Below are 57,671 nucleotides of genomic sequence, written 5' to 3'. Positions count from 1 at the left end.
ACGAAAGGTCAACGCTCTTCGCCGAATAAGGCAGCACTTCGACTACATTAAGTCCGGCCTTCTTCGCGCCTTCCTTCTGGTAGCCGCTGACCAACGTTCCGTATGGACCGTCCTCCGCAATAATTGCGACCTTCAAGGTCTTCGGGTCGACGTTCAGCGCCGGTGCAATTACCTTGACCACCGCCTCGACCGAACGGTCAGCGAAATTCCTGGCCGTAGCATTGCTGCGGAACAGATACTTGAAGCCCCGCGCTGTGATGTTGTCGGAAACTGCGCCCAACTCGAAGTACGGCACGCCAGCAAGTTCCGTCACCTGCGTTGCAGCCGATGACACCGCGGATGAGTAGCTGCCGAAAATGGCGGTGACGTTCACGACCGAAGTTAGCCGACGCGCTTCGCCTACCGCCTGGTTTGCGTCTACGGCATCAGCCTTCACCAGCACGATCTTGCTGCCATTGATGCCGCCGGCGGCATTGCGCTCATCGGCAGCCAGTTCGACCCCTCGAAAGCTTTCGTCGCCCAACAGCGCAAGACCGCCGCTGAATGGGTACATCGCTCCGATCTTCAGATCCGCCGCCTGCGTTGCACCTGCCAGCAGGCCGCTGATGGCGCCGAGGGCGCAGATGAGGGTTTTTATTCTTGAGCGCAATTGGTGTCTCCTTTCATGTGAAGCGCTTCATATTTGGAATGCATTGAACTGTGGACTGCAACCAGGTCGAAGCCGTTCGTGACGAAGCATCGCACATCGAGCGCATCACGCTTTTCGGTGATGGTTCGAATGCGCTGCGTCTATGAACCGCTTCAACTTTTGCTCAACGCGCGCGCTACTCCCTTTGCCGAGCTGTAATACTATAGAAATGAAGCGCACTAAAAAAGCGTTTTTGCGCTTCGTAGCGAGCACTACGTGTAAACACCGATCTTCGTTCGAGCAGATCTCCCGGTGCATGGTGAAAAGCTTCTTATGAAGCGTTTCATATAACGCACGCGCATCGCTATGCGTGGCCAGCCGCCGAGGCCTGTCGGCGGCGTCATTCAGGGTTTGCGGAGGCGGCTTTGGAAGAGTCAGTCAGCACACAGTGAACGCAGCAGCCCGCAGGGAAACCGCGCATGGCGGCTTGTGCAGGCGACCGGGATTACCGAGTGCAAACCCACGCCGGCCATGAAAGCCGCCGCGCACCGCGTCGTCAAACGCGCGGGTCGAGATAGAAGTCGATGATTGCAGGAATAACCGTCTCCGGCGCCTCGAGGGTCGGGCTGTGACCGATCTTGCCGAGCCGCATCAATTTCGCGTTCGGCAGCTCACGCTTCATTTCGTCGGACCATGCGGGCGGCCGCGGCATGTCTTCTTCGCCATTGATGACCAGCACGGGAATCTTGATGGACGGCAACAGGTGTACCGAGCTTTCACGATGCATGACGCCCTTCATCGCCGGGCGCAGCGATTTTGGCAACGCCGCGATGCGGTCTCGCCAGTAGGTCACCATGTCCTGCTTGTCGGGGTCGTGGCGAGTAGTCTTGCCGAACATTACTTCCATCGTCATGTCGAGAATCTCGCCTGTGAATCCCTTTTCGCCCGCATCGACGACCCATTGCGCGAATCGTGCGCCCTGCTCCGGGGGCTCGCCGCAAGCCGAGGAGCCCGCGACGACCAGGGACCGGAAGAGCTCCTGCCGGCGAGCAATGAGTCGAAAGGCCACGTCTCCGCCCATGGACTGCGCCATGACGTTGATCGATTTGAGGCCCATCCTGTCGATCAATCCCTCCATGTCATCGGCGCACTTGTCCATGGTGATGATATCGACGGCGTCGAGCGCGCTTTTGCCCTGTCCTCTGAAATCCGGACGGACAACCCGGAATTTGCCCGCGGCCGCCTGAACAAGGCCGTCGAACATTGTTCCGTCGAGGAAGCAGGAGTGCAGGCACAGCACGACCGGAAGGTCTGTTTCGCCGGTGTCCTCAACCCATAGCGTCGTGCCGTTCACTTCCATCTTTTTGCCTTGAGACCTCGTAATCTGCGACATGTCGTGCTCCTCCAGATGAATTGTTAGGTAAAGCTGCGGCACCCCGCGCTGATCCGACGACTTTCGTGACGGAACTCGTCAGTCGTTGTTTGGCCGGCCCAGTGGCCAACGGCGACACGGCGCCGACTTGATTGAATCGCTTCATATTCAGCATCGCACACTCAGATGCTCGAGCGTTTTCGAAGATGCCGATCATCAACGTGACGAACATTTGAAGCGCTTTCAGATTGTCACTACGAACTGACCGAGTCAATCCCGGCGTATACACCTACCGATAAAAGCCCTGCGAGCGGGCGTCTCCAGGGAAAACCCCCTTTGCAGATTCAGGGTTTGACGACCACACTTGAAGCGCTTCAACAAGCAACGTATGACACCTCTGCTCCGGCGCGGACCTACATCGCTTTTTTGAAGCGCTTCATCAATAGCAAGGCAATTGCTTTGTAACCGGGCGACACGCGGCGCCAACGTCAAGGAATGGAGGATGCAATGGAGACAGTAGATAAAGGCGTCGGGTCGGGGCGACTCGCCGCGCCACTGAAAAGACGGATGGTAGCCCCCGAGTCATGGATGGCGCTGTTGCTGTTGTGGCTGGTGTATGCGATGGATGCCAACTCGCGTCAGATGCTGTTTGTTGTCCTGCCATCCATCACCAAGGAATTTGGCACGAGCGCAGCAACCATCGGTCTGTACGCGACGATCATCACAATGTCGACAGCGTTGATCGCCATCCCGACCATGATCTGGGCCGATAAGGGCGGCCATGGCTGGCGGAGGAAGTATCGCCATCTGCCGATCGTTATCGGCTACACACTGTTCACCTGCCTGACCGGCTTGAATCTCCTGACTGCGTCGATTGGCGTGCTGGTCGCGCTGCAGGTGCTTTCTCACGCCTTTGGTGGAGCGGGCGAATCTATCGAAGTGACCTCACTCGCCGAATGGTGGTCCAAGGAGCGCCGCGGTCTTGCACTCGGGATTCATCACACGGGCTATCCGTGGGGCACGCTGATCGGCGGCTTTGCAATTAGCGCGCTGTTGAGCATCTACGGCCCGGAAAACTGGCGCATCGCGTTCCTGCTTTTTCCGATCCCGATGGTCATCGTGTTCGCCTTGTACTGGTGGTATTGCAGCGAAAAGCGCTACGACAGATTCCACGCCCACGTCACTGCGGCTGGTGAAACACCACCCTTGTCCCCCGACCTCGAACACGGCGCCGGTGCTCCCAAGGGATCGTTTGGTGTCGCGATGAAGAATCCGAACATCTCGATCATTGCACTGGTCTCGCTGCTTGCCATCGTGGGCTATTTCGGCATCAGTTTCTGGCTGCCCCAGTACCTTGCGTTCGTCGCGCACTACAACTTCGCCGAAGCCGCTGCGTACAGCGTGTTGTTCACGATCACCGGGGGCGTCGGCCAGATTGTCTGGGGCTGGATTTCGGATCGTCTTGGCAGAAAGCTGTGCCTGATGATCGTGTTTATCTGGCTGGCGGTCGGCATGCTGCTGTTCAAGTACTCTTACATGAGCCTGGGTACGCTGGTCGCGATCCAGCTCTTTGCAGGGTTCGCACTCAACGCTCCGTACACGCTCGTTTATGCGATTGCGTTCGATTCGACCAAGCCGGGCACCACTGGCATCGCGGGTTCGATCATTAACGTGGGCATCTACCTGGGTGGCTTCGGTCCGTTCGTGATCGGCGCACTGATCGGCGCGGGCGGTGGCTTCGGGCACGCGGGCGGCTACAACAATGCGCTCTATTTCATCGCAGGGCTCATGGTGATCGCGTTCTTCCTGACCGCGCTCTTTACGCGAGAAACGACCGGCTGGTTTCGCAAACACGATCGCGCTCTGGTGTCGAAGACTGTGTGCAATGTCGAGTAGCACGACGGTCAATTCGATCAATAGCCGTCGAAACACACGAACGACGGCCCACCGGAAAAGTCCCCGGCGCTCGCGTTGTCAGGAATCGGCATAAGCGTTACGACTTCAACGTTTGAAAGTAAAGGAGTACAGCATGTCCAGCGTATCGGAAAAGCGCGGCGATGAAGCTGCGGTTCCCTATCAACTTCCGCAACCCGCATTCATGTCCCCGGACATTGTGCATCTCGGCGTTCTCGATAAATGGCTCGAGGACGACAAACTGTGGGTGCCAATGACAAGCACGGTGTCGTTCAAGCCGCTGCTTCTTTGCGCGAGCCAGGGCTACTACGTGAATCTCCTCCGCGTCCGGCAGTCGGGCGTGCTGTCACGTCACCGGCACACCGGTCCGGTCCATGCAATGGTGCTGAAGGGACGTTGGTATTACCTGGAGCATGACTGGGTCGCAGAACTGAACTCCTATGCGCACGAACCGGCGGGCGAAACGCACACGCTTTTCGTGCCAGAAGACGTCGAAGAGATGATCACCTGGTTTCACGTGACGGGCGGCTATACGTACGTTGATCCGCAGGGCGTAGCTGTCGGCTATGAAGACGTTTTCACGAAGATCGAAGCGGCGCGCAGCTACTATGAAGAGATCGGCCTGGGCGCGGACTACGTCAAGCAGTTCATTAGATAAGCCTTCGATTCTCTAATCAGCACAGGTTGTTGGGGGCGGTTCGCAAGCCCTTCCCTGTCCTAAAGAAAACAGTCCCTCACGGGACACCCAATATCAGGAGATGCATCATGTCAAAGCTTTCTGACACGAAGTGGTGGAACGATTTTGCTACCGAACTTAACGGCGACGAGGACTGGACGCGCGCAGCGCGATATTTCGACGGTCGCATCCAGTTCAAACATGACAGCGGCTACTCTACGCTCGCCGTACTGGCCGGAAAAGTCGTTGCTGTTTTCCCGGAGGGCAGCCCGCTGGGCGCAGACATCGTCGTCGCGGGACCGGATGAAGAATGGCAGCGCGTCGTCGACGGCAAGATCGACTGGTTCGAGGCGCTGTCGCCCGGAATGGGCAAGCTGACGCTCGAAGGCAATACCGTCGCGGCGTGGCAATACGTCGACGTAATGGCGCGTGCGTTCGATGCGATGAAGCGTGTCGGAAAGTCGGGCGAAATCGAAAAGATCCCTTTTTCGCCGGGTCCGCGACCGTCAGGCAAGGAAACGACCGGCCACTATGTCATGGTCGACGGCATCCGGGTCTACTATGAGGAAGCAGGCGAAGGGCATCCGATTGTGTGCTTCCACGCCGCCTCGCAAGACACGCTTATGTACCGGCATGTACTCGACGGACTGTCCGACGAATTCCGGGTGATTGCAGTCGATGCCCCCGGCCACTCGAAGACGGAGTTGCCTGCAGACGGACCGTTTCATAGCCTGACGCGTCATGCGGAATTCAACGAACACCTGATGGATGTTCTCGGTCTGCAAAAGCCAGCAATCATGGGCTGTTCGATGGGCGGCAATCTTGTGCTGGAACTCGGGTCGCGTCGTCCCGAGGCGTATTCCGCGATCATCTCGGCCGAGGGCGCCGATTACACGCCGACTGTCTCTGAGTTCTTCCTCGATATGCTCCTCATGAACGGCACCGAAATCATCGGCGCGTGGTCGCGCTCGATGACCGGCTATCGCACTCCGCCCGACCGTGCGAGAGAAGTCGTGTGGCAGATCTCACGCACGACCCCGGAAGTGATGCGCGGCGATCTGACTGGTTACGCGAATTTCGATAAGCGCTCGGAGGTAGGCAAGATCAAGGCGCCCGTGATGCTGCTTCGTGGCGACGCCGACTGGCTTGTCTATCAGGAAAAGGTCGAGGAAGCGGCTTCGCGCATTCCCGGCAGCAAGATCGCAGTGCTGGCCGGCACGGGTCACTATCCGATGACAGAGAATCCGCTGGAATTCTGCGACACCGTTCGCAGCTTCCTGCATGAAGCTGGGTTGGGAAAAGCCAGCCGATAGGAGCGTTTGGCGGAGCGCCGGTGACGGGCTATGTGCGCACGGAACGCTCCGTCGCCCCTTTCTTGTCGGTTCGCAATCGGAGACACGGACGTGCTCATCGGCGACGTCGCTGCGCAGGCGATTTCCTCAACTCAACACGTCTGAATCTGCCTGCGTTTGGGAAGTGATCGCGGCTTGATGTACTCGCGGATAGCGGATGGCGGCTGGACAGCAGTCTGGCGCATCGGTTTCGGCCTTATAAATTAAGGAGACAGCAGTGACGGATGCCGCATCGGTGGTTCCTACGCTGAGCGTGACGGGTCTGCAGAAGTCATACGGGCCGACCGTCGCACTCGGAGGCGTCGATCTTACTATTTTGCCAGGCGAGGTACACGCCATTCTTGGCGAGAATGGCGCAGGCAAGTCGACGCTCGTCAAAATACTAAGCGGCGTGGTAGCGCCTGACTCAGGGACCGCCGCGCTCGTTGGCTCGCCATACAAGCCGCAGTCGATTCTGCACGCTCGGGCCCAGGGCGATGCTACGGTTGTGGTGCAAGTCCGGCGCGTCGGTCTGTTACCCTTGAACTTTTGACGACCATGAGCCAATGAGCAAGCTGAAAGATCTCGAATGGTTGTTCAACGGGCGTCATTTCGACCGCGAAGTCATCGTCCTTTGCGTGCGTTGGTATCTGCGCTACAAGCTCAGCCTGCGTGATCTTGTCGAGATGATGGCTGAGCGCGGCCTGTCCCTCGCCCACACTACGACCCCGCGTTGGGTGAAGCGCTACACGCCGGAGTTCGTCAAACGCTGGAATCGGTTGGCTACGACAGCCGGTCAGTCGTGGAGGGTCGACGAGACCTACGTGAAGATTCGGGGCAAATGGGCCTGTCTCTACCGTGCCGTTGACCGAGCGGGAAAGACGATCGATTTTCGCCTCAGCGCCAGGCGCGACGCGGCGGCAGCAAAGGCGTTCTTCGCGAAGGCAATCAGGACTCAGGGACGCGCTCCTGAGACGATCACGCTAGACGGCTACGCGGCATCTGATCGGGCGGTCCGCGAGATGAAGACCGACGAGCCGCTACCCAGGCGAACGAAATTGCGTTCCTCGAAGTACCTGAATAACCTGATTGAGCAGGATCACCGCCACATCAAATCGCGCGTGAACGTGATGCTCGGATTCAAGCGGTTCCGCAGTGCCGCCGTCACGCAAAACAATCACCCCACTTCCTTCGCGGCCGCGCGCACTCGAATCGCCGCGAACGCCAGCGCGATCGAGGTGAGGCAATCGAACACGAACAGGCCCGCGGGCGTCAGGACCGTCATTGCAAACGAGGCGATCGGCGGTCCGCTTACGCCGCCGATCGAAAACAGTATCAGCAGCATCGCACTGGTCGCGACTCTCCGCTCCGACGAAGTCCTGTCGTTCACGTGCGACACGATCAGTCCATACAACGTGAACGACACTGCCACGTAGAGGAACAGAATGAGTCCGATTAACACGTGGTTGCGAACGACGATAAGCAAACCGCTCAGCACCGCCGAGAGCATGGCGACCTTGCTGACCAGCAGGGCACGGTCGAAACGGTCGGAGAATTTCCCCATCGGCCACTGAAGCGCGAGCGCGCCGATCAGCGCAACGCCCATGAATTCGGACAGGTTCTCGACAGAAAATCCAATGCGGGTGAGGTACACCGGAACCATCGCGTAAAACGAACTGTAGAGAAAGCCGGCGAGAATGCAGCCCGGCACCGCAAGCGGCGCCGCCCGTTGCATCTCGTTGACCGTGGCGCGCCACGCGTCTCTCTGCTGCGGCTTGAGCCGTTCGTCGGACAGTCTCACCGGCCAACCGTTCATCAGCGTGACGGGAATGACCGACGCAGAGAAGAATGCGGCGACCCTGAGAAACGGATGATCTCCCGTGGAATCGCCTGAAGACAGCAAGAACTGCCCCGCTCCCTGCGCGAGATAGTTGATGCTGAGATAGATACCGAATATGCGGCCACGAAGCGCATTGGGCACGCCGCCGTTCAGCCAGCTCTCCACCGCCGTGAAGATGCCCATGAAAGCGAAACCCGCCAGCAGCCGCAACAAGGCGAAGACCCACGTCGACTCGAACGCCGCGAACGCAAGCGCCAACACCGCGACGCCCGCCGAGTATGCAACAAAGGTTCGATGCTGCCCAACCCGCTCGATCAGCGAGCGGTTGGACACAGCGCCAAGAACGAAGCCGATGTAGTAGCACGACTGCACCAGGCCGACACCGATCATGGACACGCCCGAGTCGACCATTCGCACCGGCACCAACGTACTGAGCAAACCGTTACCGACGATCAATACCGCATAGCTCGCAAGCAAGCCGACGAGCGCCGTATAGTCGTACGTCGACGGCACGGAACTGGCCTCGTCTGTCGTCATGCCGTTCGCCGCGCCTACCAGCACCGCCTCGGAAAGCGGACCGGGACGCAACGTATCGGCGTTGGCATGAGCGTCTGTCGAAGCGTCGTCGAAAGCGGCACTGTTTATCGGATCGTCTCTTTGTTCTGCCATAACCGCGTCGATTGAAAGGACTGCGCCTCCACTGGTGTGCGATGAATCGACCCGTGTCCGCGTGCGACGACATGCCGGGATGCTGACGGGGAGCGCGTCGCCCCCTATCGATCCGCAATCCGCCGCCCCGCTTCGGCGCCTGAAGTCCGATACCAGTCCTGATCAGAAGAGATGCCGGAACGACACGAGCACGGCGGTCTGATTGAGACTCGACGACGGCGCGTCCGTGCCGACCAGCACCGCCTGTCCGAGCGGCGCCGCAAAGCTGTCCGTATGCGACGCCCGCTGATACGCGACCTGCATGTAGACGTCGGTACGCTTGGTCAGGTTGTAGTCGATCATTCCGCCAAAGTTACCCCAATGCGGCCGCGACTGACCCGCGTTGCTCTCGTAATGCGCCATCGTGTATGTGTACATCAGGCCCGCATAGAACGCCGGCGTGAACTGATATTTCGCGTTCACTTCGAAGTTATTAAACCTCAGTGAATTGGCCGCGTTGGCGAGATCGCCGAAGTACTCGCTGCCGGTCGCATTGGTCAGATTCGTGTGCGTATAGACAAACCCAACCGTCGCCGCCGACGTCAACGCGTAGTTGATGCCGCCGCCATAAATCTGGTTGCGCGTGGCGGTGAAGTTGGTGTCCGCCGCGGAAACCGCGCCGCCGGCATTGGTCGTCGCGTTGCCGTTGACCTGGAGATATGCGCCCGCCACCGTCACGGCGCCGCTCGAGTACTGCCCGGCCAGTCCATAAAGACGATTGTTCGCAAAGCCGCCGGCCGCGTTACTAAACGCGTACATGCATTCGAACGTGAAGCCCGCATATTTGTTGCTGACGAACTTCGCAGCCACACATTGAATCGCCGCCCACGGGCGGCAGACTCATCCGTAGGAGTACCACCTGACGCAGCGTTCACTTAGCAAGAAGCGGGCTGACTTGGCAGAACGGCGCGCAATCAGTAGCATTCTTGTACCAGAATGGACGAAACGTGCGCTATGCAAAATAGACCGGAAGGTATTGTTTATTCGCGCAATCGCCACGTCTGATATGCGCTTCAGCTCTAGCGGAATAAGGTGCTTTCGTTAGCCCACATTTCACCAAGCAGACAACACAAGAAGGAAGACGGATCATGACGATGAACAGACGTAACTTCTCGGCCGCCCTCGTCGCCGGCGCTGCCGCTTCGCTTATTTCTACCCGTGGCGCGGCAGCAACGCCTGCTCCGATGAAGGCGCGCAATATCGTCCTCGTGCATGGATTGTTCGCTGACGGATCGTGCTGGTCGGAAGTGATCGCGCGACTGCAGGCAGCGGGGCTCAATGCCACGGCTGTCCAAAACCCTTTGACGACGTTACCTGATGCGGTTGCCTCAGCCCAGCGGGTGCTGGAGCGGCAGGATGGTCCGACGGTTCTGGTCGGACATTCTTTCTCCGGAATGATCGTGACAGAAGCCGGTACGCATCCAAATGTTTCTGCCCTTGTCTATGTGGCTGCACGGGCACCGGATGCGGGCGAGGATTACACGGCATTGGCCAAGACATATCCAACACCGCCGGCCTCCGCCGGGATTGTCTTCGACGGCGACGAAGGACGTCTCACCGAGGAAGCGTTCCTGCGCGATTTCGCGGGCGACCTTCCGAAAGCGAAGGCCAGGGTTCTCTATGCGGTGCAGGAGCCCTTCCAGAAGGCTCTGCTCGCGGGCAAGACTACGCAGGCCGCCTGGCGATCGAAGCCGAGTTTCTACGCGGTTTCCACGGAAGACAGGACGATCAACCCCGATCTCGAACGTTTCATGGCCAAGCGCATGGGCGCCAAAACCATCGAGGTCAAGTCAAGCCATCTCTCGCTGATTTCCCATCCCGACGAGATCACCCAACTTATCATTGAGGCCGCTGGACAGCGCGGCTGATGTTCGTGACGTTGTTCGCGCGAGCAATGTGCACGGAAAGGCTAAACCTCTGCGTTAGACACCGCGAATGTCCCGTATCTCGGTTGAAGCGCCGTTTGAATGTCGTGCGCGCGCGTGAGCCGACGGCTGAATATGGTCGATTGGGTGAAGTCGCCAACGGCCGCTTATGGCATTCCGGTCCGCAAAATTGATTCCGCTGACTGACCGGTTTGGAGAAGGTCATCTGACCGAAGTGGGGCGGGAGTACGCATTGCCGACTGGCCGCTCCCGGGAGGCGAAATACCAATGACCGGTTTGCGGCGATGAGTTTGAAGCGCGGATGGTCTCAGCCCGGACCCTCAGCAGCCCCTCCATGTAGTCGATACGCTAGGTCAGCTTACAGCCCACAAGAGGTTAGCGAACGCTCAGCTAGCCGCTGTGTTCAGTTCGTGGGTGGCCGCTGCTCAGGAGAAAGCATTGACTGTCACCGCTTTCGCGAATACGTCCGATTAAGCGACTAGGTCATGCATATGCGATCACTCAGTCAGCCTCAATCGAAACAGTAGCGAGCCCCTGTCCGGATAGTCGTACTGTACGGGCAGTTCGCTGCCGGAAATCTGCTCGAATCCATGGCGCCTGTAAAATGTGTGCGACCGGGCAGCACTCGAGGGCGTATCGAGGACGATCGTAGTGAGCCCGCGCGAGCGTGCGAAGGCGATCAGCGATTCATACAGTCGCGACGCACAATCCTTGTCCTTGCCGCGCCAGTCGACGGCCACGAAAAATTTCTTAAGCACCGCCACTTCCGGCGTTTGAATCATTAAGCCGATGGTGCCGACGACTTTCTCTTGCTCATCGAGCGCGACCCAGAAAGCGCCGCCAGCCGACAGGTAACTTCGTTCGATGTCGACCAGGTCCGGTTGATCGTCGAGCGATATATCCAACCCCGCCTCCACATTCTGGATATTCAGGATCAAATTGACGGCTTCCTGCTGATGCGAAGCAGTGAACGAAACCACGACAGGGGCGTGAGAATGACGGGTGGACATGATGAATACCTTGGTCTTGGTTAAGGGAAAGGATCACCACACCTTAGCTGCGCAGGCACAGCGGCATCTAGAACGTTCTTGAGTCGGCGTGCCGGGCGACTGCGCCGGGCGTCATTCCAAACATTGCGCGAAAGTGCCGACCCATGTGGCTCTGGTCGGCAAACCCCGTTGCCATGGCGACTTCGGCAATCGGCATCGCGTCGAGGAGAAGGCGCTTGCACCGTAAGAGACGATGCACGAGTTGATAGCGATGCGGACTGAGGCCGTACACAGCCGAAAAGCGGCGACAGAACTCAGGCACCGACAGCGATGCTTCGCGAGCAAGTTCGGCAAGCGAAACGTTGCGATCCAACGATGCGCGCAGATATTCGCAGACTCTCTGAATCGACGGTTCCGCGGTCGCCGAGGAAAGCGAACCGGTATGTGTAGTGATTGGCTGCACCGCCGCGCACACGCCCTCCCAAAACAGCGACCATTCGATATGACACGAACGATCCTCGTTGGATGCAGCGTGGAGCCGCCGCGTCAGTGCAGCGAATTCCGCCACCAACTTCGGATGGGTCAAAGGCTTGACGATGGCCTCGGGTGCAATACGGTGGATGGCGCAACGCATACGCCACTCGACGTCGGGCACGTAGAGCATCACATACTCGCAGCCTTGTTGGTCCATGCCGCGTCCCGCGTGCGCGACACCCGGTGCGAGCGCGTAGATCTGGCCCGCTTCGACGATCGCAGTCTGGCCATCCCGCGGCGACGTGTCCTTCGCCCCACTCAGTACGGCACCAATTGCCCATGTATCGTGTGCGTGCGAGGCAAATCGGTGCCGGCTGAATCGGGCATGAAAAACCTCGACGTTCGCTGTCACGCAACGTTTGAGGCGCGCGAATTCCGAGGGGCCTGTGGGATATGGGGGCGCTGGCATGCGTGGAATTTTGCCATGACATGCATATCGTCCACGAGGGTTGCTCCGCGACGTTCGGCATCGAGGCGAAGGAATGACGGCGGTGGATTCAAAAGGCGACATTGGAGTCTTAACCGCTTCAACGGCGTCAACGGGGTCGACCTGAGCCGGTTGCCGCCCGGCTCCGTGCGGCCATGAAGAGTCGGTCGCCCACGCCGCCGCCCGGACGTCCGAGGAGCGCCGGGGCTGAAGCTGCACGTCGACACCTGCGCCGGCAAGCGGCGGCCTTCGGGTCGTTGTCGCCGAGGACCTTTGAAATACCTAGGGTTTGTACCCTATTTCGACAACTCTCAATTGTTCTGCAAGAGCTTAATCACAGGCCGCCTCCGGCCTAGACTAAAAGCACTGAAACGCAAACGGGTGTTTGCGGAAAATCAAGCCCTGGAGGTAAGGATCATGAAACTTGTTCAATCGCTCGTTGTGGCCGCTGCTCTCGCTATTCCGGCTGTATCGTCTTTCGCTCAATCGAATGAGGCGGCCGCACCGGTCAATTCTCTGTCGGGAACCCATCAGCATCTGCGTTCGTTCCGTCACGATGTTTCTCGCTTGGGCCACAAAATCCAGGGTTCAATTCGTCCGGATGCAAACGACGGGATGAAGCAGATTTACTTCGGTTCGTAAATCACCGGGGGTGAATTCTACAGGCCACTGTTGACGTCCACGCTTTAGACCGTAGGTATTCTGTAGTTGCAATGCATCGAAGCGCGCAGATCAATCTGCGCGTTTTCGCTTTTTCGAGAACCGTCCTACTGTGCCTGCATTTAGCTGCGAGCGATGTCCGCTTCGGCGGTCGATTTCTATCGACCGCATCGGGCAGGGACCGGTCACTTTTGGACGTTCGACGTCGTGGCCTGAATTTGACGACACCTTCAAGGTCATGTTGACTGGATGCTCCGTCCGCTACCTTTTCAACAGGGCCACGTAGTAGTCGGCGATGCTGTCCTCCGCCCCCTTTGTGATCCGATTGAATACTCGTGCCCATGGCCAGAAGCTGGACCCTGAGGTGGTTCGCAGACCCGGGAATCGGCTTCCGCCAAGGGTGACCATACCCCATTCGCCACCATGATTGCGGCGATACACCTCTCCGACGTAACTTCCGTAGGCTTTCGCAAATGACATAACATGTTCGTCCGTTGGCTTGGGACTCGTGCTGACGTAGGATGAACTCATTTGCGCCAAGGCCTTTTCGACATTAGCAATACTCGCGTCCGACCAGTCGAGTTTTATTCCGAACTGTTTCGCGGAGAAGTCGACGGCGTCTTGCGAGTAGGCTTCCGCAATTTTCTGGATTTTTGGATCAGGAGAAAAGGACTGGCCAGATGGGGTTTCTGCCAGCGCAACTCCACCGCGAACGCAAGCCATCAGGACGATCAGCGCTAACAGGAAGCGCTTTACGATTGTTTTCAAGAGGATTCCCACTCCAAGACAACTCTGAGTCGCTGCAGCGAGTCGGAGTGTTGATTTTTCGCCTCGACCGATCTCATACGTCGGAGCCGCCTATAAGCTATTTGAACGGCAGCTTTCGGCAAATCTGAAGGTCCCCTGTGGGTCCGGTCCATGCCTTTCGCATATCTACTACGATCAGTGATCTGCGAGGTTCGCGTCGGCCCGGCTCCGGCCATCTACGGACGTTGAACCAGCGCATTTTAGAATGCGCCTGCCTGCGTTTGACTGATTGGATAATTCGACGCAACTAGAGGTGCCAGAAGGCAATTCAACATTGGCTATATCGATGGCACATTGATGGTGCGGAATCGTCGCGACAGGAAAACACGATCGCGGTCACCGCCAGGGGAATGGTCCATGAAAGATCATGGTCGAGAACTTCACTTGGCACTTAATACATGATTTATGAGGAACGCCGCCAAGCCCTTTTATGTTTCCTGCAGCGTGTGCGCACTGCGTCTGTCGTGATCATCAAATAGCGTCAAAATTCCGCATTGCTAAACGGTAGCTACTGACCTAACCTTCCTAACACTTTGTGCAAGCGGAGGCTCGGCGGCCATCCGTTTCTCTACCATAGGACTCGGCATGAACTGTGATCCAACCGATACAGCCGTGGTCTTCATCGACCCGCAGAACGACGTGCTGAGCCCGAGGGGCAAGAACTGGGTCGCGGTCGGCGCTAGCGTTATGGAAAACAGAACCGTCGAAAACATGTTGAGGATCTTCAAGGCTGCAAAAGCCGCGAAGATCAATGTGTTCATATCTCCTCACTACTTCTTTCCGACCGACCTCGCATGGAAGTTCAACGGTCCGCTCGAAGCGGACGAGTTCGCAACCGGTACGTTCGCGCGAGAAGGCCCTCTGAGTCTCCAGGGACTTGAAGGTTCGGGCGCGGATTGGCTGGCGGAGTTCAAACCTTACATTGATGACGGCCAAACCATCGTCGTGAGTCCACACAAGGTATTCGGCCCGCAAACCAATGACCTTGTACTGCAATTGCGCAAACGTCACATGAGCAAAGTGGTGCTCGGCGGTATGCTCGCCAACATGTGCGTGGAGGCTCATTTGCGCGACTTGCTCGAGCAGGGCTTCGAAGTGTCGGTCGTAGCCGATGCGACCGCAGGGCCTCGTCATCCCGTCTGGGGTGATGGCTATAAAGCCGCCATGATCAACTATGCGTTTCTCGCACACGCGGTGGTATCCACCGACGACGTCGTCGCGGCAATGACCTGATCTTTCTGTCGGCATCCGAAATTCCTCGCTTCCCATGCATTTCTTGCAGCTTATACACAGTGCTGAGCCGCGGCTCGATATCCTCGAGCAAAGAAGGTGATCGCGGACCGGCCATCCGATTCAGGAGCATCGCAATGGCCAGTCCAGCTTCGAGTACTTCGTCTGCTGCCGAGCGCAACAGCCCTGCCGTTCCCGTCACCTATCATCGAACGGCAGTTGTGGATGGATGCAAGATCTTCTACCGACAGGCCGGTCCGCTCGACGCTCCCGTTGTGCTGCTATTGCATGGTTTTCCGACCTCGTCGCATATGTTCAGGAACCTGATTCCTGCACTCGCCGACCGCTATCACGTGGTTGCGCCGGACTACCCCGGCTATGGCCAGAGCGACATGCCGGATCGTGCCGAATTCGCCTACACGTTCGACCGCTACGCCGAACTGGTGGACGGCTTGCTCGATCAGCTCGGCGCGCGCCGGTACACGATGTATGTGATGGACTATGGCGCGCCCGTGGGCTGGCGGCTTGCGCTGAAGCATCCGGACCGTGTGGCAGGTTTTATCGTCCAGAACGGAAATGCCTATGACGAGGGCCTCAAGGCATTCTGGGACCCGATCAAGGCGTATTGGGCCGACGGTTCGGACGCGAGCAGGAAAGCATTGCTGCCCCTGCTCACGCTGGAGACGACCATCTTTCAATATACCGATGGCGTGTCCGACCGCACCCGTGTTTCCCCGGACAACTGGGTCCATGACCAGGCGCTGCTCGATCGCCCCGGCAACAACGACATCCAGCTCGACCTGTTCTATGACTACCGGACCAATCTGCCTCTTTACCCGAAGGTGCAGGCGTATTTCCGGGAATTTAAGCCGCCGATGCTGATCGTCTGGGGCAAAAACGATGTGATCTTTCCGGCGGACGGCGCGTATCCGTACAAAGAAGATTTGCCGGACGTCGAGACTCATCTGCTCGACACCGGTCATTTCGCGCTGGAAGACAAGGCGGACGAGATGGTGCCGCTGATACGCGACTTCCTTGCTCAAAAGATCGATTCAAGACCGTGATCGAACCTTATGGTGATTCCTATGCTGACGACGAATGTCGCCGGCATTGACATTTAATGTCTATGCGTGTCGGTTGGCGGGGTGTGTTCCTTCAACGCTGCACCACGACGGCATCTGCGCGGATTTCATCTAGTGGATGCCTTGCGGTTCCCCATCGAGTTACCGACGTCCATGGCATGTGCTGTGCCCCACTCGCATGACGCGGCGAGCGCTTGCCACGGCAGACCGACGTGTCGAAGCTCGATGATCTCGACCGAATTGTCGCCGCAGTGCAGGCGGAGAAGGGGCGTCTCGATGTTCTGTTCGCGAACGCTGGACTAGACTCGCTTGCGCCGCTCGGAGCGATCACGGAAGCGCAATTCGATCTTACATTCAACGTCAACGTGAAAGGGACGCTATTTACGGTCCAGAAGGCGTTGCCGCTGATGAACGCAGGTGCCTCGATTTTCCTGACCGGGTCGACGACAGGTTCGAAGGGGACGCCGGCGTTCAGCGGGTATATAGCGCAACGAAAGCGGCATTCCGCAATTTCGCACGCAGCTGGGCGCTCGATCTGAAAGACTCCGGAATCCGCGTGAACGTACTGTCTCCCGGTGCAACGGCGACGCCGGGCCTGATGGAGAGTCTTGTCTCCGGCGCTCAGCTCGATGCGATGCTCGGCGAACTTAAAGTTCAGACGCCACTCGGGCGTATAGCTGATCCGGATGAAACGGCTGCCGTGGCGCTGTTCCTGGCGTCGGACGAGAGTAGCTTCATGACCGGCAGTGAAGTGTTCGAATCAACGGCATGAAAACGACGGCGCGTCCGTCCGGCGAGACGGCGGGCGCCCGATCAAGAACTTCCATGACGTACCTCGACTATATGATTCTCAATCTTTTCCTTTGTACAGCGCCGATCAGCAATAGATCTACCGGAACTTGAAAGCAGCGCAGTCGTCTATTTCGCAACGGTCCAGCCTAACCGTTACCCACCATCGCCAAGCCAAGTGGCAACGTTCGTTTGGCAAACTTTCGAAGCACCCCGCGCGTTGAAGACGGCGTTGGGCTTGGGATGCGGTAACGGGTGCAGACGCAGCTGCACATCGGAACCCGAGATTTTTTCTATGGTGAGCTCTTTTGGGAACGAGCACATGCCGCAGCGTAATGAGTAGTCCGGCCCTTGAAAATCCCTACTTTCCTCAGCATCTGCCTGCGTCGCCTCAACAACGTATTCTGCAATCCTGAACGTTCTTCAGGACCAGCGCCGCCGTTACCCTCTCCGGCGTCGAACTAATGCATCGCATTCGCAAAGGCCAGTTCGATCTCACCAGCATGCACCTCAAAGACACCACTTCGCCCTCGATTTGGATGACGGTTCTTTCAGGTCGCTGAGGTCTCCGAAGCAAGAGCGATTTCTCGCCCGCCTACCGAGATTTCACCACTACCTCGTGGCGACCGTCGATTGCGGGCAGATCGTGAACCCGGACCCTGCGCAATCAGATCGGATCCCGCCAAACGTGACGACATTCTTGACGGGCCGCCGCATCGGGAAAACTCCAATATTCGCAATTTTCGACAAAAGTAAAATACGCGAAATCTAACAAAAGTTGGATATTTCTCCGAAATTTCGGTCCGCCGGGAACCAGGAAACGCACCGGCGTGGCTCACAGTTTCGGCCCGGGCGAATGCTCCCCAGCCACATAATCAGGAAGTCGGACTGTGAAACTTGACCAACGTGTAGCCGTGGTGACAGGGGCTGGCAGCGGTATCGGACGTGCGATTGCGTTGGCATTGGCGAATCGCGGCTGCGCGCTGGCACTGGCCGACATCAACGGGGCCCGTCTGAGCGAAACCAGCGCGATGACCACCGGCCTGGGCGCATATATGAGTTGCCACGTTCTTGACGTAGCCAGTCGCGAAGCGGTCGCTGGAATGCCCAAGGCCATCGCGAAGGCGCATGGTCGAGTCGATCTGCTGATCAACAACGCAGGCGTCGCGCTTGGCGGCACGTTCGAGCAGATCGACGAGGCGGATTTCGACTGGCTGATGTCGGTAAATTTCGACGGACTGGTCCGGATGACACGTGCGTTTCTGCCCTTGCTTCGTGCAAGCGACGAAGCACGCATCGTCAACGTTTCGAGCATGTTCGGAATCATCGCCCCGCCCGGACAAACCGCGTATTGCGCGAGCAAGTTCGCGGTGCGAGGATTCTCCAACGCCTTGCGTCACGAGCTTGCCGGAACGCGAGTCGGCGTGACGGTCGTGCATCCGGGTGGCGTGGATACGCGCATTGCGCGCGACGCGCGAGTGCCGGAAAGCGCGTCTGCGCAAGAGGTGGAAGAGGGACGCAACGCAGTGCAGAAGCTGCTGCGCATGCCGGCGGAGAAGGCGGCCAACATTATCGTGCGCGCGATCGAAGCGGATCGTTCGCGTGTTTTGGTGGGATTCGACGCAATGGTCGCCTCGTGGCTGGAGCGCCTCTTTCCAGTGGCTTACTGGCGTTTGCTCGCAGCGAGCGCCGGACTTTGATCGCCCAGGAGGCGACTTTGCAGCGGAGTGCCGCCAGGGCCATCGTTACTGGCCAGGTTCCCGCCGTGACAAGTGCTTCGACGCGATAAACCTTCAATTCAGATGTCAATCAGCCATGAAAACTCTCACAAAAGCCGGCGCAATGGCTACCGCCTTTCTTTCCACCTGCATGATTGCCGCGGTGTCCGTGGCGCAATCGGCGCCTGCCTCCGCACCTGCTAGTACAGCCACCGTGCCGGTCACGCCAGACAATTTCGCGCGAGCCGAGTCAGACATGTATTTCGGCGGGGTGGTCAAGCTTGGCGGCTTCGGCAAGTTCAATCACACGCGCGAGCCCGCGCCAATCGACAAGCAGACCGTCATTCGCCTGAATCGCGATACGCTTTATTCGTCGGCGGTGTTCGATCTGGAGGCGGGCCCCGTGACGATCACGCTACCCGACGCGGGCAAGCGATTCATGTCGCTACAGGTGATCGACGAAGATCAGTACACGCACGGCGTTTCCTATGGCGCCGGTAGTCATACGTTGACGCGCAAGGCGATTGGCACCCGGTACGTCGTGGCGGCGGTGCGAACGCTCGTCAACCCGAAAATCCCCAAGGACTTCGAAGAGGCCCACAAGCTGCAGGATCAGATCAAGGTCGCGCAAAAGAGCCCTGGGGAATTCGAGGTGCCCCATTGGGATCCCGTCAGCCAGAAAAAGGTGCGTGACGCCCTGCTCACGTTGGGCTCGACACTGCCCGATACCCGGCGCATGTATGGCGCGCGCACGGAGGTCGATCCGGTGAGGTTCCTGATCGGCGCCGCGCTCGGCTGGGGAGCCAATCCCCCCGAACAGGCGCTCTACCTCAACGTCGAACCCGCTCGCAACGACGGCAATACCATCTACAGGCTGAACGTCGGGCACGTTCCGGTCGACGGCTTCTGGTCAGTCAGCGTCTACGACGAGAATGGCTATTTCAAGCCGAATCCGTACAACGCGTATTCGCTCAACAACATCACCGCCAGCAAGAATGCTGACGGCTCCATCTCGATCGTGTTCGGCGGATGCGACGGCAAGGTGCCGAACTGCCTGCCTGTCACGAAGGGATGGAACTACATGGTTCGGCTTTACCGTCCGCAAAAGGAAATTCTCGACGGAAAGTGGAAGTTTCCCGAAGCGCGGCCAGTCAGCTAGATACAAGCCATGAATTCCCGGGCCGCGTCGGAACTCTCCCGCTTTTTGCGACGTGATGCGCGGATCCGGCGGGGGCGCCGATGCGGCAATCTACGGAGCTACAGATGTCACGCACGCTCACAACCACCGGAACGCTCGTTGCCCTTCTCGCTATGCTCGGCGTCCCCAATGCTTGGGCGCAGGCACTGGACGATTCAAACGTGCCCGGATGGCGCTTTAGCGTAACCCCTTACTTCTGGATGGCAGGCATCAAAGGCGATGTGGGTGCCTATAGCAACCTGCCCCCTTCGTCGATCGATGTGGGATTCTCGGACATCTTCAACCATCTGGACGGTCCCACCGCGTTCGTCGCAGGCGAAGCCCGGAACGGCCGCTTCGGCCTCCTCGCTGACGTGCAGTACCTGACAATCAAGGCGGACGCTTCGACGCCCGGTCCGTTATATGGAAGTGCCACCTTGAGGCAATGGAATTTCAACAGTACGATCGCAGGCGCTTATCGGGTCTACGATTCGCCAGCCGTCTCGGTCGACGCGCTGGTCGGCTCGCGCATCTTCCATGTCGACAACCAGATCGACCTGAGTGGCGCCATCCTGCCTCCTCGCAGCAGCAGTATCGGCGATACGTGGGCAACGGCGGTGGCTGGCGCCCGGCTCAATGTTCCTTTGCCGAACGGCTTCTTTTTCAATGGCTATGCAGACGTCGGAGGCTTCGGCATCTCTTCCGACTGGACATGGCAGATTTATGGCGGCATCGGCTACCGGTTCAAGAGCTGGCTTAGCGCGTACGCGGGATATCGCTATCTGGACGTCCGCCACCGGAACGGCGGCTTTCTCTACGACGTAAGTCAGGAGGGACCGCTGCTGAGCGTGCGCTTTAGTTTCTAGCCCGCCGCCTCAGCAATCGCACGCCGCGCTTCACTGATACCTTGAACAGCGCATTCGCCTCGCGAAATGCGCGACGCCTTGTGCCCCGGAGAACAAATGAATCTCGCTGCCAGCAATATCGGAAAATGCGTGACGCCGGCTTTTCGAGCCCATCAGGTGCGCTGACGTGCGATGTTTCGCGCATTCGTTCTTGCCTTCCCGCTCAGTTCTCTGACGGTCACGGCAGGCTATGCCGAAGCGGTGTCTACTACACAGGCACGGGCAATTGCGAGAGAAGCCACGATCTATGGGTTTCCGCTCGTCGACAGCTATCGGATTCAGTACTCGTACTTTGTCGACCGAAACAATCCTGATTTCAAGGCTCCATGGAATACGCTCGCGAATACCGCGCGCGTTTTCACGCCTCAGGACACAGCGGTCCAGACGCCCAGTTCAGATACGCCTTATTCCTTCCTGGGAGCGGACGTGCGCGCCGAACCGCTCGTTTTGACGGTCCCGAAGGTGGAGAAAGGACGCTATTACTCGCCGCAGTTCATCGACATGAACACGTTGATTCGCGTATGTTGGGACACGAACAACGGGTAATGGCGCAGGTCGATATCTTCCTCTCCAGCGCTGAGGAACGCACTTCATTAGGCTTCTTCAATGTGCTGAACTTCGTGCTTCAGTACTGTCCTACCGATCCCTCCGAAAATGCGCTGATGGAAAGCTTCACGAAGATCGGCATCGTCCCCGGCAAGCCGTTCGACGCCGACGCGCTCTCGCCTGACATGCGCAAGGCGCTGCAGGACGGCACGTCGGATGCCTGGGCCGAGTTCGCCGACTTCAAGAAAATAGAACGCGACACGGGCAAGCTGTCGAGCGCGGACGGCTTCGGCGACCGCGCCTTTACGAATGCCAATTACATGGCCCGCATGTCTTCGGCGGTACTGGGCATACGGCAACTCCAAGGCGGAAGCGATATATCCCGCCTACTTCCTCGACGCCGACGGCCAGAAGCTGAATGGCGGCCAGCGCCACACGATTCGCTTCGCGCCGGGGCAACTGCCTCCCGTCAACGCGTTCTGGTCATTGACCCTTTACGAGCTGCCGTCGAGCCTCTTTTACGCCAACCCATTGAATCGCTATCTGGTCAATTCGTCGAATTTGCCCACACTCAAACGCGATGCGGACGGCGGTATCACGCTCTACGTCCAGCACGACTCACCTGGCGTCGAGCGGGAGTCCAACTGGCTGCCAGCGCCTGATGGCCCGTTCTTTTCGGTCATGCGACTGTACTGGCCGAAGAAGCCCGCGCTCGATGGCCAATGGAAAGCACCAGCGATGCAGCGCATCCAGTAGCGTGGATTGCGCGGCTCATTGCGCGTTTGCGCTTCTTCATTCGGGAGCGCCCTCGCCTTTTCGCAGGGCCATAGGGGTAACGCCGTACCACTGACGACAGGCGCGCGATAGAGCAGACTGCGCCGGAAAGTCGAGCAGCATGGAGACCTGTCCGAGAGAGAGCTTTGTCTCGCGCAGATAGTGCAGAGCGAGCTCCTTGCGCAGATCGTCACGTACCGCCTCGAAGCTCGTCGACTCCGCGGCGAGGTGGCGTTGCATCGTGCGGGGATGAATGGCCAGCACATCGGCAACGCTTTCCTTGCTATGCCCCGAGGTGCCCAGCATCTGCTTGAGCACCTGCCTGACCCGGTCGGCAACGCTGCCCTGCGTTCCGCTGAAATTGCGAAAGATGTAGTCCTCCGCGATGCGCCGCAGCGTTACGTTGACGCTTTGCAGATCGGCCGCAAGCGTGCTTCGGCTCAGGTGCAGACTGGCCCTGGGCTGTTCTACTAGCACTTTGGCGCCGAAGAAATCCTCATACGCGCCAAGCGGCGCCAACGGCGTATGGGGAAGCGACACCGCGCGCAAGGCGTACCGGTCACCCGCAAGCAGACGAGTGAAGCTGTGAATATCCGCGAGGCAGAGATCGATGGTTTGTCGCTGGGTAGGCTGCTGGGTGGACCGATGCGAAAGCCTGATCTCGATGGACGCTTCGACCGCATCTTTCGCAACGGAACTTTGTTCGTGAACCGTATAGACGAGCCCGGAACTGTGCACGAACGTGTGGCGCGCGGCAAAGTCCATCGCGGCGCGGACGGTCGGCGCATTTCGCAGCGCAACACTAAGGGGTCCCAGCACGTCGATATCGTGATACCGCGACATGCGCAGACCAAAGTCGCAGCATGCCGTCTGCGTTGCACTGGCATCCAGCAACTGCATCACCGCTCGCAACGACACCATGGCGTCGTCACGGCCCAGCGCGCCTGCGTCGATGTGATAACGCCGCAACTGCCTCGCCGGATCAAATCCTAAGGTTTGCATGAGCGCTGGATAGCCTCGCAGCGCGCTGGCTCTCACTAAAGCATCCATGACTCGCAATGTAAAAAGACTGTCCCGTGATGTCAAGATTTTCGCACTAGCAACAGTTACAGTCCTCTCGCCAACAGAAACTATCGGAGACGTAGCATGAAGGTGAATTACGATGTTTTGATCATCGGAGCCGGACTTTCGGGAATCGGCATGGCGTGCCATCTGGCGAAGGCCTGTCCCGACAAGCACGTCGGCATTATCGAAAGGCGCAGCGCTATCGGCGGGACGTGGGACCTGTTCCGCTATCCGGGCATCCGTTCGGATTCCGATATGTTCAGCTTCGGCTACAAGTTCCGGCCGTGGCACGAGCTGAAGGTCCTCGCCGACGGGGACTCGATTCGCCGCTATATCGTGGACACCGCGCGCGAATACGGCGTCGACAGGTGGATCCGGTTCGGGCTCAAGATCCTGCGGGCGTCGTGGTCGAGCGATCTGCAGTGCTGGTCCGTTACCGCCTTGAAGGAGCAGAGCGGCGAGACCGTTACGCTCACCGCGAGGTTCCTGATCCCCTGCACCGGCTACTACAACTACGATCACGGCTATCTCCCCGACTTTCCCGGCTTCGAGCGGTTCAAGGGTACTCGTGTGCATCCGCAGCACTGGCCCGAGCGCCTCGACTATCGGGGCAAACGCGTCGTCGTGATCGGCAGTGGCGCAACCGCGGTAACGCTGGTACCCGCGATGTCGGGCGAGGCCGCGCACGTGACTATGCTGCAGCGATCGCCCAGCTATATCTTCTCCGTGCCCGCCTACGACAAGATCTCCGCCGTGCTGCAGAAACTGCTGCCGGCGCGCTCGGTCTACCGGATGGCGCGATGGCGCAACATCCACCTGCAACGCTTTATCTACAAGGCCGCCAAACGGTGGCCGAAGCGGGTCCGCTCGTGGCTGCTGTCCCACGTCGAGCAGCAACTCGGAAACGCGACCCATATGCGTCACTTCGCGCCCGAATACAACCCGTGGGACGAGCGGCTATGCGCCGTTCCCGATGGCGATCTGTTCAAGGTGATCCGCGAAGGCAAGGCTTCGGTGATCACGGACCATATCGTTACATTCACTGAAACCGGCATTCGCCTCAAGTCAGGCAGAACACTCGAGGCCGACATCATCGTGACGGCCACCGGGCTGCAACTCCAGTCGCTGGGTGGCATCGAAGTGCAGGTGGACGGACAGCCACGCCGTGCGGGCGACCTGATGACGTACAAGAGCGTGCTGATGCAGGACGTACCCAATATGGCGAACCTGTTCGGCTACACCAATGCTCCCTGGACCTTGAAGGTCGATCTGGCGGCCGGCTACATCTGCCGTCTGCTCGATCACATGGACCGTCACGGCTACGAAGTGGTGACGCCACGCGCCCCCGCCGGCGAGATGCTCGACGAAACCGTGATGGATTCATTGCGGTCTGGCTACGTCCAGCGTGGGCGCGACGGCCTGCCTCGCCAGGGCCAGGCGCTTCCGTGGCGTGTCATGCACGATTTCGCTTCAGATAGCGAAATGCTGACAAAACAACCCATCGACGATAGCGCCCTCGAGTTCACACGCGCGGCAACCGCCCGAACGACCGCGGACGTCGGCGCTACTGCTGCGGACGTAGCGGCAAGCGCAAACGATCCGGTCGCTTAAGGCGCCCCTTTACTGGACTCCAGCATGACCAGCATCGACACGTCTTTCGAAAGCCACGGTGAACGTTGCGCCGGTACGCTGATGCTGCCGGCCAAGGTCGCGCGGCCTCCGGTAATCGTGATGGCACACGGGTTCGGCGCTCCACGTGCCGCGGGCCTCGCAGCCTTCGCCGAGCGCTTCGTCGCCGAAGGCTACGCGGCCTATCTCTTCGACTACCGGAACTTCGGGGACAGCAGCGGGAGACCCCGGCATTGGGTCAGTCCACGCAGGCACCTGCAGGACTGGGCGAGCGCCGTCGCGCACGTGCGGACGCTAGTGCAGATCGACACGCAACGGCTCGTACTGTGGGGCACATCGTTTTCAGGCGGACACGTCATCCAGACTGCGGCGCTCGATCCCCAGGTCCGCGCAGTCATTGCCCAGGTGCCGCATGTGAGCGGTATTGCCAGCATGAAGCAGATTCCCATCGGCATCTCGCTGCGCATGACGCTCGCGGCCTTGCGCGATGTGCTCGGCGACATGCTGGGGCGTCCTCACTACAGCCCAATAGTAGGACGCCCCGGGGAGCTTGCGGCACTGACCGGCGACGACGCCTCGCATGGCTATCCGAAGCTGCTTCCTCCCGGGGCAAAGTGGGAAAACCGCATGCTGTCGCGCGTGTTTTTCGAGGTACCGCTATATAGCCCCATCCGTCACGCAAGCAAGGTATCCGCTCCAAGCTTGATCGTGGCCGGACGCGACGACACCATCACTCCGGCGAGCGCGGCGAAGCGCGCGGCGGGGCGCATGAAGAACTGCACGTTCCATCTGGTCGAGGGAAATCACTTTCAGCTTCAACTACCCGATGAAGAGGCTTTTGCGACCAGCCTCGCTATTCAATTGGACTTTCTGCGCAGGCATCTTGGCGCCGCGACATAGAGTGCGGCGGCAGAGACAGAATGGAAGTATCAAAGCGCTTGCCGAGATGAAATACCCGATCGGCAAGCGCGAGCGGGGCGAATCGCTCCACCCCACTTTGAATGTACAAAACGGCCTTACCCGCACTTCGGATTAGAAACGGTGCGCAAGACCAATCGCGGCAAGCACCTGCTTCGTTCCATGCTCCTGCACCGTGATGCCGGGCCAGCTGATCGTTGCAGCACCGTTGTTCTTGATGTATCCGGCACGGGCGTAGACGCTCGTGCGCTTGGACAAAAGGTGATCGACGCCAATCTCGAACGCGGGGGCGTTGTCATCCACGCCACGAACGTTGCGCTGCGAAGCCGCGAGCGCTATCGTGTCCGCCGACGTGGCCTGAATCGTCGCGCCGACCTGAGCGGTGTTGTAGGCGTGCGCGGTACCCAGCCGCGCGGCGAGCGACCCGGCAGGTGCGGTGTCCGGACGGACATATGAATAGCTGAACTGCAGATTCACAATGCCTATCCGGTAGGCAAGGGCACCGTTGAAGTGCTCGGTCTGCATGAGCCCCAACGTCGCCGGAAGTCCCGTGATGGTCGCCCGTCCGGGATGCTGATTCACATACGCTACGCCAGCATAGAAGCCACCGGACGTGTAGCTTGCGCCAACATTGAGGACATTGCCGGTCGTGACGGGCACGGGCTGGGTCACCGTGGCCGAGAAAGCGTACATGCCGTAAAAACGCGCCCCGAAGAGTTCCGGCGACTGGTACATGATCGAATTGCTGGCGCGACCGCCGTCGTATTGTGTGGACAAGGTTGCACGGTCCACCGACAGAACGTCCGCGGCGACCAGCGACAGGTTTTCATTCAGATGAAACGGATCGACCGGGTACGTAATGATGAAACTGGGTTCGTACTGACGTCCGAGCGTGAGCGAGCCGTACTTCGCGTGCATCAAACCGACCCACGACTGGCGATAAAACAGTGCTGTGGTGTCCGCTAACAGCGTACCGCTGTTCAGGTTGAATCCGCCCTCCACGTTGAACTTCGCTTGTAGTCGGCCGCTCAGATCTTCGGACCCCGTCAAGCCGAACGAGGACCCCGACGCCCCGCCGCTTCTTTGGGAAATCGAATGCGTTCCACCATTGTTCAGGTACTGGACAAACGTGTCGGCCACCCCGTAGAACACCACGCTCGAACCTGCCGCCACGGCGGTCCCCGCAACAAGAATCAATGTGGCGCCCACGACACCCTGACTAACCCTTCGCATGCATCGCTCCTTTATCATCTTCCTTCGGCGGCGGGCTTTCTCGCACGGATTCGTCTCGTATGCGCCTGCATGCAGACCGCCTATACAGAAACGCTATTTAGTTAGAAAAACTAACTCATCCGATTCATGACTTCTATCCAAGATCATTTCTTTCAGTACAACTACTTTATTTTGTCATGAGCCCGCGTTGAGCATCGAAGTTCCGGGTCAGCCCCATCTCCTGTTCGGCCGATGAGCGCACGTTTCCAACAAGTCGTGCGCCGACGCGCCACCGGGATGTCCGATCAGAAATCGTCATCAGGTAGCCCGGTGAGCCATCCGTCTCTCAAAACATGACATTTGTTGGGTATGAAATTTAACTTCGACACGCCGGTGGGAAAATTGGTGGTTTCACCTGGCGCGCCGGCGTAAGGAGCTTCGGCTCTCCAGAGTGAAAACATTCGGAGGAATTGCGCGTACAATCTTGCCGAGCGCCCGAGGCGATCCGACTTTTGAAAAATATGAAACCAGCAAAGACGGCTTCTACAATGACTGGAAACGAGACGCCCCCCTCCCCACTCCCGCGCATGCCGCTCCAGCAAAGGTCGCAGCAGCGTGTCGAAGCCGCGTTGGCGATCGCGGAACGCATGATCCAGGAGTTGGGTCCGGAGCGGCTTTCCATTCCGGAAGTTGCCAAGGCGGCTGACATACCTCGCGCAAGCCTTTACCAGTTCTTCCCAGAAAAATATGTGCTGCTGGCAAGAATTGCCGAGATTCATATTGCGCGGCTGACAGAGTTGCTTGCCGAGCGCGCGTGCAGCCATGGCGCCGATTCATACGCAGCATGGATCGGTGCGCTGATCGAGGCGGCCGCGAATTATTACGACAGCCATCCCGTGGCGAGCATTCTCGTGCTGGGTGGCCCATACAGTCATGCCGCGCACCTCGCGCAGGAAAATATGATGGCGACGATTGGCGCGGTTCTGCGATCCGCGACCGAATCAAAGGTCCCGGGCATCAGAGTCTCCCGCTCGCCAGATGTCTCCACGCTGGCCGTGGAGATTGCATTCGCGTGTATGAAACACGGCTACTATCAGGACGGCTGCATCACTGAAGCGATTCGCGCACAGGCAGTCACCGCCGTGACGGCCTACGCCGAAGCCAGTATTCCGGGATTGGCCCGGGCATTCCGGTCTCAACGCGACCATTGAGGACAGGCAGACTCAAGCTGATTGCTGTCAACGCCCGGGGTTGTGGTGCAATTTCGGCGCGTCGGTTTGTTACCCTTGAGCTTTTGACGGCTTTGCCAGGTTGAGGAAAATGGTTGTGAGTTTCCGATGACGTAAGGTGTCCTCATTAATTTGCAGGGGAAAATCGCACGCCTGCCCAGTCATGCCATTCGAGCAAACGCGCCTTGAGTTGTGCACGGTGGCAGGCCGCCCTCATCCAGTGCCGGGGTAAGGCGAAGTGCAGACGGATCGGACCAGAACGCCAGAGAAACGCCTGCGCGCGCCGTAAATCGCGGAAACCCTGCATCCGACGTTCACGCCGGCGCGTGGGCACGTAGTAAGGCGATTTACTCTTCTTCATCCCGCCATTCTAGCGGGCACTGCCGCTCAACCTGGCATTGCCAGCGCAGGCATTAGCCGGGCCTGCTTTCGGCTACCGCTGGTTTCTCGAAGGTTGTTTCCTCTATCACCAGCTTCAAACTTTGAACCACATGAAAAGCAAAAAGATCTTGGTCGTTACCCTGTTTGTTGTCGCATTCCTGTCCGGTTGTGCCGGGACCGACTTTGTTCGTCCGGAAGCGGGACGGCTGGATGTCGGGAAGTCAACCGCTGCGGATGTCGAGGCAATGATGGGAAAACCATATCAGAACGGTGAGGTCCTGAAAAACGGACAGATCATCAAGGTCGAAAAATATGCTTACGCTAACACGGCTCGTGAAGCTGTAAAAAGCGGGGTGACGCCTGCGCGTGCTATGAACTTCTCTCTGTTCAACAACACACTTGTCGGAGAAGAGTTCGTCAGTTCATTCAAGTCGGATTCCACAGACTTCGACGAATCGAAAGTGGGTTTAATCGCCAAGGGCCAGACGACGCGGGACGATGTGATCGCGATGTTGGGGAAGCCGAGCGGGCGAGCTATCTATCCCCTGATCAAGAACAAGGATGACGATGCGATGATCTACAGCTATGCGCAAGTTTCCGGTTCGGCATTCAGCCTAAAGGTCTATAACAAACAGCTTGTTATCGCCTTCAACGACAAGGGCGTGGTTAGCGATGTGGAGTTCACGTCGAACGGCGACAAGTAAAGTATTGCCGATAGCGCCGTCCTCATAACGGTGTTATCGGCCCTTCGCTCTGCGCGCTTGAGTCCCAACTCCTTGATCTCGCATTCCCTGGGCATCATGGTGCTGTCGCACGATATCGCCGAAATACATGATGTGCCGACCGATGGTGATTGTGTCATCTCGGTCAACTTCATCGCGCAATCGTCGCAGCGCGGTCTGCTGCGATCCGGGCAATTTGACGTGCGGCATGTCGAACGCGAGCCACGGCAATCCGTCGTCAATTGCACCACGAACCACTGTGCCGGGCGTTGGCCGAGCGCGCTAAAACAGCCTGTCGGCGACGTGGCGACGCACGTACTCGTGCTGATGCATCTCGCGCATTCCGACGATCGCGCGCTGCAGCCACTCGGTCGCAATAGCCTGATGCGTGTCGTGCGCCCGGGCCGGCATCGTTCGCGCGATTTGTTCATTTCCGCGAGCGGGCGACGTACCTCTGGCCGGGAGCATCGTGGTTGATCATCGCGACGCCGCCCATCCGAGCCGCAGTTTCGAGGAACGAAATGCCGCCGTTCGCCATCAGCTTCATCTCGGTGTGCGTCGCGCAGTTCTCGAAACCGAGCGCGTCGATCGCGGTCCGGACCAGCGCGACGATCTGCTCCCTCCTGTCGCCACTCAGCGTTTGCCAAGGTTTCGTCAAAGCTCGCACAGCGCAAGCGAATCAGATTCGTGGCCCGCTCAGCGAGTTCGGGATCGTTGAACCGCAGGGCGTACCGGCAGGAAGAAGCCGGGCCGGCACGCAACCCACTGCTCTCCCCCCAGACGAGAGGCCGCCGCCGGCAACGATGCCGTGCACGTAAGGATAATGCGTGAGCGCCGCGCTCGCCTGGCACTTCGGCAATGGCGGTTAAGGAAGGAATTGCAGGCGACCGCTATCTGTTTGCAGCCGGAGCAACACAACACATCTCCAGCCTGCGCCGCGGTGCAACACTGTTCGAGCGCCGACATGGCCTTCAGCTGTCCCAGACTCAGTCGTACTGTCTGTCGCCACACGGACCCATGTGCGCGGAAGACGCCCGCGACTTCGGGCACGGCTGTGCGCCGTTGGAAGGCTTCATCAAGATATCAGAGTGAGACATATTACAGTCAGAAGCATCGTCTGGAAACACCGCTTCGGGGTTGGTCAAGCTGTCGGGACTGAGGCCCGGAAACGCAGGACGGATTTTGTTGACTTCGATGGTTTCACACCACGCGACGAATCGCGCTGCCAGTTGTTTGCGATAGTGTGAGCGCGCGGCAGATACGGATCAAGCGCGAAATGTTGCAGGATTGGCCCGAAGCACGAGGAATTTTCTGTGTGCGTTTAGGGTCGCGAAAGCTGCGCATGCGACGCTCGCGTTGGCGCGTCGGTTGATGACCGTTTTCTGCGCGGGCGTTGAGTCGGGCTGCCGCTTTGACAAACACGTGCTTCACGTTCGCAAGTTCCGCGATCTCGACTTTTGCCGCCGGATAGCTGCGCAAGTGACAGGGAAGATTTTGCGCGGAACCTGGTTCGAACAAAGAACGCGCTTGAAGAAGCGTTTGGCCGCGGCTTCGTCGCGCTACCTTTGCAGCAGGTACACTTCGCGGTTCCTTCCCTGAAGCGTTGTCCAACGCCTGCCCGCACGCGTTGTCACCCAATCACAATGAGCAGACATGCGCAGGCGTCGAGCAACGCTTGACATCGCGTTCCTATCGCATCGAGCCTTCCCGGCCCAGCTTCCGTCATTCGCTATGATCGGCACACCGGTCATTCGACCGGCTGTTTGGTTCGGCGCACCGAGCACAAATCGCTTCAAGTGATGCGATGGAAGGCCGCACCACAAGAGTCCTAGTGCGCCCGCTTTACATGACCGTGCCGTCGCTGCTGTTTTATGTCGCTGCTGTTTTATATCAGGGAATAAGAAGGATTTTTCCGGGCTGATGCTTGGAACCGTCAAGCATTTGATGCGCCCGGCGTGCGTCGGCAAGTGGCAGAACATCGCCTAGCCGGACCTTCAGATCACCGTCAGCCGCGAGACGGACGAGCGATTCCAAAATACGTGTGCCGACATCCACCAACAGAAAGTCCGAGCGCACATGTTGGGGGAGTCGCGTACTATCGGGCTTCTGCACTGCGGAGACGACTACCCCGCGCGGGAGCACAAGCGCATACGACTGCTCGAGCGCTGCGCCGCCGACAGTGTCGATGACGGCGTCGAAACTGCCGGAATACAGGTCCACGCGACGCATGCTTCGCTCGATGATTAGGTCCGCCCCCAAAGCCCGCACATGGTCAGCCTGGGCGTCCGACGCAGTTGCAACGACCTCGGCGCCGGCCAGGTGCGCGAGTTGTACGGCGTATGCTCCGACGTTGCCGGCACCGCCGAGAATAAGAACACGCTGCCCTGCTTTTATGCTCGCGAACTCGTGAAGCATCTGCCAAGCGGTTACCGCGATGACGGGCATCGATGCCGCTTCGTTGAAAGTCATGCTGGAGGGCTTCGCGGCGAGCATGTCGACCCTGGCTCTCGCATACTGCGCATAACCATCCGTGAAGCGACGGTTGGTCACGCCGAAAATCTCGTCCCCGACCGCCAGTTCCTTGACATTGGGACCAACTTCAACGACGACCCCGGCAATGTCGGAACCGGGCGTTAGAGGCAGTGGTTGCGGTAGAACGCTCTTTCCCGCGCGAATCCACCCATCCCACGGACCGACGCCCGCTGCCATCACCTTGACGACAACCTCTCCTTCGATCGGCGTTGGGATCGGTAACCGGCGCAGATTGAGCACGTCCGGTCCGCCATACTCCTCGATCTGAACTGCCTGCATCGATGCTGTCATTTCAAGCTCTCCTTATGAGCACTGCGGACCACGAATAGAGCGCATTACAACTCTGGAATTTTCATCGACTCAAGCCTCTCCGATCAGAACGGGAAACGGAGGAGTGGACGCAACAAGACGGTCATAGATCGCACTTGCGCGTGCACGTTTTTTGCACGCCAGCACCAGGTAACAGGGTGCTTTTTCGGTCCGCATGTGAACTCCACGCAGGTGCGACCAATAAGCCAATGGTTAAGAAGTTAACGCAACCGTCGAATCCGCCTACAAGCTATAACTTCCGCGACTACTCTCTTCGCACAGCGAGCCACGACGGCTCACCCATCCCTCTCAAGCAGAGGCGAGGCCATGTACATTCGTCAGGCGAGTGCGGACCCGTCAACCCCGGGCGGCCCAAGGCGAGCTCCGCATGAGGCCGCAAAAGTTCCGCCGGCGAAAATCTGGATCCTTGTCAGCGATGACATCGGCAAGGCCGGTCCCCTGGGTTGTCTGTGGCCGGTGCTTCAGACCATCGTAGAGCGACTGGAGTACGTCTTCCACAAAGTGCGGCGGATGAGGATACGCTGCAGTCACCGCCCTCAACTGCGCGTCAGTGAATTCATCATAGCCTAAACCCACCAGATCCATCATCACTCCCTCTGCGGTAAGCGCGGCGACGGGATGCAGATGCGCGGAAATTCCCTGTGTGGTGTGCAGCGCGATCGCGAGCCAGACCTTCTCGATATTGCCTTCCTCAATGCCATGGCTTCGCAGGAAATCCCGCGCTGCATTGGCACCATCGACCTCGAAGCGAAGCTGGCTCTGCCGGAAGGCTGGGGTCAATCCGACATCATGGAACATCGCCGCCGCGTAAAGCAGTTCCGCATCGTACGGCAGCCCCTTCCGCTTCGCGGTCAACGCACCCCGGAAATAGACGCGCGTGGAATGCTGGAACAGAAAATCGCTCTCCGTGTCGCGAATGAACTGCGTTGCTTCTCGCGCTAATTTGCTATCGGGAATTCTTACCCCGGAAATTTCGTTAGCCACCATGGTCGATCCTCCGCCCAACGTTCGCGACTGTTCGCTTTTGGATTTGGGAAAACGCCCGTTGCAACCGCCGGGCGCAGGTAAGCACCAGGTGTCGATCGCAACTGTGACGTCGGCCTGATGCTTGCAGGTGGAAGCGACGGCGGGTAAAGTCGTTGTCCTAAGCTTGTCGACTGCCCTGCCGGCTTCCACAAGTCGTGAGGCTGCATCTACATTATAGGCGCGGCCATCGCCCAGTCTATGCTTGCTGTGATTAGTCCCCTTCTGTTGGTCGCTTCCCTTCCGGGCTTGCTGTCCAGAGGGCATTGCTCAGTCGACCGTGCGCTGATACAGGCATGGCAGAGTCACAAGAGCTTCCGTGCGAAGGACAGCTTGGACGATGAGCCGCCACCGAGCGGCGGGCGCAATGCCGACACGGCCTGGGACGGCACGCGACGCAGCAACGATACGCACCGGATGCACGTCTGTTCAAGAAGAGCAAAAAGAGTTCAGCCATCCTGTGCTATGACGGGCACATGCTGATTGAGAATCGCTCGGGGCTGGCCGTCGGCGCCGTGGTCAATCACGCAGACGGTTTCGCCGAGCGCGAACGCATAGCAGCTGCTCAACTTATGCAAAGACAGTAGGCGCTGGCGAGGCTTGCGACACCCGAGACTTTGTGAGCGATGGCCCGCTCGCATGTGACGGCGCATGTCCCGTATCGAGGAGCATTCTGGCTGCATACAGACCATTGGCCACATTTGGCAGACGGCCTATCGCGGCGTCAAGCGCGTTGACCAGCAACTCAAACTGACGATGGTCGCCACCGATCCGACCCGCATGGCCCAGTGCCAAGCGTGATGCCACGAGGAGCGTTGCGACGAGCCGGCATGGTGAAAGCACTGCACGACGCCGGACCGCCACGCCAGCGCAGGCGCGTGCAAGAACCACTCGACGAGCCGCAATTCACCGCCACATTGCATGGCAAAACTGTTGAACACTGCTTTGCTCTTCAGGACGGAGCGCTTTTCAACAGACTGGTAAGCGTCTTCTCCTAGCGCTCATTGCCGCAGAGCCGGCGGGCGGTCAGGAAATAGAGCCGTTTGTCTTCATGCATTGCTCCGGGATGCCGGGGGTGCGCCAACTGTATGGCTGCGCCGGAACAGGTCGATCAGGAACATGGACGCGCCGCAGAGCCGGCAGAGCTTCATGCAACTCCTGGCGGTACGGTGCGTCAGTGTAGTCGCACGCGCGATGTTATGCATCCGCGTTTGGCGAAGTCGCCTTTCCAAATCGAGAACGTTCGCTCGCACTGATTGATGCACTCGCGCATAGCGAGGTCGCGCCGTCCGATTTCATGTGCCCACAATCGGAGACCTTGACGCAAACCGTAGTTTACCGGCATAGGCTCATCATGATGCGAGCATCGGCCCAGCTCACTTAGAGCCCGTATCCTGGCCCATCACTGTTTGTCAGAAGCGAGGTGTTGGTTGCGTTCAATAAGCAACCGGATCAGACCGTCGATGCCGTTCTGTCGGATCTCGTCGCTGAACTGCTGTCGATACGTCTGGACCAGCCACACGCCAAGCACGTTTATGTCATATAAACGCCAGCCTTGCGACGTCTTGTACAGCCGGTAGTCGATCTCCACCGGCTCACCACCTCTAATCGCGACGGTGCGCACCACCACGTCCGAATCGGCCGGGTCGATGCGCGACGGCGGGTATTTGATCTGTTGATCGGCACGCAGCTGGCCAATGGCGCCCGAGTACGTGTGAATCAGGAGTAACTTGAACTGTTCGATCAACTGCCGCTGCTGTGCCGGCGTCGCCGACTGCCAGTGGCGGCCCATCGCGAGCGACGTTGTGCGGCGAAAATCGGTGTACGGAAGAATGTCCCTGTCGACGATATCCATGATGCGGCGAATATCGTTCGGATCGATCGCCCGGGTACGCACCTCGTCGAGTATCTGCTGCGTCGCAGTCCTGATAAGTATCTGCGGGTCCGAGGAATCGACTTGCGCATAGGCGGCACCTTGCAACGCGAACAGCGCTACACAGAAGTACAACAGAAACCGAGTCTTCATCTGTGGCGGCCTCTCTCTTTGCATTGACGCGATGAACCAGCATCTGCGATTTCCCGGACGCGCCGCGAGCCATACCCTAACGATGAGGCATTCGCAGCTCCGGCTTTTGGCATCGTTACTCAGATGCGTCCGGGACGACAAGTGTCAAACGGACATCCTACGTGACCTCCGCACAACACCGGTCCGAAGCCCGTGTCGGGGTCGGGACGCCTTGCTGGAGAAACAGGCCGACCGGGTCCGTCTTGAACAGATCTGCCGGAACGTCGTCCGGAACGCTGAAGTTCACTCCGATCGGCCGTAGAATCGACGTGCCGGTTTTTCCCGAGAAATGGCCGTTGGCTCCCACGGATTCCGACCGAGGTCAGCGGCGCGTGCAGCCGTTCCCGCCGACGGCTCGCTGTGGCTTCGCTCCGCGCGCATCAAACCTTGTTGACGGAAGCTCGATAGATTTCTTCGACGGCCGTCTCCAGCGCCGCGTTGAATTCACCGTCGCTCATCGGCTTCCTGAGTTCGTTGATCAACGCCCGCGAGAAGCTCGCAATCATCCCGTGATTGGAAGCGAGCCGTTCGCATGCGTCCGTTCGCGAATAGCCTCCCGACAGCGCGACAACCCGCGCCACCCGCGGATGCTCGATTAACGGCCGATAAAAATCCGCTACTTCAGGCAGCGTCAGCTTGAGCATCACGCGGCTGCCTGACGGCAACGCGTCGAGACCCTTGGTCAGTTCCGCGCGCAGCGTGGCCTCGGCGCCCGCCTTGTCGGGACTCTTGATCAGCACCTCGGCTTCGAGAATCGGCATCAGGTGGTGCGCGTTGATCTGCGCGCCGAATTCGAATTGCTGCTTCACGATCGCCGCAATGCCAGTCGGCGAATTCTGGTGGATGACCGAACGCATCTTGGTGCCAAAAATTCCGAGCTTCGCCGCCCGCTCGAGCACCGCGTCGAGGCCAGGCACCGGCTTCATCAGTTGCACGCCGTCGGCTTCGGCCTGCAGACCTTTGTCGACCTTCAGGAACGGCACGACGCCGCGCTCTTCCCACAGAAAGGCCGGCACCGGTTTGCCTCCGGCCTGTCCGTCTATGGTGGCTTCGAATAGAATCGCGCCGATTATCCGGTCGCCGGTAAACGCGGGCGCGGTGATAATGCGCATCCGCATCTCGTGAATCAGTCTGAACATGCCGGCGTCGTCGCTGTATGCGGTGTCCGGAACGCCGTACAACCGCAATGCACTGGGCGTCGATCCGCCGCTCTGGTCGAGAGCCGCGAAAAAGCCCTGCTTTTCACAAACCTGCGCCATCATCCTGTCAGTAGCCATGAACAACTCTCCCTTTTCAATAGCCATATAACGGCCCGCCGCTTGTGGTCAGGCCCGGTCGAGAACCGATCCCACGCGCGCTGCGTGAACGGCCTACGTGCGTGGCACAGGCATGGCATAGGCACGGTATAGCCGTTATACAAACGCAACTCACGAAGCTGGCGCAAGGCCTCTCTACCCATGTTTGTTCCCGCGTGAGCGCGTTTGCCTTCCCGCTGCCGCTGCCGCCGGGCGCGCGCTTCTCTGACGACAATCAGTACGACCACCAGCAATGTCAATTCGATGAACGCGAAGCTGAACAGGATCATGGAACATGAGGGGGCCTCCGCCACAATGTCTGCCTATCTTACGCCCGGTGGGCCGATACTGTATGGCAACCGGAGGGCGTCTGCGCGCTGCGGCTTGGCACCGTTGAAGCACGAGCGTCGAAGCCCTGCCGAAGCAGCCGCCACGCCGTCTTCCCGTTCGGCGCCTTTGGCCGCTGCTTCCGTGCTCATTCTCGCGTCTCGCTCACAGGCACCTTCTGCGAATTTGTCACCGAACGGCGCGCAGTGCGCCTGGTGCGCGAGCAGCGTAGCGAACATCCGTCGATGTGGGCGGCGGTCGAATCGATTGCGCCGATGATTGGCTGCACACCGCAGACACTGCACGAGTGGGTCAAGCGCGACCAGGTCGACCACGGTGAGCGCGATGGCGTGACCACAGACGAGCGCGAACGCCTCAAGCCCTTGGACCGCGAAGTTAAGGAGTTGCGTCGTGCCAACGAGATTCTCAAGGTCGCGAGCGCGTTTTTCGCCCAGGCGGAGCTCGACCGCCGTTTCAAGTCCTGAAGGCCTTCATCGATCAGCATCGCGACACCTTCGGGGTCGAGCCGATCTGCAAGGTCTTGCGGATTGCCCCGTCGAGCTACCCGCGCCATGCCGCGCAGCTTCGTGTTCCGTCGCGGCGCTCTGTTCGCGCAATCCGCGATGAACGGCTGCGGCCGGAGATCCAGCGTGTGTGACAGGCCAACATGCAGGTCTACGGCGCGGATAAAGTCTGGAAGCAGATGAACCGGGAGCATATCGCGGTGGCGCGCTCACCTACGTTTCGACGTGGCAGGGCTGGCTGTATGTGGCCTTCGTGATCGATGTGTTCGCTCGCCGTATCGTCGGCCGGCGAGTCAGCAGTTCGATGACTACGGACTTCGTTCTGGATGCACTTGAACAGGCGCTTTACGCGCGGCGCCCGGGCGACGACGGAACCTTGATATACCATTCTGACAGAGGGTCCCAATACGTCAGCATTCGCTACAGCGAAAGGTTGGCCGAAGCGGGCATCGAACCGTCGGTCGGCAGCCGGGGCGGCAGCTATGACAACGCCCTGGCTGAAACGATCAACGGCTTATACAAGGATGAACTGATTCATCGCCGCACCTGGAAAACGGGGAATCCGTTGAAATGGCAACGCTGGAGTGGGTGGCCTGGTTCAATCATGATCGGTTGATGGAACCGCTTGGCTATATCCCGCCCGCCGAAGCTGAGGCAAACTACTATCAGCAACTTGAAACAGCCGCCGCTGAATCCGCATCGACTTAAACCAACCAGCCTCCACGATTCCTGGGGCGGTTTAGAACGAGTTGGCGAGTGGACGAAACGTACATTCGCGTCAAGGGCGAATGGCGGCATCTTTACCGGGCCGCCGACAAGGACTGCTCCCGTATCGGCAACGTACTCGATCCCGAGGACTATCAGAAATTCTCTGTCTGGCTGAAGAACCCTGCATTGAGAAAGCGCATCGCATGGAGCTATATCGACGGCCGCGACCTCGCGGCGGCCTGCCGTCTCGGCATTGAAAAAGACGGGCTCGGCTACACGGTGATGAATGTCGCCGCCGACGACGTCTCCTCTAACCGCCCCGTTGCAGAACTGCTGAAGACCTACTACCCGAATGTGCCGGTAAAAAAACCGCTCGGTGAATTCGAGACCTTGCTGAGTAACGAGAAGCTCAAGCGTTTGCTTGGATGGCAGCAGGCGTATCGGTGGCGCGAGCAGGTGTCGTCACAGTCGTAAGTCATAAGTCGTAAGAGCCGTGCGCTGAGGCAAGGCCGCACCGCACCGGCATCGCTATGCGGCGCCGATGCGAAACACAGCGACTTGCCGGCTCAACTGCCGGGACTGCTCGTCGAGTAACTGGGCGCATGCGCTCGCCTGCTCGACGAGCGCCGCGTTCTGCTGCGTGATCGAATCCATCATGGTCAGTGCGGCGTCGACCTGCTCGATGCCGACGCGCTGCTCCTCGGCCGCGGCAGTCATCTCGCTCATCACTTCGCGAAAGCGTCCGGCTGCATCGAGCACGGCCCGGATCGCGCCTTCCGCATGTGTCACGAGCGTCGAGCCGTCCGCCGCCGCGCCGACGGAATCCGCCACCAGCACGCCAATGTCCTTCGCAGCCGTCGACGCATGCTGCGCGAGAGAACGCACCTCGGCCGCGACCACGGCAAAGCCCCGTCCATGCACGCCGGCCCGCGCCGCTTCGACGGCGGCGTTCAAGGCGAGAATATTGGTCTGGAACGCGATGCCCTTGATGATTCCCGTAATGTCCGCGATCTTCCTCGAACTGGCGTCGATGCGGGCCATGGTCTTGCTCACTTCCTCGACGGCATGATTGCCCTCGTTCGCGGCCGAGGCCGCCTCCTGCGCGACACGATATGCTTCCTGCGCCCGCGTCGAATTGCGGCGCACCGTCTCCGTCAGGCCGCTCATGCTCGCGGCGGTCTGCTCGAGCGACGCCGCCTGCTCTTCCGTACGCGCGGACAGATCCAGCGTGCCGGCAGCAATCTCACCAACGGCCGTACCGATCGATTCGCAACTGTCGCGCACCGCCGTTACCGTTTGCGCGAGCCGCGCCTGCATCTGATGCAGCCCGTCGAGCAGTTGTCCCATTTCATCGGCGCGGTGACGGGCAACCGTACGGCTCAGATCTCCGGCCGCAATGGCGTCGAAATGTGCAAGCGCGTCGCGAAGCGGTGCAACGATCGCACGGCGCAGCGCCAGCCAGCTGAACGCCGCCGCGGCGATGCCGAACGCAAGCATTGCCGTCGATCCCGCAAAGAAAAGCTTGAAGTAGTGTTCCGCGTCGTCGTAGCTGCGTTTCGCATTGGCATAAAGCGAGCGTTTGAGCGTGTCGTTCGCGCCGCTCATGTCGTTGAACAGCGTACTCAACTGCGATACGCCGATCCGCTGCGCAGTAGACCGGTCACCTGACTCCAGCGCGTCGAGGAACGCTCGCATCGCGACACGCATTGCGTCGCGACGCTGCCCCGCGGCGTCGATAAGCGACGCTTCGCCCGCATCGTGTGGCGCGTTCACGAAACTGCGCCACTGTTCGTCCGACTGCTTGAGGAAGTCGCCGGCATGGCGAATCTGCTCCCCCCCGCGCGCAGTGTCGGTCGTCGCCATTGCACCGCCGAGCACGAGGCGGGTACGCGCAATCAGCAGTTCGGCGTTACCAATGTGAACCGCAGCCGTCAGCTTGTTCTCATAGGTATCGCGCGTCGCCTGGTTCGCACGCCATGCGCCCGCCAGTCCTAGCACGCCGATGGCGATCATCAGCGCGGCGAGCAAGGCCATCGTCAACGCAATGCGCTGCTGCAACGAAATCGCCTTGCGCACGCCGGCTGGTGCGGTCGCACGATCTATCGCGCCGAACGCATCGGCGTTGCTAACCGGGCCTGATTCGGAGACCGGTGCGGCTATGTCGGCGGTGGAGGCGGTGGAGGCGGTGGAGGCGGTGGAGGCGGTGGAAAGGGACAGCATGATGCGAACCTCTGCTTTTGAAATCGGATAAATGCCGTGGACGCTATGACGCGTCGACTCGCGCATGGCACACGCCATTGCGAACATTGCATGTGCCTGCATGTGCCCTGCCGCGCGTTGAGTTACGCCATCGACTGGCTTGCTGCGCGGCGCCGGTTCCAGCCCAGCCAGACCGACAACAGCGCAATAAAGATAAAAACGCCCGACACGTTCATGAAAAGATTGGCAATCGGCAAATGCATCGCCCGAAGGACGCCTCCGAGCACGGAACCGATTACCGAGCCAAGCTTGCCGATGCCGATAGCCGAGCCAACTCCGGCCGAGCGCAACATCGTCGGATACACCATGCCGGCCACCGCATAGAGCGCAAACTGACTGCCGATCACGCAAACCCCGCTCATGAACGACGCGCCGTAGAGCCAAAGAGCGGGCATCGGCATGCCGAGCGAGATGCAAACCGGAAGGCCGACCAAGGCGAGCAACAGAATCACCGCTATGCCGAAACGGTCCACGCATCGGCACAGCGCGAGCGCACCGACCGTCCCGCCAACCGGAAACATCATCGCGGCTTTCGCCGCCTGCGCCGCCGGCAGCGCGCTCATGCTGAACAGAATGGGCAGCCAGTTCTGCAGGAAATGCAGTGCGAGCGAATTCAGGACAAAGAGCGCCCACAGCAAAGGCGTCACACGGACAAGACCGTTGCCGAACAACGCGAGCGGTGTCGCGCGGATGCGCTTTTCGTCCTGAGCGATGTAGCGCGCAGCCTGGCTTTCCGCGTCGTTGAAAACCCTGTCCGAACCGAGACGGCGAGCGATGCGGGCGACTTCGCGCGGCGCCCGCCCGCTGAGGATCAGGAAACGGACAGACTCGGGCAGCACGGCGAAAGACACGAGGGCTACCGCAATGGCCGCGACGCCGCCCACTTCGAAGAGAACCGGCCAGCCGAAGCGCGGCAGCATCCACGAAGCGATCGCGCCACCGCCGCCGGCGCCGATCGAAAAGCCCGAGAACATTAGCGTGATCCATGTCGCGCGGCGTGCCTTCGGAGCATATTCCGACACCAGCGCGACCGTATTGGGCACGACCCCGCCCATGCCGATTCCCGCAACAAAACGCAGCACGGTCAATTGATCCAGCGACGCCACCCGGCTGCACGCAAGCGTCAGGATGCCGAACCACAACACGCCATAAATGATTGTGAGGCGCCTTCCAATGCGATCGCCGAGAAAGCCCAGCACCAACGAACCGACAAGCACGCCGACGAGGCCGTAGCCGAACACATGACCGAACTCGGTGGCCTTGACGTGCCATGCGCGGACGAGCGTGGGCGCCGCATAGGCAGCGGCGACCTGATCGTAGCCATCGATGAGCACGATCACGAAGCACCATGCAATCAGCCCCAGTGAAAAACCGCGCAACTGCTGCCGCTCGATGAGCGCGGTGATATCGATAGCCGGGGAAACAGCGCAAGCGCTCTCGGGAAGCACAGTCATCGCGTGTATCTGCCAGCAGCGCGGCGCATGGCGCGCGGCGACGCGCATCCAGAAGCACGTTCGAAGTACGGGCTCATAGGGTTTCCCTGGCTGCCGCCGGTTCGCCTGCTTGCGGCGCCGGCCGGATGATTGTGTGAACGCTTCTGTTTGGTCCGGATCAGGAGTCGCCCAGCGCGGAACGCATCTCCTTGATGCGGGCGTCGTCCTGTTTATGCTGTTCGCCGAATCGCGCCTTGTACAACACCGCCAGCACGGTCGAGAAGATCGCGGCGACGAGAAAGAGCCCGGACGCCGCGTAAAACATCTGCGAGATCGGCAGATGCATGGACAGCAGAATTCCGCCGATGACAGGCCCCGATACCGAGCCGATTTTGCCGACGGAGATTGCACTGCCCACGCCCGCCGAGCGGAACGAGGTCGGGTAAATCATCCCCGCCACCGCGTACAGCCCGTACTGGGCGCCGACGACGCAGAAACCCGTCGCGAACACGGCGAACATGAGCCACGCCTCGGACATGCCATGCCCGAGGAAGGCGACCACGGGGCAGCCGATCGCCGGCAACGAGATGATCGCAAGCACGCCGTGACGGTCGACAAAACGGCACAGAATCAGTCCGCCGAGCACGCCGCCCACCGAGAACATCGTTGTGATGAGACCGGCGCTCTGCGGATTGATGCCGACACCTTCCATCAGAATGGGCAGCCAGTTCTGCAAGAAGTACAGCGCCATTGAATTGACGATGAATACGATCCACAGCAACGGCGTGATTGCGCGCAGGCCGTCGGAGAAAATCAGCTTGAGCACAAAGCGCTTCTTCTCCTGCACTTCGCCGGGCACGAACTGCGCGTCGGCGGGAAGCGCCAGTTCGGGGCGCAGACGCGCAACGAGCTTGCGCACCGTTTCGACACTGCGCTGACGCACCACCAGCAGCTTCGCGGATTCCGGCAGCGTCAGGATCAGCAGGCACGCGACCGCGAGCGAGCCGATACCGCCCACGACGAACATCACAGGCCAGCCATAGCGATGAATGAGCGCCGATGAAACGAGCCCCCCCGGACCCCGCGCCGATGGAAAAGCCCGAAAACATCAGCGTCACCCATGTGGCGCGCAACCGTTTCGGCGCGTATTCGGCGACGAGCGCAACCGAATTCGGCACTACGCCGCCCATGCCGAGACCGGCGATAAAACGCAGCAGCATGAGTTCGTGCAGCGAAGTCGCCCACACCGACAGAAGCGTCAGCAGACCGAAAAACAGACTGCCCGACACGATCGCACGCTTGCGGCCGAAGCGGTCGCCGAAATAGCCGAAGATGAACGAGCCGAGCAACGTGCCGAACAGACCCGCGCCGAAGACTGGTCCAAAGCCGCCGCGCGCCACGTGCCACTCCTTGATGATGGCGGGCGCAGCGAACGACACGGCCGTCTGATCGTAACCGTCCATCAGCATGATGAGAAAGCACCAGAACAGCAAGCCGACCGCGAAACGTCCTGGCTTCTGCTCTTCGATGAGTGTCGATATGTTGAATGTGCGCTCTGCTTGCATGTGCGTCCCAATATGCCGATCAGGCGGTGGCGCGCAATTGCCGCGCACTCCGCTTCGTTCTGTTTCCCGTTGGCGCCTGCGCCGGGAGCCTCAATATACGGCCCGGCAGCGGGCGACAGAATCAAAAAATCCCGATGATGAAATCGAAATTAGTGAACAAAGCCCGCCGCGTTGTCGGCACACGGCATCCGCGTCGCGTCAAAACATCTGGTTGATACCGATACGTCCAACCGTTTGCGCACTCGAACTCGACGGCTGATAGCCGAACTGCTCTGCCTTCGCATTCGTGCCCGAGGCCCGTTGCAGGCCGACGCCTGCGTAGATCTGCGTGCTCTTGGACAGATAGTGCGTGAGAAACAGGTTGTACTGGTTGTACGTCAGCCCCTCGAACATGGAGCGGTTGTACGAAATCCCCATCACATAGAAGCGCTTGCCGCCGCTCAGGTCGATGTTGACGCCCACCTGATAGTTGCGCTCCGTCACCGAGCCCTGCGGATCTTCGAGCTTCACGTCCGTAAAGGTGGCGTGCGGAATGAAGTCGCCCACGACCACCGAGCCGCCGACCGCTATCGTGCTGTAACGGTCGGCGTTGAACAGGGTGCCCTGCCTGAGCCGCTGACCGAGTACCGAGGTCACGCCGAAGATACCGAACAGGTCGGCCGTGCGGTTGTGCGACATGGTATACGCCGCGCCCAGTTTGACTCTGCCGTTCTGGTAGCGGGCACCCACGCTGTACTGACGCCCTTCGCTGAAATTCGGCTGGTTGCCGAAACTGTTCATCGCACCGGCCTGGAAGCCGCGGTAGTCGATCGATTCGTACTTCACCGAGTTGTCGAGCGCGCGCGTGTTCGCGAGGCCGTCCAGATTGCCCACGGTGTAATACGACGAGATACCCGGCACCGAATTGTTCAACGCGCCCACGTACTCGTACACGTAGTCGGGGATATGGCCGAGACTCAGCGAGCCGAAGCGGTTGTTCGTGATGCCCACGTACGCGTCCCGGTTGAAGAAACTGGTCGGATTGATCTGTGCGCCCGTGTTGGTGAGAAAGCCCGACTCCAGCCGCGCAAAAACCGTGTTGCCGCCGCCAATGTCTTCCTTGATGAGAAAGCCGAAACGGTCCGGCGTGCGCTTGCCGGCCGACTCCTGATACAGATGCGCGCCGCGCGAGTTCGTCACGAAATCGACACCCACATCGACGCTCCCGTAGAGCGTCACCGATGACTGCGCGAACGCGGGGCACCCCAGCACCAATGCGCACGCACCTGAGAACAGACTCGTCGTTTTCAACCCATGTCTCCAATGTCTTTTTCGTCGCCGGCCGCATGTCTGCTGACCGATCCCCATGTGGGTGGCAGGCGCCGGTCTGCTGCGCGGTTCGCTGCCGTCTTTCCAGATGTTGCCGGGAGTGTAGCGAATGGATTTAGCCTTTTGAATCGTGAATTATTTATCAACTCATCGAACAAAACGAACAAAGCTTTTAATGGTTGGTGAAAATACCAGGTAAGCACGATTAATTGGCGCCCGCGCTTCTATTAGCCAGGACCGGGTGCTACCATCCGCCGCGTCGGGATTATGAACCTGCGTTTGGAGACTCGTATGGATATGAGAGGCATGCTGCCGCGGCGCATGGTGGTCGGAATCAGCGGCGCGTCGGGCGTGATATACGGCGTGCGGCTACTGCAACTGCTGCGCAAGCTCGAAATCGAAACCCACCTGGTGATGAGCCGCTCGGCGCAGGTGACGCTCGCTCACGAATCGGACTTCAGCGTCGCCGACATCCGCGCGATGGCGAGCGTCTGCCATTCCAACACCGATATCGGCGCGTCGATCTCGAGCGGATCGTTCCCGGTAATGGGCATGATCGTCGCGCCCTGTTCGATCAAGACCCTGTCGGAAATCGCCACGGGCATGACGAGCGGCCTGCTTTCGCGCGCCGCGGACGTCACGTTGAAGGAGCGCCGCCGCCTCGTGCTGATGGTGCGCGAGACACCGCTGCACCTCGGCCATCTGCGCAGCATGACGGCGGTAACGGAGTCCGGCGCCATCGTCTATCCGCCCGTGCCCGCGTTCTACGCGAACCCCGAGTCGCTGACCGACATGGTCGATCACACGCTCGGCCGCGTGCTCGACCTGTTCGGGCTGGACGCCGCCACGGTGCAGCGCTGGGGCATGTAGGCGCGCCGCCCGCTCTCCCGTTCAGGGCAACCGGCCCTTGTCACAGCGCCTGTTCCGATTATCAAATTTCAGTGATGACCCATTCGGATTAATTTGCTTCTTTCGCGCGATCCGCTGAATTAAAGTGATTCCCGATTTCACCGCGTTTACTACTTATAAATATTATCGATCAATTCATAAGCAGGATCGATAAAAGCGCTCATTACGAAAGAGGTCGAATCGTCGAATGAAGATAGTTATTGCAGGCGCCGGTATCGGCGGATTGACGGCCGCAGCCGCATTATTGAAGAAAGGTTTCGATGTCACGGTGTTCGAGCAGGCGCAGGCGCTCAAGGAGATCGGCGCCGGTGTGCAACTGAGCCCGAACGCCACCCGCGTGCTGTTTCAGCTCGGCGTGGGCGATGCGCTGGAGGGCCTTGCGTGCGAACCGCTCGGCAAGCACGTGCGTCTATGGAACACCGGCCAGACATGGCGCCTGTTCGACCTCGGCGCGCAATCGCGGCAGACCTACGGCTATCCCTACTTCACACTGCATCGCGCCGACCTGCATCAGAAACTCGCCGATGTGGTGCGCTCGATGAAACCCGACGCCATCCGCCTGAACCATAAGGTGGAGAGCTTCTCGCAAGAGAACGGCAAGGTGCTGGTGCAGGCCGTCAATGGCGAAACCTGCGAAGGCGATCTGCTGATCGGTGCGGACGGCGTGCATTCGCGCGTGCGGCACGCGCTCTTCGGGCCTGACGAGCCCGTGTTTTCCGGCGTGATGGCATGGCGCGGCGTGATCGACGCGAGCAAGCTGCCGGAACACCTGCGTTCGCCTTACGGCGCGAACTGGGTCGGCCCCGGCGCGCACGTCATTCACTATCCGCTGCGCGGCAACGGTCTCGTCAACTTCGTCGGCGCCATCGAGAAGTCGGGCTGGCAGGTCGAATCATGGTCCGAACGCGGCACGCTCGACGAATGCCTCGCCGACTTCGAAGGCTGGCACGAAGATGTGCGCACGCTGATTTCCGCGATCGACATTCCGTATAAATGGGCATTGATGGTGCGCGAGCCGATGACCCGCTGGAGCCAGGGGCACGCGACGCTGCTAGGCGATGCCTGCCATCCGACGTTGCCGTTTCTCGCGCAAGGCGCCGGCATGGCGATCGAAGACGGCTATCTGCTCGCGCGCTGCCTCGAACGCTATACGCACGACGTGCCGCAGGCGCTGCAACGCTATGAGGCGCTGCGGCTCGAACGCACCGCGAAAGTCGTGCGCGGTTCGGCGGCCAACGCGACGCGCTTTCACAATCCGCAGCTTGCCCATGCGGAAGGCGCGGCCGCCTATGTGGACCGCGAGTGGAGCGAGGAGCGCGTGAAGGAGCGCTACAACTGGCTGTTCGAATACAACGTCGACGCGATCGAAGTCTGACCCGCACCGGGTTTGCGCGCGACGCTGCCCCGTACGATCCAGCAATATCAGGAGACACTGTGTCCATCCATCTCAATCCTCCAGCGCCTGTGCTCGGCCTGCATCATTTTGCGTGGCGCTGCCGCGACGCCGAGGAAACGCGTCGCTTCTACGAAGACATTCTCGGTCTGCCGCTCGTGCACGTCATCAGGCTGGACCGCGTGCCGAGCACCGGCGAATATTGTCCCTACGTGCATCTGTTCTTCGAAATGGCGGACGGCTCGAACATCGCCTTTTTCGATCTCGGCGACGGAACGGCCGCGCTTGCCTCGCCGAACACGCCCGCGTGGGTCAATCACATCGCGCTGCGCCTCGAAACGCTCGAACAGCTCGAAACGATGAAAGCACGGCTGACCGGCAACGGCATCGAGGTGCTCGGCGTCACCAATCATCACTTCGTCCGCTCCATCTATTTTTTCGACCCGAACGGCTTGCGTGTCGAACTGACGGTGCCTGTCGCGCCCGCCGATGAACTCGCGGGTTATAGAATGCGGGCTCGGCCGGTGCTCGACGCCTGGACCGCTGAAAAGAACAAGGCAGTATCGGAGACACGTCCCGCATGAGCGCACTCAATGCCACGCACGATCCGGCGCGGCGCAGCTGGATCGAATCGGCGAACGCCGGCAACGCGGATTTCCCCATTCAGAACCTGCCGTTCGGCGCATTCGTGCGCGGCGGCGAATTGCGCACCGGCGTGGCAATCGGCGATCGCATCGTCGATTTGCGCGCGCTGCACGACATGGCGCTACTGGAAGGCGACGCGGCGCTTGCCTGCGCGTCGATTCGCGGCGATACGCTGAACGCGCTAATGGCGCTCGACGCCCGCCAGGTGAGCGCATTGCGCGGCGCACTGTCGGCGCTCCTCGCGCACGACACGCCCGCACGCTCGCGGCTCGAATCGTCGATCGACGCCGTGCTGCCGCACATGAACGATGTGCAACTGACACTGCCTTGCACGATCGGCGACTACACCGATTTTCTGACGTCGCTTCATCACACCGAACGCCACGGCCGCTATAAGGGCCTCGCCGATCCGCTTCCGGCCGCGTTCAAATCGCTGCCGATCGCGTACCACGGCCGGGCTTCGTCGCTGCGCGTGAGTGGCGGCGAAGTGCGGCGCCCGTACGGCCAGTATCGCGACGCGGAAGGCCGCGTGTGTTTCGGGCCCGCGCCGATGCTCGACTTCGAACTGGAGCTGGCTGCCGTGATTGGCCGCGGCAACCAGCTGACACAAGCCATTCCGATCGACGACGCCCGCGCGCACATCTTCGGCTACTGTCTGCTCAACGACTGGTCGGCGAAAAGCATCCAATGGTTCGAGCAGGTACTTGGGCCGTTCCTTGGAAAGAGCTTTCATTCGAGCATTTCGCCCTGGATCGTCACCGACGAAGCGCTCGCACCGTTTCGCAAGGCGGCGCCCGCACGCGCCGCCAACGATCCGGCGATCCTGCCGCATCTTCACGGTGCGCAGGACCAGCAAAGCGGCGGTCTGGACCTGCAGTTGTTCGCACAACTGTCCACGGCTGCGATGCGGCGCGACCACATCGAGCCCGTGCGAATCACGCAAACGCATCTGGACAATCTCTACTGGACGTTTGCGCAGATGGTCGCGCATCACACGAGCAACGGCTGCAACCTGCGCACGGGCGACCTGCTCGGCAGCGGCACGATTTCCGGTGCGAGCGATGAATCGCGCGCCTGTCTGACCGAACTGACCGACGCGGGCAAGAAGCCGCTGGCGCTGCCCAGCGGCGAATCGCGCATCGCGCTGGAAGACGGCGACGAGATCGTGCTGCGTGCGCGTGCGAGCGCGCCGGGCGCGGTGTCGATCGGCTTCGGCGAGTGCCGCGCACGCATCGCGCCGGCGCTGCCGTATCCGCAGGCGCCGAATGCTCTGCCGCACGGAGAACACTGAACCATGATGACGCTCAACGGCTTCGCGCAGTTCGGCGGCGGTCCGCATAAAGTCATCGCGCTGAACGGCTGGTTCGGCAGTTCGGCCGACTGGAACGCGCTCACGCCCGCACTCGATCCTGAGCGCTTCAGCTACGCGTTCTTCGACTATCGCGGCTACGGCCTTTCGCGCGACAAAGACGGCGAATTCACCTTCGACGAAGTGGCAAGCGACGTACTTGCGCTCGCGGACCATCTCGACTGGCAGCGCTTCAGCCTGATCGGCCACTCGATGGGCGGCATGGCGATGCAGCGGGTAATGCTGGCGGCGCCCAGCCGCATCGTGAAGATGGCGGGGGTGTCGGCCGTTCCCGCGTGCGGCTCGCGCATGGACGACACCCGTCTCGCGATGTTTGCCGCCGCAATCGGCGACGTGGCGAAGCGCGCGGGCATCATCCATTTTTCGACGGGCAGCCGGCTCGCCGCACGATGGAGCGCGCACCTCGCTCAGCAATCGGAGCGCGAATCGCGCCGCGAGGCTTTCGCGGCCTATCTTCCGCATTGGGCCACCGGCGGCTTTGCCGCACAAGTGGAAGGCAATCCGACGCCGGTCAAACTCTTCGTGGGCGAACACGATCCGGCGATCACGGCGGAGCTGACGGCGCGCACGTGGCTGACCTGGTATCCGAATGCCACCGTGGAAACATTGACCAATGCAGGGCATTACGCAATGAACGAAGTGCCGGTGGCGCTGGCTACCGCACTCGAAAACTGGCTCTCGGAGCCTTAACGGACCGCGTTCAGCAGTCAGGCACGCGCGCCAACACAACGCGCGCGATGCAGGAGACACCATGTACGAGACCACCTATCTGCGCGCCGCATCGCTTGACGAAGCCGTCGGCTGGCTGCGCGAGCATGAAGAAGCGCGGCCGCTGTCTGGCGGCATGACGCTGATTCCCACCCTCAAGCAGCGCCTCGCCGCGCCCTCGCATCTGATCGATCTCACGCGGATCGACGCGCTCCGTGGCATTGAAGTGCGCGGCAGCGTTCTACGCATTGGCGCGCTGACCAGACACGCCGAGGTTGCGGCGTCGAGCGTCGTGCGCGGCGCGATTCCGGCGCTTTCAAGCCTGGCTGGCGTTATCGCCGATCCGCAGGTGCGCAACCGCGGCACGATGGGCGGCTCGGTCGCCAACAACGATCCTGCCGCCGACTACCCCGCCGCGGTGCTGGGTCTGAACGCGCACGTCGTCACGTCGTCGCAACGGCGCATTCCCGCCGACGAATTCTTCGTGGATACATTCGAGACCGCGCTGCACGCGGACGAACTCGTGACCGCGATCGAATTTGCGATTCCGGTGCGCGCGGCCTACGCCAAGTACCGGCATCCCGCGTCCGGGTACGCGGTGGCCGGTGTGTTCATCGCCCAGTACGACGATGCAATCCGCGTCGCCGTGACGGGCGCGGGCGCGTCGGTGTTCCGCTGGTTCGATGCGGAAAATGCGTTGCAGCAGGACCTTTCGCACGCGGCGCTCGCGTCGACAGCCATCGACCGCGATACGCTCCCCGACGACGACAACGCGTCCGCGCCGTATCGCGCTCATCTGATCGAAACCTATACCCGCCGCGCGCTGCAGGCGCTGATTGCGTCGTAGGCGCGCGCTCATCGAGGAGACAAGAATGGAATTTACTGGATCGCAGACCATCGCGGCATCGCGCGAACAGGTCTGGCAAGGACTCAACGACGCAGCCGTGCTGCAGGAATGCATTCCTGGTTGCGAGTCGTTCGAGGCGGAAAGCGAAGACCGCTACAAGGCGGTGGTGGTGGCGTCGGTCGGCCCTGTCAAGGCGCGCTTCAAGGGCACGCTCGAACTGTCGGATCGCGATGCGCCGAGCGGCTACCGGATCGTAGGCCAGGGCGAAGGCGGTATCGCGGGCTTCGGCAAGATGACCGCGACCGTGACGCTCGCCGATGCCGAAGACGGCACGCTGCTGACCTACGTGGCCGACGCGCAGGTCGGCGGCAAGCTTGCGCAGATCGGCTCGCGGCTTGTCACTTCCGTGGCGAACAAGCTCGCCGCCGAATTCTTCAAACGCTTCAACGCGACGCTGAGCGCAGCGAGCCAGGCCGCGCAATGAGCGCAAGAACCGGAAACACAGGTGAATCATGGTTGATGTCCAATTGCAGGTGAACGGCGCGGATGTCGCGCGCGACGTGCCCGACAACACGCTGCTGGTCGAGTTCCTGCGCGAGCAGTTGCGCCTCACGGGCACCCACGTCGGTTGCGATACGAGCCAGTGCGGCGCGTGCACCGTGCTTCTCGACGGTGAGGCCGTCAAGTCGTGCACCGTGCTGGCAGCGCAGGCGAGCGGCGGCCAGGTTGTCACCGTCGAGGGTCTCAACGCAAGGTGCGGCGGCAAGCTGCACCCGGTGCAGGCTGCTTTCGTTCAATGCCACGGTCTGCAATGCGGCTTTTGCACGCCGGGCATGATCATGGCGAGCGCTTTCTATCTGCGCGAAGAGCCGGCGCTCGATCAGGCGAACATCGCTCATGCGCTGGAGGGCAACATCTGCCGCTGCACGGGTTATGTGAACATCATCGAGGCGGTTCGCCACGCGGCTCGCGAGATGTATCCGGATGCACCGTTCGCCAAGACGGGGGCTCGCACGTCATGATCGGCAAACCGATACCTCGCGTCGAAGACCAGCGCTTCGTCACCGGCAACGGCCAGTACACAGACGATGTTCACGTCGACGCACAGCTGCATGCGGCGTTTCTGCGCTCCCCCCATGCGCACGCCGTGCTGCGTTCGATCGACATCGCCGCTGCCCGCGAAGCGCCGGGCGTGATCGCGGTACTGGTGGGCCAGGATTATCTCGACGACGGCTTCCGGGGCGTCGACCATGTGCCGAATCCCGTCGATGCCATCGACGCGACGAAGAAGGCTTTCCTCACCTCGCTGACCGGCTTCATTTTCGATCAGCCCCATCTCCCGTTGCCGGTCGACCGGGTGCGCCATGTGGGCGAAGCGATCGCCATGGTGATCGCGCAGACGCCGCTGCAGGCGCGCAACGCGACCGAACTGATCGACGTGGACTACGACGTGCTCGACGCCGTGATCAACGGCAACGACGCGATGCGGGACGGTGCGCCGCAACTCTGGGATGGCGCGCCGGGCAATCTGTGCTTCCAGACCCAGATCGGCGATCGTGACGCCGCGCGCGAGATCATCGCCAAAGCGGATCATGTCGTGCGCCGCGAGTTTCATCACAGCCGGCTCGTCAATTGCCAGATGGAGCCGCGCAGCGCAATCGGCGCTTACGACGCGGCAACCGGCGTCTACACGCTGATCTCCGGCAGTCAGGGCGCGGTGCGCCAGCAGCTTTGCCTCGCCGCGGCGCTGAAAGTGCCGCCGGCGAACGTGCGCGTGGTGTGCCCAGATACCGGCGGCGGCTTCGGGCCGCGCTCGTTTATCTATGTCGAACAGCTTGCCGTCGTATGGGCCGCGCGCCGCATTGGACGCCCGGTCAAATGGACGAGCGATCGCAGCGAAGCGTTTCTATCGGACTACCAGGGGCGCGACGCGATCATCCGCTCGACGATCGGTTTTTCCAAAGACGGCCGCATTCTCGCCATCGACAACGAGTGGATCGGCAACGTCGGCGCCCACACGGTCTCGTATGTGCCGATGTCGAACGGCACGCGCATCATGACGACCGTCTACGACGTGCCGGTGGCCGCCGTGCATGTAAGCGCGGTACTGACCAACACCGTGCCCACGGCGCCTTATCGCGGCGCGGGCCGGCCCGAAGCGACGCATGTGATCGAACGTATGCTAGATCTTGCGGCCGTTGGCTTAGGTATCGATCGCGCGGAAATTCGCCGTCGCAATCTTGTGCCGCGAGACAGCCTTCCGTATCGCAGCCCGATGGGTCTCACGTACGACAGCGGCGATTTTGCGCGCAACATGGCGCGCGCGCTGACGCTCGCGCAATGGGACAGTTTCGGGGAGCGCCGGGAGCAGTCGCGCGCGCAGGGCCGGCTGCGCGGCATCGGCCTTGCGAACTACATCGAATCGCCGGTGGGTGCGCCGCGTGAGCGCATCGAATTGACGGTGCGCGCCGACGGCGGCATCGATATCGTGTCGGGCACCCAGTCGACAGGCCAGGGACACGAAACCACTTTCGCGCAGGTGGTTGCGCATCATCTCGGCGTGCCGCTGGAAGCCGTCAAGCTGCGCACGGGCGATACCGCGTTCGTGAGCGTCGGCGGCGGCAGTCACTCGGACCGCACGATGCGGCTGGGCGGCATGCTGCTCGTGGATACCGCGCAACAGATCATTGCGGCCGGCAAGCGCGTCGCCGCGGCCTTGCTCGATGTGGACGCGGCCAGCGTCGAATTCGCCGACGCGCAATTCACGGCGCCCGCCAGCGGCCGGCGAGTGAGCCTTGCCGAGATCGCGCAGCATGTGGCGAAAGACGGCCTGCCAGGCGACCCGTCGGCGAAAAAGCTGCACGCCCACGCGGAAGTCAGCGCGCGCGTGCCCGCCCATCCGACCGGCGCGGCCGTCTGCGAGCTCGAAGTGGACCCCGATACCGGCGCGGTCGAGCTGGTGAACTACACGTCGGTGGACGACGTGGGGCAGCCGATCAATCCGCTGATCGTCGAAGGCCAGGTGCATGGCGGCCTCGCGCAGGGAATCGGCCAGGCGCTCTCGGAAGGCTTTTACATGGATCGCCAAACAGGCCAGGTGTTGACCGGCTCCTACATGGACTACGGCGTGCCGCGCGCCGGCGTGATTCCGCCGCTCAACGTGGAACTGACGGAAGATCCGACGCAGGGCAATCCGCTGCGCGTGAAAGGCGGTGGAGAAAGCGGCATCACGCCGGCTACGGCCACCATCTTCAACGCGCTGGCCGACGCGCTGCGCGACTACGGCAGCGACGAACTGGCGATGCCGGCCACGCCCAAGGTGATCTGGGAATACATACACCGCGCGCAAGGAGGCGCTCATGTCAACTGAATCCGTGGCTATCCGCCGTGAGGGCGCGTTGCTCGACGTGGTGCTCGACCGTCCTGAGAACGGCAACCTGATCGACCAGGCGATGAGCGATGCGATCATCGCCGCCATTACCACGATCGACGACGACACGAAGCTCGTGCGCATTGTCACGAGCGGCAAGGACTTCTGCAAAGGACGCCAGTCGCCCATGCCGCCGGCAGGCGCCAAGCCGTCGGCGGAAACGCTGCGGCGCGTCGTCGCGGCGCCGCCGCTCGCGCTCTACGATGCGCTGAAGGCGGTGCGTGTGCCGGTGCTGTCCGTCGTGCGCGGCGAGGCGATCGGCGTGGGCTGCGCGCTCGCGGGCGTTTGCGATGTCGCGCTTGCCGCCGACGACGCCGTGTTTCAGATCCCCGAGATGGAGCGCGACATTCCGCCGACGCTCGTCATGTCGGCGCTGATCGGACGCGTTCCAGTCAAGACAGTTGCGCATATGGTGCTGAGCCGCGCGCGGCTCTCCGCGCAGGAAGCGCTGGCGGCGGGGCTCGTGAGCCGCGTCGTTGCGTCTGCCTCGCTCGACGCCGAAGCCGGGGCACTGACCGAAACGCTGCTCGGCTGCAGTGCCGTCACGCTGCGCGCGGTCAAGCAGTTCCTGCATCTCGCTCCGGAGATGCCCGCCGCGGCTTCGAGCGGCTTTGCCGCCCATCTTGCAGCCACCGCGCTGTCAGCCCGCTTCTGAGGGCCGCGCGCCGCCCCTCGCACAAGGACACGACATTGAGACCGAAGACCACCATCGCTTCCACCGCGCAAGGCGCGGAACTGCCCGACCTGGAGCGTTTCCGGCTGCGCCGCTTTCTCGACTCGCTCGACGAAACCGAACTCGAGAGGCGCAGTGAGCCCGTCGATCTGGCCGATATCGCCGCCATCATGGAAGGCAATCCGCGCGCCGTATGGTTCGCGCAACCGGCGGGCGGCAGCGTGTCGCTCGCGGGCAGCGTGGCGGCGAGCCGCTCGCGCCTTGCCAAGGCGTTCGGCACGGCACCCGACCAGTTGCTCGAAGTCGTGCGCGACCGTTTGCGCACGAAGGGCAAGCTCGTGGAAGTGAGCCGCGAACAGGCGCCCGTTCAACAAGTGGTGCTGACCGGCGACGCTTGCGATTTCACGGCGCTGCCCGTTCACCTGCAACACGATCTGGACGGCGCGCCGTATATCTCGGCGTCGATCGACTTCGCGGTCGACCCCGACACTGGCTGGACTAACGTCGGCATTCGCCGGCTGATGCTGCGCGGGCGCCGCACCGCCGGAGTCGATCTCGTGGCGCCGTCCGATCTGCGCGCGATCTCGATCGCGCATTCGAAGCGCGGCGAGCGGCTGCCGATCGCTTTCGCCGTCGGCACGCACCCCATCGATCACGTGGGCGCAACGATGCGCATTCCCGCCGACGAACTCGAACTCGTTGCCGCGTTGCGCGGCGCGCCGATGGGCGTCGTCAAATGCATCACCAGCGATCTGCTGGTACCTGCCGACGCGGAGTTCATTCTCGAAGGCTATCTCGACGAACGCGGCCACGCGGAGCCCGAAGGACCGTATGGCGAATTCCTCGGCTATTACGGCGGCATCAAGACCAATCCGGTGTTTCATCTGACTGCGATCACGCATCGGAAAGACGCTGTGTTCCAGACCTGCACGATTGGCGGCCGCACGATGGCGTGCACCGATACCGCGCAACTGGCCGCGCTGCGCACCGAAGTCACCGTATGGCGCGCGCTGGAAACGGCCGTGCGCGAGATCAGGGCGGTGTACGCGAGTCCCGCGACGGGCGGCATGTTCAACGTGCGGATCGCGATGCAACAGCGTGTGCCGGGCGAAGCGCGCAACGCCATCGCGGCCGTGTTCGCGTCGCTTGCCAACGTCAAGCATGTCTTCGTGGTCGACCCCGACATCGATATCTTCTCGGACGAGCAGATGGACTGGGCGCTCGCCACGCGCTTCCAGGCAGACCGCGATATGGTGATGCATAGCGGCATGCGCGCGATGCCGCTGGACCCGTCGCTCGCCGGCGCAACGGTCACCGCCAAACTCGGCTTCGACCTGACGCTGCCGCTGCTGCGCCCCGGCGAACAGCGCGATCTCGAACATCGCGTTCCCACGCCGCCCGCTCTGACGGGCGCGCGTTTCGATTCGCTGCAGGCCGCACTCGAGCACGGTCCGAAGCGTTTCACCGAACTCATGTCCGCGACAGGAACGCGCGATGGCCGCGAGGTCGTGCGCTGGCTCGAAGACACGGCGGTAACGCGCGCCATCGTCCGCGACGAGGAAGGGCGATACGCGTTTGCATGACAGGCGCGGCGCAACGACGCCGTCGCATTGTCATGTACATGTAAGGGGCGATCGGGTGTTGTCCCGGTCGCGGACACGCGTGCGCGGCGATAGAATCCCGGCAGCCCTCTCGTGCCTTCCCAAAGGACCGCCGCATGAATCTGTCCCTGAAACAACTGAAGGTCTTTCTCGGCGTGGCGAACGCGTCGAGCTTCACCAAGACCGCGCAGAGCTTGCATCTGAGTCAGGCGGCGCTGAGCGCGATCATCCGCGAGCTCGAGACCCAGCTCGATTGCCGGCTGTTCGAACGCACCACACGCACGGTTGCGCTCACGGAGGCCGGTCACCTGTTCTATCCAACGGCGATGAAAATCGTCGACACGCTTGAAAAATCCGTTGTCGAACTCAACGAGCTCGGCCGGCAGAAGCAGGCATCGCTGCTGCTCGGCTGCACGCCGATGATCGCCGCGAGTCTGATGCCGCAAGTGCTTGCGCGTTTCGCCGAGACGAGTCCGCAAGCACAGATCGAACTCGTCGACCGTCCTCCCGGCGAGCTTCTAAAGATGGTCGAGGACGGCGATCTCGATGCGGCGTACGGCATCTTCTTCTCGCAGCTGTCGGGGATAGACCGCGTGCCTATCTTTCCGACGCGGCTCGTCGTGGTCTCGTCGCCCATGGAAGGCGCGCATGGCATCGGCAAGGTACCGCGCGACGGAGTGCAATGGCGCGCGCTCGAAGGGTTGCCGCTCATCACCCTGCCAAAGGACAACCCGTTGCAGCGGCTGATAGAAGCGTCTTTGTCGAAAGAAGAAGTGACGGCGGGCCGGCGTACGGTTGTCGGTCATTTGCAGACCGCGGTCGCGATGGCTCACGAAGGGCTGGGTGTTGCGATCATGCCGTCGTTCTGCGAACACATCTGCCGACACTATAAGGTGCGCATCGACGTGATCCGGCCAGAAGTGGAATTTTCGTTCTACCGTATCACGCGCAGCGGACGCGACACGCTGCCCGCGCTGGATCAATTCACGCGGATGTTTGCAGCGGCGGCTCAACTCAGCCCATTCGTGCCTGGGTGAATGGCCGCCTGCCACTCCAGTGCCCCGACGATGCGTCGAGGCCGCGGGTTAGCCATTCTTATCGCGATGCCATCACAGCCAGCACAGATGGACATCGACAACTACAGCGTGAGCTCCGAATCGCGAAGGCACTTCCTGCTCAAGCCAGTATCGAAGCGCCGCAGGGCCAGTCGGACTATCTCGATGACGTTTTCCTGGACGTTGCGTTCGGCAGATGGGCCTGTGCGGCGGTGCGCCCACGCAATGCAGTGCGGCCCGCTCACGACGCCGCAGTGTGCCGATCTGTCAAAGCCTTGTAAGCGGCGGGTGCAAAGACGGAATCGACGGCAGCGAGCAATGGCGCTGAGAACGCGAAGATTACAAGCTTGTAATGCGCTGGTCAGCATTGAGTCGGTGCTCATCGCGGATAATCCTTTCAAGCCTTCATAAAATAGCAACGAAGCGGAACCGCGCCGCGACTCATCGTTAAAGTGGCCGCCAGGCACACACATGTAAATGATCGGTAAAGCACTGGAGGTGAGCGCCGCGATCCATCAATTTC

46 protein-coding genes, 10 pseudogenes and 1 other annotated feature (1 of these 57 running past the window's edge) are annotated in these 57,671 nt (G+C 60.7%); of the genes and pseudogenes, 36 read left to right on the top strand and 20 right to left on the bottom strand.

The features are described from left to right. Window positions 1-649: the 5' portion of an ABC transporter substrate-binding protein gene (locus tag BCA01S_RS31060; protein ID WP_255218489.1), read on the bottom strand. 560 nt of this gene lie to the left of the window's left edge; the window shows 649 of its 1,209 coding nt (coding positions 1-649); its start codon is at window positions 647-649; its stop codon lies beyond the left edge, outside the window. Window positions 650-1,184: 535 nt separating this feature from the next. After that, window positions 1,185-1,988, bottom strand: coding sequence for an alpha/beta fold hydrolase (locus BCA01S_RS31050; protein ID WP_255218488.1), 804 nt, complete (start codon window positions 1,986-1,988; stop codon window positions 1,185-1,187). Window positions 1,989-2,507: 519 nt separating this feature from the next. Between BCA01S_RS31050 and BCA01S_RS31035 the strand changes: the two genes are divergently transcribed. The 5 genes and pseudogenes from BCA01S_RS31035 to BCA01S_RS37560 all read left to right on the top strand — a co-directional run. Then, entirely contained in the window at window positions 2,508-3,896 is a 1,389-nt protein-coding gene (locus BCA01S_RS31035) for an MFS transporter (protein WP_027780224.1), read from the top strand. Window positions 3,897-4,029: 133 nt separating this feature from the next. Further along, window positions 4,030-4,572 (top strand): 2,4'-dihydroxyacetophenone dioxygenase family protein, encoded by a 543-nt coding sequence (locus BCA01S_RS31030; RefSeq protein ID WP_027780223.1) that lies wholly within the window; start codon window positions 4,030-4,032, stop codon window positions 4,570-4,572. A gap of 107 nt (window positions 4,573-4,679) precedes the next feature. Beyond that, window positions 4,680-5,903 carry an alpha/beta fold hydrolase gene (locus tag BCA01S_RS31025; protein WP_027780222.1) on the top strand — a complete coding sequence of 408 codons (1,224 nt, stop codon included), beginning with the start codon at window positions 4,680-4,682 and terminating at the stop codon, window positions 5,901-5,903. 256 nt (window positions 5,904-6,159) lie between these two features. Continuing rightward, the gene (locus BCA01S_RS39285; protein WP_027780221.1) at window positions 6,160-6,474 is read left to right on the top strand and encodes an ATP-binding cassette domain-containing protein; all 315 of its coding nucleotides are present in this window, start codon (window positions 6,160-6,162) and stop codon (window positions 6,472-6,474) included. Between the two features lie 13 nt (window positions 6,475-6,487). Beyond that, window positions 6,488-7,090: pseudogene (locus BCA01S_RS37560) on the top strand (IS6 family transposase); the annotation flags it as partial. 8 nt (window positions 7,091-7,098) lie between these two features. On the opposite strand, the gene BCA01S_RS31010 reads toward BCA01S_RS37560, so the two are convergent. Next, complete coding sequence (locus BCA01S_RS31010) at window positions 7,099-8,430, bottom strand: MFS transporter (protein ID WP_027780220.1); 1,332 nt, start codon at window positions 8,428-8,430, stop codon at window positions 7,099-7,101. Between the two features lie 162 nt (window positions 8,431-8,592). Then, on the bottom strand, window positions 8,593-9,279 hold the full coding sequence (locus BCA01S_RS35755; protein WP_052369550.1) for a porin: 687 nt from the start codon (window positions 9,277-9,279) through the stop codon (window positions 8,593-8,595). A 278-nt stretch (window positions 9,280-9,557) separates the two neighbouring features. Between BCA01S_RS35755 and BCA01S_RS31000 the strand changes: the two genes are divergently transcribed. Next, window positions 9,558-10,337, top strand: coding sequence for an alpha/beta fold hydrolase (locus BCA01S_RS31000; protein WP_027780219.1), 780 nt, complete (start codon window positions 9,558-9,560; stop codon window positions 10,335-10,337). A gap of 515 nt (window positions 10,338-10,852) precedes the next feature. Here BCA01S_RS31000 and BCA01S_RS30995 read toward each other — a convergent pair. Next, window positions 10,853-11,293, bottom strand: coding sequence for a GNAT family N-acetyltransferase (locus tag BCA01S_RS30995; RefSeq protein ID WP_244146059.1), 441 nt, complete (start codon window positions 11,291-11,293; stop codon window positions 10,853-10,855). Between the two features lie 139 nt (window positions 11,294-11,432). Further along, complete coding sequence (locus BCA01S_RS35750) at window positions 11,433-12,230, bottom strand: helix-turn-helix domain-containing protein (protein ID WP_244146058.1); 798 nt, start codon at window positions 12,228-12,230, stop codon at window positions 11,433-11,435. A 492-nt stretch (window positions 12,231-12,722) separates the two neighbouring features. On the opposite strand from BCA01S_RS35750, the gene BCA01S_RS30985 reads away from it, so the two are divergent. Continuing rightward, window positions 12,723-12,947, top strand: coding sequence for a hypothetical protein (locus tag BCA01S_RS30985; RefSeq protein ID WP_027780217.1), 225 nt, complete (start codon window positions 12,723-12,725; stop codon window positions 12,945-12,947). 279 nt (window positions 12,948-13,226) lie between these two features. On the opposite strand, the gene BCA01S_RS30980 is transcribed toward BCA01S_RS30985, so the two are convergent. After that, window positions 13,227-13,733: a hypothetical protein gene (locus BCA01S_RS30980; protein WP_027780216.1), complete on the bottom strand. Its 507-nt coding sequence runs from the start codon at window positions 13,731-13,733 to the stop codon at window positions 13,227-13,229. A gap of 624 nt (window positions 13,734-14,357) precedes the next feature. Between BCA01S_RS30980 and BCA01S_RS30975 the strand changes: the two genes are divergently transcribed. The 9 genes and pseudogenes from BCA01S_RS30975 to BCA01S_RS39275 all read left to right on the top strand — a co-directional run bounded on the left by BCA01S_RS30975 (window position 14,358) and on the right by BCA01S_RS39275 (window position 21,975). Further along, a complete protein-coding gene (locus BCA01S_RS30975) occupies window positions 14,358-15,005 on the top strand; it encodes an isochorismatase family protein (RefSeq protein ID WP_027780215.1) in 648 nt (215 codons plus the stop codon). 134 nt (window positions 15,006-15,139) lie between these two features. Then, window positions 15,140-16,066 carry an alpha/beta fold hydrolase gene (locus tag BCA01S_RS30970; RefSeq protein ID WP_027780214.1) on the top strand — a complete coding sequence of 309 codons (927 nt, stop codon included), beginning with the start codon at window positions 15,140-15,142 and terminating at the stop codon, window positions 16,064-16,066. A gap of 230 nt (window positions 16,067-16,296) precedes the next feature. After that, window positions 16,297-16,856, top strand: a pseudogene (locus BCA01S_RS38835) (SDR family NAD(P)-dependent oxidoreductase); the annotation flags it as partial. Between the two features lie 448 nt (window positions 16,857-17,304). Beyond that, window positions 17,305-17,436, top strand: a pseudogene (locus BCA01S_RS39675) (IS6 family transposase); the annotation flags it as partial. A gap of 327 nt (window positions 17,437-17,763) precedes the next feature. Next, a complete protein-coding gene (locus BCA01S_RS30955; RefSeq protein WP_027780213.1) occupies window positions 17,764-18,573 on the top strand; it encodes an SDR family NAD(P)-dependent oxidoreductase in 810 nt (269 codons plus the stop codon). A 115-nt stretch (window positions 18,574-18,688) separates the two neighbouring features. Continuing rightward, window positions 18,689-19,750, top strand: coding sequence for a DUF1254 domain-containing protein (locus BCA01S_RS30950; protein ID WP_084167032.1), 1,062 nt, complete (start codon window positions 18,689-18,691; stop codon window positions 19,748-19,750). 104 nt (window positions 19,751-19,854) lie between these two features. Then, window positions 19,855-20,634, top strand: coding sequence for a hypothetical protein (locus tag BCA01S_RS35740; protein ID WP_052369548.1), 780 nt, complete (start codon window positions 19,855-19,857; stop codon window positions 20,632-20,634). A 171-nt stretch (window positions 20,635-20,805) separates the two neighbouring features. Next, window positions 20,806-21,219 (top strand): DUF1254 domain-containing protein, encoded by a 414-nt coding sequence (locus BCA01S_RS39280; RefSeq protein ID WP_027780211.1) that lies wholly within the window; start codon window positions 20,806-20,808, stop codon window positions 21,217-21,219. A gap of 309 nt (window positions 21,220-21,528) precedes the next feature. Continuing rightward, a complete protein-coding gene (locus tag BCA01S_RS39275) occupies window positions 21,529-21,975 on the top strand; it encodes a DUF1214 domain-containing protein (protein ID WP_027780209.1) in 447 nt (148 codons plus the stop codon). A gap of 36 nt (window positions 21,976-22,011) precedes the next feature. Here BCA01S_RS39275 and BCA01S_RS30925 read toward each other — a convergent pair whose 3' ends face one another. Further along, entirely contained in the window at window positions 22,012-23,079 is a 1,068-nt protein-coding gene (locus BCA01S_RS30925) for an AraC family transcriptional regulator (protein WP_244146057.1), read from the bottom strand. A 60-nt stretch (window positions 23,080-23,139) separates the two neighbouring features. On the opposite strand from BCA01S_RS30925, the gene BCA01S_RS30920 reads away from it, so the two are divergent. After that, entirely contained in the window at window positions 23,140-24,669 is a 1,530-nt protein-coding gene (locus BCA01S_RS30920; RefSeq protein WP_027780207.1) for a flavin-containing monooxygenase, read from the top strand. Between the two features lie 24 nt (window positions 24,670-24,693). Next, entirely contained in the window at window positions 24,694-25,587 is an 894-nt protein-coding gene (locus BCA01S_RS35730) for an alpha/beta hydrolase (RefSeq protein WP_042320024.1), read from the top strand. Window positions 25,588-25,719: 132 nt separating this feature from the next. On the opposite strand, the gene BCA01S_RS30910 is transcribed toward BCA01S_RS35730, so the two are convergent. Beyond that, a complete protein-coding gene (locus tag BCA01S_RS30910; protein WP_027780206.1) occupies window positions 25,720-26,838 on the bottom strand; it encodes a porin in 1,119 nt (372 codons plus the stop codon). A 500-nt stretch (window positions 26,839-27,338) separates the two neighbouring features. On the opposite strand from BCA01S_RS30910, the gene BCA01S_RS35725 reads away from it, so the two are divergent. Next, entirely contained in the window at window positions 27,339-28,028 is a 690-nt protein-coding gene (locus BCA01S_RS35725) for a TetR/AcrR family transcriptional regulator (RefSeq protein WP_341807757.1), read from the top strand. A 145-nt stretch (window positions 28,029-28,173) separates the two neighbouring features. Here BCA01S_RS35725 and BCA01S_RS39270 read toward each other — a convergent pair. Continuing rightward, window positions 28,174-28,377 (bottom strand): annotated as a pseudogene (locus tag BCA01S_RS39270) (IS6 family transposase); the annotation flags it as partial. 160 nt (window positions 28,378-28,537) lie between these two features. Here BCA01S_RS39270 and BCA01S_RS30900 point away from each other — a divergent pair. Both BCA01S_RS30900 and BCA01S_RS38640 read left to right on the top strand, forming a co-directional pair. Continuing rightward, window positions 28,538-29,131: a hypothetical protein gene (locus BCA01S_RS30900; RefSeq protein WP_027780205.1), complete on the top strand. Its 594-nt coding sequence runs from the start codon at window positions 28,538-28,540 to the stop codon at window positions 29,129-29,131. Between the two features lie 72 nt (window positions 29,132-29,203). Next, window positions 29,204-29,626, top strand: a complete 423-nt coding sequence (locus BCA01S_RS38640; protein WP_169740550.1) for a hypothetical protein — start codon at window positions 29,204-29,206, stop codon at window positions 29,624-29,626. Window positions 29,627-29,980: 354 nt separating this feature from the next. Here BCA01S_RS38640 and BCA01S_RS39670 read toward each other — a convergent pair. The 4 genes and pseudogenes from BCA01S_RS39670 to BCA01S_RS30870 all read right to left on the bottom strand — a co-directional run. Then, a pseudogene (locus tag BCA01S_RS39670) lies at window positions 29,981-30,199 on the bottom strand (transposase zinc-binding domain-containing protein); the annotation flags it as partial. Between the two features lie 131 nt (window positions 30,200-30,330). Continuing rightward, window positions 30,331-30,708 (bottom strand): annotated as a pseudogene (locus BCA01S_RS39665) (DDE-type integrase/transposase/recombinase); the annotation flags it as partial. A 331-nt stretch (window positions 30,709-31,039) separates the two neighbouring features. Continuing rightward, window positions 31,040-31,972 (bottom strand): NADP-dependent oxidoreductase, encoded by a 933-nt coding sequence (locus BCA01S_RS30875; protein WP_027780200.1) that lies wholly within the window; start codon window positions 31,970-31,972, stop codon window positions 31,040-31,042. Window positions 31,973-32,347: 375 nt separating this feature from the next. Beyond that, window positions 32,348-32,995, bottom strand: coding sequence for an HD domain-containing protein (locus BCA01S_RS30870; protein ID WP_425176864.1), 648 nt, complete (start codon window positions 32,993-32,995; stop codon window positions 32,348-32,350). 246 nt (window positions 32,996-33,241) lie between these two features. Here BCA01S_RS30870 and BCA01S_RS39260 point away from each other — a divergent pair. Further along, a pseudogene (locus BCA01S_RS39260) lies at window positions 33,242-33,835 on the top strand (transposase); the annotation flags it as partial. A gap of 601 nt (window positions 33,836-34,436) precedes the next feature. On the opposite strand, the gene BCA01S_RS30845 reads toward BCA01S_RS39260, so the two are convergent. Next, window positions 34,437-35,060: an MlaC/ttg2D family ABC transporter substrate-binding protein gene (locus BCA01S_RS30845; RefSeq protein WP_027780198.1), complete on the bottom strand. Its 624-nt coding sequence runs from the start codon at window positions 35,058-35,060 to the stop codon at window positions 34,437-34,439. Window positions 35,061-35,479: 419 nt separating this feature from the next. Next, window positions 35,480-36,376: a fructose bisphosphate aldolase gene (locus BCA01S_RS30840; protein WP_027780197.1), complete on the bottom strand. Its 897-nt coding sequence runs from the start codon at window positions 36,374-36,376 to the stop codon at window positions 35,480-35,482. Between the two features lie 551 nt (window positions 36,377-36,927). On the opposite strand from BCA01S_RS30840, the pseudogene BCA01S_RS36715 reads away from it, so the two are divergent. Then, a pseudogene (locus BCA01S_RS36715) lies at window positions 36,928-37,953 on the top strand (IS3 family transposase). Continuing rightward, window positions 37,161-37,277: a sequence feature (AL1L pseudoknot), on the top strand. (Overlaps the previous pseudogene by 117 nt.) Window positions 37,954-37,992: 39 nt before the next feature. Next, a pseudogene (locus tag BCA01S_RS35705) lies at window positions 37,993-38,427 on the top strand (NAD-dependent epimerase/dehydratase family protein); the annotation flags it as partial. A gap of 54 nt (window positions 38,428-38,481) precedes the next feature. Here BCA01S_RS35705 and BCA01S_RS30815 read toward each other — a convergent pair. The 4 genes and pseudogenes from BCA01S_RS30815 to BCA01S_RS30800 form a co-directional block, all read right to left on the bottom strand. Continuing rightward, on the bottom strand, window positions 38,482-40,239 hold the full coding sequence (locus tag BCA01S_RS30815; RefSeq protein ID WP_244146056.1) for a methyl-accepting chemotaxis protein: 1,758 nt from the start codon (window positions 40,237-40,239) through the stop codon (window positions 38,482-38,484). A gap of 56 nt (window positions 40,240-40,295) precedes the next feature. Continuing rightward, window positions 40,296-41,666, bottom strand: a complete 1,371-nt coding sequence (locus BCA01S_RS30810; RefSeq protein WP_042320031.1) for an MFS transporter — start codon at window positions 41,664-41,666, stop codon at window positions 40,296-40,298. Window positions 41,667-41,823: 157 nt separating this feature from the next. Next, window positions 41,824-43,210: pseudogene (locus BCA01S_RS35700) on the bottom strand (MFS transporter). Between the two features lie 198 nt (window positions 43,211-43,408). Next, window positions 43,409-44,500: a porin gene (locus tag BCA01S_RS30800; protein WP_027780193.1), complete on the bottom strand. Its 1,092-nt coding sequence runs from the start codon at window positions 44,498-44,500 to the stop codon at window positions 43,409-43,411. Window positions 44,501-44,809: 309 nt separating this feature from the next. On the opposite strand from BCA01S_RS30800, the gene BCA01S_RS30795 reads away from it, so the two are divergent. The 12 genes from BCA01S_RS30795 to BCA01S_RS30740 all read left to right on the top strand — a co-directional run bounded on the left by BCA01S_RS30795 (window position 44,810) and on the right by BCA01S_RS30740 (window position 57,130). Then, window positions 44,810-45,388 (top strand): UbiX family flavin prenyltransferase, encoded by a 579-nt coding sequence (locus BCA01S_RS30795; RefSeq protein ID WP_027780192.1) that lies wholly within the window; start codon window positions 44,810-44,812, stop codon window positions 45,386-45,388. Window positions 45,389-45,614: 226 nt separating this feature from the next. Next, window positions 45,615-46,802, top strand: a complete 1,188-nt coding sequence (locus BCA01S_RS30790) for an FAD-dependent monooxygenase (protein ID WP_027780191.1) — start codon at window positions 45,615-45,617, stop codon at window positions 46,800-46,802. Between the two features lie 59 nt (window positions 46,803-46,861). Next, window positions 46,862-47,404, top strand: a complete 543-nt coding sequence (locus BCA01S_RS30785; RefSeq protein WP_027780190.1) for a VOC family protein — start codon at window positions 46,862-46,864, stop codon at window positions 47,402-47,404. Continuing rightward, on the top strand, window positions 47,401-48,756 hold the full coding sequence (gene fahA, locus BCA01S_RS30780) for a fumarylacetoacetase (RefSeq protein ID WP_027780189.1): 1,356 nt from the start codon (window positions 47,401-47,403) through the stop codon (window positions 48,754-48,756). The genes BCA01S_RS30785 and fahA overlap by 4 nt, the downstream gene beginning before the upstream one ends. Before the next feature lie 3 nt (window positions 48,757-48,759). Then, the gene (locus BCA01S_RS30775; protein WP_027780188.1) at window positions 48,760-49,524 is read left to right on the top strand and encodes an alpha/beta fold hydrolase; all 765 of its coding nucleotides are present in this window, start codon (window positions 48,760-48,762) and stop codon (window positions 49,522-49,524) included. 61 nt (window positions 49,525-49,585) lie between these two features. Further along, window positions 49,586-50,389 carry an FAD binding domain-containing protein gene (locus BCA01S_RS30770; RefSeq protein WP_027780187.1) on the top strand — a complete coding sequence of 268 codons (804 nt, stop codon included), beginning with the start codon at window positions 49,586-49,588 and terminating at the stop codon, window positions 50,387-50,389. Window positions 50,390-50,414: 25 nt separating this feature from the next. Further along, window positions 50,415-50,873 carry an SRPBCC family protein gene (locus BCA01S_RS30765; protein WP_006049747.1) on the top strand — a complete coding sequence of 153 codons (459 nt, stop codon included), beginning with the start codon at window positions 50,415-50,417 and terminating at the stop codon, window positions 50,871-50,873. 28 nt (window positions 50,874-50,901) lie between these two features. Further along, window positions 50,902-51,411, top strand: a complete 510-nt coding sequence (locus BCA01S_RS30760; RefSeq protein ID WP_027780186.1) for a (2Fe-2S)-binding protein — start codon at window positions 50,902-50,904, stop codon at window positions 51,409-51,411. Next, entirely contained in the window at window positions 51,408-53,759 is a 2,352-nt protein-coding gene (locus BCA01S_RS30755) for a xanthine dehydrogenase family protein molybdopterin-binding subunit (RefSeq protein ID WP_027780185.1), read from the top strand. Before BCA01S_RS30760 ends, BCA01S_RS30755 begins: the two co-directional genes overlap by 4 nt. Beyond that, complete coding sequence (locus BCA01S_RS30750) at window positions 53,749-54,474, top strand: enoyl-CoA hydratase/isomerase family protein (RefSeq protein WP_027780184.1); 726 nt, start codon at window positions 53,749-53,751, stop codon at window positions 54,472-54,474. The genes BCA01S_RS30755 and BCA01S_RS30750 overlap by 11 nt, the downstream gene beginning before the upstream one ends. 35 nt (window positions 54,475-54,509) lie before the next feature. Beyond that, window positions 54,510-56,075, top strand: a complete 1,566-nt coding sequence (locus tag BCA01S_RS30745; protein WP_027780183.1) for a UbiD family decarboxylase — start codon at window positions 54,510-54,512, stop codon at window positions 56,073-56,075. A 134-nt stretch (window positions 56,076-56,209) separates the two neighbouring features. Beyond that, window positions 56,210-57,130, top strand: a complete 921-nt coding sequence (locus BCA01S_RS30740) for a LysR family transcriptional regulator (RefSeq protein WP_027780182.1) — start codon at window positions 56,210-56,212, stop codon at window positions 57,128-57,130. Window positions 57,131-57,671: the final 541 nt, after the last annotated feature.

Origin of the sequence: Paraburkholderia caledonica NBRC 102488, from assembly GCF_000685095.1 — a bacterium.
GTDB lineage: Bacteria > Pseudomonadota > Gammaproteobacteria > Burkholderiales > Burkholderiaceae > Paraburkholderia > Paraburkholderia caledonica.
This window is presented reverse-complemented; position numbering and strand designations above follow the sequence as displayed.

Excerpts from the sequence above, each read along its gene's own strand:
- BCA01S_RS31030 (WP_027780223.1), top strand. The coding sequence starts at position 4,030 with ATGTCCAGCGTATCGGAAAAGCGCGGCGATGAAGCTGCGGTTCCCTAT.
- BCA01S_RS39275 (WP_027780209.1), top strand. The coding sequence starts at position 21,529 with ATGCCAATTACATGGCCCGCATGTCTTCGGCGGTACTGGGCATACGGC.
- BCA01S_RS35730 (WP_042320024.1), top strand. The coding sequence starts at position 24,694 with ATGACCAGCATCGACACGTCTTTCGAAAGCCACGGTGAACGTTGCGCC.
- BCA01S_RS30795 (WP_027780192.1), top strand. The coding sequence starts at position 44,810 with ATGGATATGAGAGGCATGCTGCCGCGGCGCATGGTGGTCGGAATCAGC.
- fahA (WP_027780189.1), top strand. The coding sequence starts at position 47,401 with ATGAGCGCACTCAATGCCACGCACGATCCGGCGCGGCGCAGCTGGATC.
- BCA01S_RS30845 (WP_027780198.1), bottom strand. The coding sequence starts at position 35,060 with ATGAAGACTCGGTTTCTGTTGTACTTCTGTGTAGCGCTGTTCGCGTTG.
- BCA01S_RS30970 (WP_027780214.1), top strand. The coding sequence starts at position 15,140 with ATGGCCAGTCCAGCTTCGAGTACTTCGTCTGCTGCCGAGCGCAACAGC.
- BCA01S_RS31010 (WP_027780220.1), bottom strand. The coding sequence starts at position 8,430 with ATGGCAGAACAAAGAGACGATCCGATAAACAGTGCCGCTTTCGACGAC.
- BCA01S_RS30910 (WP_027780206.1), bottom strand. The coding sequence starts at position 26,838 with ATGCGAAGGGTTAGTCAGGGTGTCGTGGGCGCCACATTGATTCTTGTT.
- BCA01S_RS31000 (WP_027780219.1), top strand. The coding sequence starts at position 9,558 with ATGACGATGAACAGACGTAACTTCTCGGCCGCCCTCGTCGCCGGCGCT.
- BCA01S_RS30950 (WP_084167032.1), top strand. The coding sequence starts at position 18,689 with ATGAAAACTCTCACAAAAGCCGGCGCAATGGCTACCGCCTTTCTTTCC.
- BCA01S_RS30900 (WP_027780205.1), top strand. The coding sequence starts at position 28,538 with ATGAAAAGCAAAAAGATCTTGGTCGTTACCCTGTTTGTTGTCGCATTC.
- BCA01S_RS30770 (WP_027780187.1), top strand. The coding sequence starts at position 49,586 with ATGTACGAGACCACCTATCTGCGCGCCGCATCGCTTGACGAAGCCGTC.
- BCA01S_RS30985 (WP_027780217.1), top strand. The coding sequence starts at position 12,723 with ATGAAACTTGTTCAATCGCTCGTTGTGGCCGCTGCTCTCGCTATTCCG.
- BCA01S_RS30760 (WP_027780186.1), top strand. The coding sequence starts at position 50,902 with ATGGTTGATGTCCAATTGCAGGTGAACGGCGCGGATGTCGCGCGCGAC.
- BCA01S_RS30750 (WP_027780184.1), top strand. The coding sequence starts at position 53,749 with ATGTCAACTGAATCCGTGGCTATCCGCCGTGAGGGCGCGTTGCTCGAC.
- BCA01S_RS35740 (WP_052369548.1), top strand. The coding sequence starts at position 19,855 with ATGTCACGCACGCTCACAACCACCGGAACGCTCGTTGCCCTTCTCGCT.
- BCA01S_RS30775 (WP_027780188.1), top strand. The coding sequence starts at position 48,760 with ATGATGACGCTCAACGGCTTCGCGCAGTTCGGCGGCGGTCCGCATAAA.
- BCA01S_RS30875 (WP_027780200.1), bottom strand. The coding sequence starts at position 31,972 with ATGACAGCATCGATGCAGGCAGTTCAGATCGAGGAGTATGGCGGACCG.
- BCA01S_RS31035 (WP_027780224.1), top strand. The coding sequence starts at position 2,508 with ATGGAGACAGTAGATAAAGGCGTCGGGTCGGGGCGACTCGCCGCGCCA.
- BCA01S_RS30755 (WP_027780185.1), top strand. The coding sequence starts at position 51,408 with ATGATCGGCAAACCGATACCTCGCGTCGAAGACCAGCGCTTCGTCACC.
- BCA01S_RS30840 (WP_027780197.1), bottom strand. The coding sequence starts at position 36,376 with ATGGCTACTGACAGGATGATGGCGCAGGTTTGTGAAAAGCAGGGCTTT.
- BCA01S_RS30740 (WP_027780182.1), top strand. The coding sequence starts at position 56,210 with ATGAATCTGTCCCTGAAACAACTGAAGGTCTTTCTCGGCGTGGCGAAC.
- BCA01S_RS31025 (WP_027780222.1), top strand. The coding sequence starts at position 4,680 with ATGTCAAAGCTTTCTGACACGAAGTGGTGGAACGATTTTGCTACCGAA.
- BCA01S_RS30765 (WP_006049747.1), top strand. The coding sequence starts at position 50,415 with ATGGAATTTACTGGATCGCAGACCATCGCGGCATCGCGCGAACAGGTC.
- BCA01S_RS30790 (WP_027780191.1), top strand. The coding sequence starts at position 45,615 with ATGAAGATAGTTATTGCAGGCGCCGGTATCGGCGGATTGACGGCCGCA.
- BCA01S_RS39280 (WP_027780211.1), top strand. The coding sequence starts at position 20,806 with ATGTTTCGCGCATTCGTTCTTGCCTTCCCGCTCAGTTCTCTGACGGTC.
- BCA01S_RS30975 (WP_027780215.1), top strand. The coding sequence starts at position 14,358 with ATGAACTGTGATCCAACCGATACAGCCGTGGTCTTCATCGACCCGCAG.
- BCA01S_RS30815 (WP_244146056.1), bottom strand. The coding sequence starts at position 40,239 with ATGCGCGAGTCGACGCGTCATAGCGTCCACGGCATTTATCCGATTTCA.
- BCA01S_RS35725 (WP_341807757.1), top strand. The coding sequence starts at position 27,339 with ATGAAACCAGCAAAGACGGCTTCTACAATGACTGGAAACGAGACGCCC.
- BCA01S_RS30810 (WP_042320031.1), bottom strand. The coding sequence starts at position 41,666 with ATGACTGTGCTTCCCGAGAGCGCTTGCGCTGTTTCCCCGGCTATCGAT.
- BCA01S_RS31050 (WP_255218488.1), bottom strand. The coding sequence starts at position 1,988 with ATGGAAGTGAACGGCACGACGCTATGGGTTGAGGACACCGGCGAAACA.
- BCA01S_RS30920 (WP_027780207.1), top strand. The coding sequence starts at position 23,140 with ATGAAGGTGAATTACGATGTTTTGATCATCGGAGCCGGACTTTCGGGA.